Below are 57,671 nucleotides of genomic sequence, written 5' to 3' on the forward strand. Positions count from 1 at the left end.
TGCGGCCAAGGCGGCATGGTCATCCCCCGCTCCCCTGGGGAAGCCGACATGATCCGCCGGCTTCGGCTTCTCGGCGTCGGCCAGTCGCAGAGCGAGCGCGCGAACACCACCACCTACCGTGTCGACGGCTTCGGCCTGCGCTATCAGCTCTCGGGCATCAACGCCGCCATCGGCCTGGCCCAGCTCGACCACTTCAACACCACCGAGCACGCTCGCCGCTGCCTCTGGCGCGCCTACCAGCAGGCGCTCGCCCCGCTGGACGGTGTGACGCTCGTCGACGTCGACGCCGACCACTCGGTACCGCACCTGTGCCAGGTCCGCGTGCCCCACCGGGATGAGGTGTTCGCCGGCCTGCGGGCCCGGGACATCGGCGTGGGCGTCCACTACCCGCCCAACCACCTCCAGCCCGCCTTCGCGACCTGGCGCCGCCCCCTGCCGGCCACCGAGCAGGCCGGCGAGGAAATCCTGAGCCTGCCCTTCCACCAGCACCTCACCGAGACCGACATCGACCACGTGGTCTCCGCCCTCGGACAGGCCCTCAACGCCTCCGGAGGTGCGTGATGCGCAAGCTGCTGACCGTGTGCCTGGGGAACTACTGCCGCTCCCCGTTCGCCCAGGTCGCGCTCACCCGCCGGTGCGGCGCGGCCGCGACGGTCCGTTCCGCGGGGCTGATCGGCAAATGGCAGGACCAGCCCGCCAACCCCTCTATGATCCATGCCGCCCGGCGGCTGGGACTCGACCTCACCCCTCACCGGGCACAGCAGATCACCCTGGGAATGCTGGACTGGGCCGACGACGTCCTGGCGATGGACGCCGCCGTCCTCAAAACGCTCCGGGCGATCTGCGGCGAGGGCAACGTACACAAACTCGGCCTGTACCTCGGTGATCGCGACGTCCCCGACCCGATGGGCCAGGACGACGACGCATTCCACGACTGCGCCGTGCTGATCGAAGCAGGCACAGCACTCCACCTCGGCCGAAGCCTCCGGTAGCCCCGGGCCCGGGTCAGCCGGATGCGGCGGACAGGATCACGTCGACGAGCCGGTCCGCCGCATCCGGCCTCCCCTGCGCCCGGGCCCGCTCCGCCATCGCCTCCCGGCACGCGGGATCGGCCAGGAGCGGCCCCACCGCGTCCCGAAGCCGGCCGACGGTGACCTCCCCGAGCAAGGCGACGGCGGCACCGGCCTCTTCCAGGTGGCGCGCGTTGTGTGCCTGCTCGTTCCCCGCCGAGGAAGCGAGCGGGACGAACACGGCCGGCTTGCCCAGGGCGGTCAGCTCGGCCAGGGTCCCCGCCCCGCTCCTCGACACGACGACGTCCGCGAGCGCCAGGACGTCGGGAAGCTCCGGGCCGACGAACCCGGCGAGGTAGTACCGGCCCGCCACCGGCGCCGGCAAGGCCGCCGCCTGCCGCCGCAGCTCCTCGACGTTGCCGGGGCCGCACTGGTGGATCACGTTCGCCCGCTCCAGCAGCCAGGGCAAGGCGTCCCGGACGAGGTCGTTGATCTGCTGGGAACCCTGCGCGCCACCGGTGACGTACACGGTCGGCAGCCGCCGGTCGAAACCGTGCAGCCCCAGGGCCGCCACCGCCTTGTCCGGGTGCCCGGCCAGCACCTCCGGCCTGACCGGGTTCCCGGTGACAACCGCGGCGCCGCGCACCGCCTCCGGCAGGAGGGGCACGGTCGACTCCGAGGACACCGCGATCCGCGTCGCCGAACTCGCCAGCTTCCGGTTGGCCAGGCCCAAGCGCACCGTCTGCTCGTGCAGCACCAGCGGGCGACGGCACATCCGAGCGGCCAAACCCGCCGGGACGGCGACGTAGCCGCCGGTGGCAAGGACCACGTCCGGCCGGAAGTCCGCGACCAGCTTCCTCGCCTGAGCCACGCCGAGCGGAACCCGGGCCATGTCCTTCACGTTCGCCGCCGACATCATCTTGAGCGGGTTACTCGAGCGACGGATCTTCCCCGTCGCCACCGTGGCGAACGCGATCCCCTCAGCCGGCGCCACACGTGCCTCCAGGCCATCGGCAGTGCCGATCCACAGCACGTCGAGAGATCTGCCCTCGGCCGACAACCGCTTCTGCAGAGCACGGATCGCGGTGAGTGCCGGGTAGGAGTGCCCTCCGGTCCCTCCTCCCGTGACGATAAGACGGAAAGCGGTGGTGGGGCGGTGCTCGCTCTTCACCCGGCGCACCCTACTGGCTTTCGCGCTCGCCGTGTGCGAGGGAGTCGCGTCGCACAGGACGGGCTGAACCAGCCGCTGCTCTCGTGACGTTCAGCGTCGAGGGCTGTGCTCGCCGAGGTGGCCACGTGGACCGTGACCATCCGCAGGCGAGGCCAGTTAGGCACTGGGTGCCTTGATCCGGGCGCTCTTTACCCAAGGGGAGGGAGAACGGAAGGTGGAAGACCCATCAGGTGGTAAGGGAAAGATGATCGTGCCCGACTCCCAGGGGCGGCTCAGGAACGCGGCCACCGGGATCGTCGTCAAGGACCAGCATCTGCTGATGATTCGCGGGGACTGGCCGCGCCCGGACACCTTCTTCGTGCCCGGTGGCGGCCAGCAGCCCGGGGAGACGCTGAGCGAGTGCGCCGAGCGGGAGGTGCTGGAGGAGACCGGCGTCACCGTCAGGGCCCGGCGCCTGGTGGTGCTGCGCGAGTACATCCCCGCCCGCCACCAGGACGTGACACCGATGCCACCTGAGGTGGCGCACCGAGTGGAGGCGATGTTCTGGTGCGAGGTCGTGGCGGAGCCCGCCGTGCTCGGTGGGCACCATGAGGACGACACGCAGACCGGCGTCGAGTGGGTGCCCTTGTCCAAGCTGGGGGACATCCGGCTGCTGCCGCCGTTGCTTCCCAGGATCGTCCATGCCGTGCTTCACGACGAGGTCGAGGGCGCCGTCTACCTCGGGGACGACCATGCCTGACCCGGTAGGGCTGTTCGACCTGGACGACACCTTGATCCGGCGCGACGAGGCGTTCGAGCGGTGGGCGGCGGAGTTCGCGTCCGCCCACCGGGTGCCGCTGGAGTGGCTGCTGAAGACGGATCCGGCGTACTCGTCGCGTCGGATGGAGTTCTTCGAGCTGGTGAAGGCCACTTTCAGCGTCCGGTCCGGCGTGGCGGAGCTGCATGCTCAGTACCGGCGCCGGATGCCGGAGCTGGTCGAGCCCGACCCGCAGGTATGCGCGATGCTCACCGGCCTGCGAGAAGCGGGCTGGCGGCTGGGCGTGGTCACGAACGGCATGGTGGACAACCAGACCGCCAAGCTCCGTCGCGCCGGGCTCTACGACCTCGTCGACGCCGTCGTCATCTCCGACGCGGTGGAAATCCGCAAACCTGACGCGCGGATCTTCCACCACGCCCTCACCCGGCTCGGCGCCAAGTCGGGGCCGCACGTGGTCATGGTCGGGGACAGCCTTGAGAACGACATCACGGGCGCACACCGTGCTGGCCTTGCCACGGTATGGGTCTCCCACGGCCGGCCGCTCCCCGGCACCGGCCCCCGCCCCCACCACACCATCTGTGCAGGCAACGAAGCGGCCGCCGTGCTGACGGAGAGGACGGCAGGGTGACCGCACACCCGAAGCTTCCCCGAGCGGAATGGCTCGCCAGCCGCGCGCGCATTCTCGGCTGTGCCGCCTCCATCGTCCACGACTCGGAGTACCGGATCATGCTGCTGCACACCACGTGGAGCGACGTATGGCAGTGGCCCGGTGGTGGGCACGACGACGGCGAGGACCTGTGGCAGACCGCCGTGCGCGAGACCTTCGAGGAAACCGGCCTGAGCATGCCGGACCAGCCCGAGCTGCTGGCCGTGGACTGGGGCCTGCACCCCGAAGGCATCCCCGAGGTCCTCACCCTCTTCAAAGGCCCGCTCGTCGACGCCAGCACCGTCGAGGTGAAGCTGTCCGACGAGCACGATGCCTGGCGCATGCTCACCGCCGAACAGTGGGCCCCGCTGCTGCCTCCACAGCAGGCCCGGGTCCTGGCCATCGCCACCGAGGTCCTACGCGGCAGACGATGCCCCTACCTTCGTGAGGCCAGCCACCTGAGCCGGCGCCCAGTAGCAGGCCCGGGAGAACCGCAGGGAAGGGAATCGCCGAGCCGCAGCAGTGGTACGTGAAGAGGCCGCGAGCACGGCCTGGCCGACCGGCGCTCTCCACCCCCGACCGCCCGTTCGACAAACAGGAGGGAAATGTCGTGAAGGAACCGAACGGCACCGCGGCGCTCATCATCAACTCAGCCGGCGAGTACCTGCTGCACCTGAGGGACAACATCGAAGGCATCTGCGATCCGGGCACGTGGTCGCTGCTGGGCGGGGGCCGGGAAGGGGCGGAAACGGCGGAGGAGGCTATCGCCCGGGAGCTCAAGGAGGAAGCGGGCCTGGTCCTGCCGGAACTCAAGAGGTACACCGTCGTTTCGGCACAGTTCCCGGCCGTCACGAGCGACCAGATCACGGTCTTCCTTGGGTGCTGGGACGGTGAGGCGCACGCACTGCCGCTCACGGAAGGGGTCATGCTGCATTGGTTCCCGGCCGCCATGACCTCGCGCCTGGTCATGTGCCCGTGGGCGAAGGTCGTCATCGAGCAGCACCAGCGGGATGCGGCTGCCTGAGCGGCTCGTCGGAGGGGCACCGAAGACGGGATTTCAGGCGTCGGTTCGCCAGTCTTCGGTGCACCCGTCGCAGGTGGATCAGGGATTCTTACTAGTACTCCAGTTGCAGTTCGCTATCGCTGCTGGTCAGAGGTTGTTTCCTGAGCATACTCAGCTGACGCGTCGTCATGTAGTCGAAGTTCGTGACATTGGGTGCGGCGTTGGTAGTGGCAGCGCATGGCTATCGCCTGGTGGTGATGGCGCCACTGGGACCATGCCAGTGTCCGATCGATGTGGCGGTGGTGGTGGCTTGTCCTGGAGCGGCAAGTCGCCAGGAGCCTGCGGATCTCTGCCAGGCTGAGCGGGACGAGGAAAGATCCGTATCTGATCCGCCCCCTTCCGGCCTCGGCCCCCGGCCCGCGCCCCGCGCGGACAGGGGGCCGCTTCCTGTTGTTCGGCCCCGGCCGTGTCCTGCGCTGTGGTTGCCCTGCTGGTTGCGGGGCTTGCCGGTCGTGGCCGCAGGGTGCGTTCACCCACTACGGGCCGCACCGGCCCGAGTCCGACCGCCGCCGGAGACGGCGCACCGATGAAGGAGTCCCTCTCATGAACTGGGCCGATCTGCTGAACGCTTTGCTGGTCGCGGGCATGGTCATGCCCCTGCTGCTCATGTTCCTCGGCCTGCTCGCCACCACCCGGGCCATCGCGATCCAGATCGCGGCACTCACCCTGCTGGCGGTCTCAGCGTTCTGGCGCGGCGACGCCGACGGCACCGTCTTGTACGCCTCGACGAGCATGGTCCTGCTGCTGGTGCTGCGCCGCTCCTGTGCCCGGGCGAAGGCCCGCACCCAGGACAACGACAAGGACCGCGACGTCATCACCACCGTGAAGAAGCGCTGACCGCCTGCGCGCGCTCAGCTGCTGCGCATGGCCCGGCCCGTCTCGCAGATGCGGGGCGGGCCGTCGGCATAGGCCCTGGAGACGCGGGTGGGCCCGCCAGCGATGCTGGCGGGCCCACCCGCGTTCTGGACCTCTACGACTCGGAGACTCGCTGCCCGTTCATCCACTCCACCGCGGCCGTCTCCTCGCGGGGCAGCATGGCGTTGACTTCTGGACCGAGCCAGCTGAACCACTCACGCTGATCATCTGTGAGCGGCCCCTCTGGGCCACGCCAGTCCGAGACGAAGGCCAGCAGGCGGGCGGCCAACACGTCCGGCTGGAAGCCGCCCTCGGGTTCCGGATCCCACGGACCGACTCCTGACACGACGAACGGCAGACCGCCTTCGAACGGCTCCGCTACTACGACGCGGCGATCACCCGACTTGAGCCGCGTCCGCAGCAAGTACTTCCAGGCGGTCTCAGGCTGCTTCGAGCCCCCCTCAGTCAGCTGCTGGCCGAAAGGAACCGGCTCGGAGGTCAGGCGCAACAGCACCACCCCGGCAGGATCAGCCTCCTCCGGCTCGGCCGGAACGGGGATCTCATACACGTATTCGCGCAGTTCACCCTTGGCACGGTGCCCATCTCGGATCGTGCGCTTGAGCCAATCGCTCATCGGGCCCCCTACTCATCCGCACCATGGCGGTGCTCTCGCTCGTCGCGCCAGGATGGCACACGGCACCAGTGCCTACGGGGGTCACCGGCAGTGCCTGCGGGCCAGCGATGCCCTGCATTGAAGAAGTCAAGGCAACGTAAAGAATCCGGAACACGTTGAGACACCTCCCAACCTTCAGGCAGAGGGCATCGGACGGGCAACGGAACCCGCCCAACTGATAGAGGGCAGGTTTCGAGACACCCGAACTGTTCCTAACTCGCGGTTCGTGTTGCTGGACGAGTGCCCGGTGAACGCCGAAAGCTGGTTCCTGGCCGCACCTTCGACGCGCTCCAGGTGGGCGGGCGGCGCAGGGCACGAACGGCGTCGGCGAATGAGGCGTGGCGCTCACCGGTGGCCTGGACGTGCCAGAGGCCTGCAGTGTCGAGGGCGTGGAGGGTGCCGAGGTAGTTCTGGGGCCGGTAGCTGCCGGGGGTGTAGATGCTCCAGGTAGGCCGGTCTGTGTCGCTAGGCCGGATGCATTCGATGGGGACGGTGTCGACAGTCGTGATGAAGATGTCGCTCCAGGTCTGCGGGTTTGAGCGGGACATGTCGTTTCCGGCAGACAGCAGGCATGGCGGGGGGCAGCGGGGGTTCATGTGCTGGGGCCTCTCGGTGCAAGTGCGAGTGCGGGTCGAGGCGAGGGTTGGGGGATCGTCTGTGTGACGGGCGGCCCCGTGCCGAGGATTTGAGGCAGCAGTGGCGTGTCGGGGACGAAGAGAGAGCGGAGTTGGGGTAGCGGGAGGGCTTCGTGGCGCAGAACTAGGCCATCGGTGAGCAACTGTGCGACGGGAGCGGCGAGGTGTGGTGGCAGCCAGGTGGCCGCGCCGTGGGCGTCGTTGGCGGCGACGGGCGGGTGCGTGCGTGGTGGGCGGGTGAGGAGGGCTTGGTAGAGGCCAGCGGCAGGCTGCAGCGGGGGAAGGCCTACGGCGCGGGCGCGCTCACTGGTCTTCTGGGCGCAGTACATGCCCTCGAGGTCGAGGTCCGCGTAGAGCAGCAGGGTGTCCACGGGGTGGTCGCGCTCGCGGAAGGAGGCCTGGGCCGTGGGCAGGGAGGCGATGAGGTGGTCGCCTTGGCCGAAGCCGAGCCAGCCGACCTGGCTGCGATCGGGCCAGGTGCTGAAGATGTCGCGCAGGCTGGTGAACGCGGCGGTGTTCTCGACGATGAGCAGCCAGGGTGCTGGCCCGAGTTCATACATGGCCAGTGGGGCGGGCGTGGGCCGGGCGCGGAGGTGCACGGTGAGGTCCAGCAGTCCCTTGGTGACGAGGTGGTGGCGCTCGATGTTCTTGAGGCGTTTTTCGTCGCCGTACAGCTCGTAGGAGCGGTCCGCCACCGGGACGATCTCGGCTTCCGGCTGGTCGCGCAGCAGTGCGTTGATAGGGCCGAGCAGGGCGTGGTCGGCTGCCGTCAGGCGCATGGTGGTGGCGAAGCGTAGCGGTTCGACATAGGCGTGAGGGGCGTTCTGGCGGCGTGGTGGCCGTGCGGCAGGCGGGCGTTTGACCCAGCGGGGCAGGGGTGGGTCGGCGCTGTAGTCCCAGCCGTTGCTTCCCTTGGGCAGCGTGGCGAGGCCGCGGTGGGCCAAGGTTCGGGCGGCGTCGGCGAGGATGCGGCGGCGCCGGGGTGAGGCGGGCAGGCTGGAGTCGCCCGCGTCGGCGGCGCCCGCCAGCGCGTCGAAGTCGACGCGCTGGCAGGTCTGTCGGGCGAGGAACGCGGCCATGTGATCGGCGGCGGTCACACGGCATCCTGCGTGGCCTCGATGTTCGGTTTTGCTTCGGTGTGCAGGACGGCGCGGCGCAGGAGATGGGCGGTGGTAATGCCGTCGTCCTGTGCGCGGGAAACTCCGGTCGCGACAGCGTCGCCGTACCGTTCGAGAATCTGGATGTAGCGCCGTCTGGTGCGCACATCCACGCCGTTGCGCATGCGGATGATGAGGGGGAAGCGGCCCAGGGCGGGCAGATCGTTGGATCCGGTGGTGTACATGAGCTGGATGCCGTGGGCGGCGGCGACGCGACGCTGCAGGTCGACGAAGGGCCTGTAGTTGGCTTTCCCGAAAGGGTTGTCCAGTACCAGGGTGCCCACACCGCCGGGGATGCGCGGGTCGCGCTGGGCGGCTCGCATCCGGGCAAGCGTGCAGTACAGCAGCACGGACACGGTCAGCAGTTCGCCGCCGCTAAATTTCTGGATCTCCGTGACGGATTCGCGTTCGACGGTGTCCAAGCTCTGCGTCGGCTTGATGATTTTCGCGACGATGTTTCCGCGGCCGCCAAGGGCTGCCAGAACCAGCCGCTTGGCCAGGGGAATCGCCTCGGGCAGGGCGCTGGCCCGTCCGGCGGCGCTGGCCGGCAGGGCGCTGATGAGACGGTCGACCTCGGTGGACAGTCTGCGGGCCAGTTCGTCGCCCCTTGCGCGCTGGCGCAGCTCCAGTGACAGGAACCGCTGGCTGGACCAGCTCCCCAGATTTTTGGGGAGACGCGAGTGGCGGGCGGCTTCTTCCACGCTGTCCAGGACGGCTTCGACCGTGCTCGTACAGGCATCCACGACGCGCGCCTGGTCCTCGGCGGACTCGGCCAGCAGTGCGACGACCTGCCGTTCGCGCTCCTCGATGTCCTCCAGGAGTGTGGCCAGCCGGGTAGGGGTGGTGAGGTCATGCTGCAAGCGCTCGCGCAGCCGTCCGTCGACGATGTGCACGTACTCGGGCTGTTGTGCGTGCCGTTCTACCTTCTGCACGTCCTTGCGCAGAGCGGTTCTGGCTCTCTCCAGGGCCCGGTCGGCCTGAGTGACCTCGCGGACGAGGGCGTCCTTGATCTGCTCGGCGTCGTGCGGCTGCAGCGGCTGCGCGGTCACAGCTGACAGCCCGTGCTGTTCGAGCAGGAGCGCGTCCGCGGTCATTTCCGGGGCGCCGTCAGTACTCTGGCCAAATGCTGGATGGTCGCTTGCCGTACTGAGCGCGCCGGCTGATTGCCGAAGCTGCGCGGCGTGGCTGGCTGCCTGGTCAGCGCGCCGGTGAATCTTTTCGGCGTCCAGATGTCGCACCTGGGCGAGGGCGCGGTCCTGATCGAGAAGTTGCCGCTCTGACCGCAGTTGCTCCTGCGCTTCCTGGGTGCTGTCGAAGACCGGCGCCTGGGCACCGGGGAAGTCATCGAGGGCAGTGGCCGCCTCTTCGTGCTCCTTCGTGACCTGCCGCAGCAGTAGTGCCGCTTCCGCCTCCACACGCTCAGCGCCCTTGAGGGCTCTGTCGGCAAGGGCGATGCGGGCCGCAAGGTGCTCGGCATCCAAGGTATCGGCTTGGTCCAAGAGCTCAGTGGCCTGAGCGCGGGCAGCAGAGCCGACCTCGGCCAGCTTCTGGTTGAGGCGCTCGATGGCGGTTTCGGCAGCGGTGAGCCGCTGCTGCAGGGCGGTGTCGCTGATGCCGTTGAGCCAGTCCCTGCGGGTCCGTGCCCAGCGCTCGCGCAGAGCCTGCACGCTGCCCTCGGGTACGGTTGCCGGACGGGCGGTGTCGAGGACCTCGTCGGACAGGTCCTGCCGGATCTCCTGCGTCCATCCCTTCCAGCGCTCCACGCGAGTCTGGCACTGACGTAGAGCTGCTTGTGCACCCCGTTCTTGCTCCATCGCGGCCTGCCAGCGGTCTTTGCATGCCTTAGCGGCCACGCGTTTCTCCCGGACCTCGGCCTGTGCGTGCTGCCGCTGAGATACCCAGTGCTCCACGGCGCGGGCTGTCTCCACCAGCGACTTCACCTGGGGGAGCGCTGCGGCGAGTGCCCGCAGTACGGCCGTGTACTGGGCCAACCGGCCTTCCGCCCGGCGCCCGGCGTCCTCGACGTCGGCGGACTGGTGCACCAGGACGCTCGTGCGCTCGGTGAGCGTGTTGACCTCCTCGTCGAGCTGCCCAAGGAGTTCCTTCAGACCTGCCCGTGTCCGCGCGTCGAACGCGTCCAGGTGGTTGCGCAGCTGCCCGCGAAGAACGCGATCGGCCTCCCGCCGCTGGACAATGGCCGCGCAACGATCGTCCACGGTGGCCAAGCGGGCGCTGACGCGGAGTAGCTCCTCCTCGCCGGCTTCGGCATCCAGCACCGAGGGGCGCATCGGCAACACCGCGATGTCACCGAGGGGCTTCGACGACAAGACCTGGGCCTGGCCGTCGGTAGAAATAGTGATCACAGTCGGCAGGGCGACGGCGGCCCGCCGGGCCAGCGCCTCCAGATCACCGCCGGGTACCGGTCCGCAGATGACCACGCCACCGATCAGGTGGGGAATGGCCGCGATGACGGCGTCGTGCTGGTGGGCGGGTACGGTCTCGCGCAGAAACTGCACGCCTGCGACCGCCGGGGCTCCCTGCTCCCGCAGGGCGGTGACAGCCTTCTCGACCTCGCGAGGCGGCGGGCAGAAGCCGTCCTGCTCCAGACCGTCACGCAGCCGCTCGTCCTCGAACGCCTGGACGCGCTCGGCGGCCATTTGCTTGTCCGCGGCCAGCAGTTGATCCGTGAGCATCGCGACGAGGTCCTCGCCGACGCTATCCAAGTCCAGCTCCTCGGCCTCCTCCCCGATCCCGGCCAGTTCTTTCAGGCGGAGATCGGCAACAAGATCGCGGCGGTCCTGAGACAGGGCGTTCCACTGTTCCCACACCTGGTCATGCCGCTGACGGGCGGTACTGAGCCGGCTGGCGCAGGAAACTTGCTCCGCCGCGATGGAAGTGGCCTGCTCGCGGGCCGCTTCCACTTGGCGCCGCGCCTGTTCGGCCTGCTCCGTGGCCGCTTCTTCCTCTTGAACGAGCCGCGCCAGGGCCTCGGTGGGATCTTCCTGCCTGCCGAGGAGGCCGGTACGGTGGGCAGCCGTCAGCTTCGCCTGTTCCTCCTTGAGGGCCTCTTCAGCGAACTTCGCCCGGCTCTCGGCCCGGCCGGTCGAAGCCGCCGCTTCGTCGTACTCCCGCTCGCCCGCCTCGGCCTGTTCGGCGGCTGTCTTCAGCACGGCACTGATCTGCTCGGACTCGACCGCAAGCCGTGCGAGACCGTCTTCGAGCTTGGCGTACAGTTCCGCGCCGGCGTGCTCCACGGCCTCGCGCAACGGGGCCTGCTCACTTTGGGCGCAGGCCAAGAGGTCCTTGGCCTCGCGGCGTTCGGTTTCCTGGTCTGCCAGGTCCACGAGCCAGGGCACCGCCTTCCAGGCCACTGCTTCACGTTCCGCGTCGGCAACCGCCTCGACCTGAGCGGCATGGTCCCGCCGGCGATCCGCCTTCCGCAGCCGTTCGGCCACCTCCCTGACCTCGGCTACGCGTTGTTTCCGCTCCTCGACCCGGCCCTCGGCCTCGCGCGCCTCGCGTTCAGCGGTGTCCGCCTCACGGCGCAAGGTAGTTGCATGTAGGGCCTGGCGCTCGGCCTGGGCCTGGATGTGCTCGCTCGCGCGCCGGGCGATCCGGGCCTGCTGGTAGAGCATCTGTTCGGCAACGGCAACCTCGGCCGTGCTCTTCTGCACCGGCTTCAGCCGCAGAACAGCTTCTGCGAGGAAGCGTTCCTCCATCTCCCACGCGGGACGGGCGGCCAGCTTGTCGGCATGTTTGGACAATGCCGCGCGCGCCGCGATGGACGCGGCCGGATCAACGACCAGGTCGATGAGGAAGTCGACGAACTCCTCGGCGGTGCGGAACTTGAACAGCTCGGTGATGCCGCCCTCTTCCTGGTTCATGGCTTTCTGGATCTTGAAGACCTGGGGGTCCAGACCGTTGCTCTCCAGATGCTCCTCCCATTCGTACTGTTCGTCCGCGACGGCCAGGTCCAGCCGCCGCTCCGTCTTGTTCGCCGCCTCTAGCGCCTTGACGTACATGCTCATGGTGAGCTGGCCGTCCTCGGTACGGACCGGCAGGGAGTCCAGTTCCAGTCCGCCGGTCCTTGGCCGCAGCAGGTACCAGCGGCGCTCCAAGCGGTCCCAGTTGCCGCTCGGGTCCGCCGGACGCTGGCGGTCTCGCCATTGGTAGACCCCTCCTGCAAGGAGGACGGCGCCGGATGCGGGGCGGTCGGAGTCGCCCCACTCGACGATCACGTGGGAGACCTGGCCGTCCGGGACGTACTCGGCGAGCGACTTGGCCTTGGCCGCTCCGATGAAGTCCTTCTTGGCCGGCAACAGCAGGCTGAAAATCAGGGAGAGCAGGCTCGACTTGCCACCGCCGTTGCGCAGCCACAAGATCACGTCCACCGGCTGCGTGGGATGGCCGTCGACTGAGCTGGGTCCGCCGGTCAGGTCCAGGATGAGTGATTTGAAGCCGGCCGCGCGGTGGCCGATGTTCTCCAGACGAAGGCGTCGGAACTGGAGCATGAGTCAGTCCTCCTCGGCGAGATGGGCGCGACGCAGGTCGCACAGCGCGGTGTATGCCGCCGAGGCGGCTGCTTCGCGTACCTGGACGCGGAAGCGGTGGGCGAGCCGGTAGGTCCCGGGCCCGAGTTCGCCTGCGGGGTAGGCCATGCCCTGGTGCACGAGCCAGTCCAGCGCTTCCTTGATCACCCGCTGGGTGCTCGACTGCGACAGCTGCCCCTTCTTTCGCGTCAGGTGGGAGGGTGGGAGCTTCGTGTACAGCTGCCAGGCGGCCTGGAGTTCGGGGTGTGGTACGGGCAGGCCGTCCGCGTCCACGGCCGCCTCGCGGAGCTTGGCAGTGAGCCGCCGCAGAAAGTCGTCGACATCCGTGAGCGAGATCCGCTTAACGGTCTCCTCCTCCAGATCCCTGGCCGTGGGGTAGGCGCGGGCGGCGATGGCGACATGGGCGAGCCCGAGGACGAGGCGGTCGTTGACCCCCAGCTTCGGGTGGTCCTTGAGTCGATAGGACAGCCAGGAGCCCTCCCGGGGATGCAGGATCAGCCCTTCGACCGTGTGTGCCTCCTTCACGTCCAAGTCCAAGCCGTCCGCACTGGCGTCCACCGCGTCGCGGAACGCTCCGTCCATCCGGTAGCGCTGCAGCAGGTCCCGGTACTGGGGGAACTGAAGGGGCCGAAGACGCGGCTGGCATCCGAAACGCACGAGCACAGCGGCGTCGGCGAGGTCGGCGGGGGTGTAGGCATACATGCTGGTGGTCATACCAGGACCTCCGAGTCGTCCTCGGTGTGTGTGGGATCGGGGATCAGGGACTGGGCGGGGACGATCAGCAGGTCACTGCCGGCGAGGGGGCCGAGATCGAAGTCGGCTCCGTCATCAAGTACCAGCACGAGTTCACCGAGCAGGTCCGCCAGCTCATCCGTGGCGGCGTCCTCCTCGTCCTCCTCGGGATCGGGGGCATAAGCCCGCAGCACGGAAACAGCCAGCAAGTCCGCGGCCTCCACCGTGTGGAGCAGCGCCTGTTCAAGAAGCTGGGACAGCCGCACCGGAGTACGCAGGGCCTCCATGAGCACAGTGCGCGCGACAGCAAGATCCTCCTGGCTGTAGACAGACAGCTCGCCCGGATCGTCGGCGATCAGCTCGATGTCCTCGTCTGGCACTGCCTCCTGCACTTCCCGGGCCGGGGACAGCAGCGACGCCCACCAATCCTGAAGCCGCGGCAGACGGGAGACCACGGGACCGCCGACAGCGTCGGTAAACCGACTCGCGATCACTTCGGCCTCCTCGATGTCGAGGCAGAGCAACGGCTCCAGCACGTCCTCCTGCACTCCCACGAGGACCAAGCGCGGCGGGGGACGGAAACGCTGGTCTGCCTGGGACCGCAAGAACGCCGGACGGGCATCGATGACCTTCTCCAGCAGCTGCGTATGCCGCAGATGGGCCCGGCCCAGCAGCCGCAGGACCCGCTCACAGGTACGCCGAACGTCGGCGTCTTCCACGGCGTTGCGAACCCCGCGCATGTACTCCATCAGGTCGCGCTCCACCCGGTGGCGCTCACCGAGGTGTTCGCGGGACGCCGTCAGCAGTGCGGGCACGTTCCGGCTCCAGTCCACCGCCCGCACGTCGCGTTCAGTCTCTTCCAGTACCGCTCGCACTCGCTCGCAGTACATGAGCGACAGCTTCAGACTCTCGGCCGCGCTCTCTTCCGCACGTCCCCACCGGCCACTTGCCACTTGTCGGCGCAGCATCGTGTCCTTCGCGGCCTGCTCGTCTTCCAGGTCGTGCTCCAGCCCGGACAGCAGCAGATTGATGGCCGGGGTCGTGGCCCGCAGAACCGCTTGGCCACGCCTACCAATGCCCTCCTCCAGCATCCGCAGCGACAGCGTGACCCGGCTGTGCCCCGTCCGGTAGTCGCTGTAAGAGACCTCGACCTCCTCTCCGTGTTGCGCATCATTCAGCAGTTCGCGCAGGACAAACCGGGACACCGCCAGATGCTCGGAAGCCCCCCGCTCGGGCGCCGCAGACGCCGCCAGGGATGCGAGGAACTCGATCACCTCCTCCGTCGTCGCCTCCGCCTCCATCTCCTGCCTGCTCACCACAGCTTCCAGCGCGGCCAAAGCGAGGGTGCGGGGGTCGTAGAGACCGCGAGGGAACCGCTGCCAGGCCTGGCGCTGAGCGATCCGGTGCAGCGGGGCCCCGCGAGCCAGGACCGAACTGCGTCGGACGAAGCCAACCTCGGCCACCAGCGCTCGCCACTCATCAACGCCGTCAGGAACTGTCGATTCCGATGCGAGCAGCCGCCGCTCCTCGCGATCCAGAAGGGCCTGAATCATCGAATCGCAGCCGTCTTCCTCGACATGGTCAAAGCCGTCGGGAAACTTCTTGTGTTCTGTCACGACGTCAGTGGAGCAGCAGGCACTGACATAGCATGTGATTACCGAGTGAATAGATAGCCAGTTTGGCGCGCAGCCAAAATGGTGAAACTGGGGATCCCAGCCCCCAGGCTAACGGGCCAGCAGCCACGAGAACGTCCTCAACGACACCGCTCAGGTGATGAGCGCATGGTGTGGGCGGTCGCGATTTGGCTTCCGGCTGACCTCCACTACGTACGCCTGATGCTTCGACCTCGGGACGCTTCACCGTATTCTCGCAGGCTGGGCCGTGGCTTACGGCCGTCTGGGTACCAGTCACTGCGACCTCCTGCAATCACCCTTTGGAGGCCATGCGGCACGTTTATGGGGATGCCCGGCTCTTCGATATTTCCCCGGTGGCAAGCAGTCGGAAGTCATTCGAGGACCGCGAGACATGGACTTCGACGCCTGGTCACGTCTCCTGATTGAGGCCTTCGGCCTGTACGACTCCATGCTGAAGAGTGGCCCCAGGCGGGTGCCACCGCTGATGGCGGTGAGGTGGTCCTTGCGCTGCTGTTCCCGGGCGGCGATGGGGTAGGGGTCGAGGCCGGCGTCGGCGTCCGCGTCGATCCGCGCGACCTCGGTGCGCAGGGCGGTGATCTGGCTGTCGGTGCGGCTGATGGGCGCGCATGCCGGGTGGCAGCGTGAGTGGTCGGGGGTGCTGCGGCCGCCGTCGCGCGCCGGGTCGCGGTCGGGGTTGCGCAGCGCGGTGAACGCGTCGTGGTTGCAGGTCAGGAACGCCTGCAGGTCCTCTAGACCTGGAGTCGGGGGTTGGCGACCAGCGCGCGCAGTTCGCGTCGTCCCAGGTAGGTCCCGGCGTAGCGGTCGGAGAACTCGGCGGCCGCGGCGCGGTAGCGGTCGGCGGTCGGGCCGCTGACCTTCTCACCAGCTGCGAGGCGCTCGCCGGCCTCGGTGAGGGTCTCGGCCAGGGCCAGGCCCTTCTCCTGGTCCAAGACCTCAAGCATGTCGGCCTTCGAGCGGCCGGCGTAGGACTCCGACATGGCGGTTGCTGCGTGGCCGTACTGCACCGCGAGGGCGATCCGGCCGCCGGGCTGGCGGTAGATGAACCAGGCGACGGTGCGCCGGAAACGGCGCAGGGCGACGGCACCGTCAGGGTCGGGAGGGATCAGCTCGTGGGGCCGGTTGTGCGCAGCGGCGAGCTGGTTGGCCCAGGCGGTGAAGGCCCGGATCCGTTCCACGGCGGTGTCGGAGGACAGGCCGGTGCGGGCATGCAGGTGCCCTTGGCCTACCGGTAGAGGGCGCGGGTGAACAGCTGCTCGCCGTCTTCGAGCTCCTCGACGACGGCGATGGCGCGCGCGGCGGGTTCCAGCACGATCCACGGGTCCGCTCGCTGTTCGCTTTCGCCGATCGCGTTGCCGTCCTCGTCGAGCACGCCCTTGAAGTGCCGGCCGCGGATCTCGAACCGTACGGTGCCGTCGTCGCGCTCCACGCGGGTGCAGCAGCCGCGGCGCAGGGCCAGGACCTCCTCGGGCCGCATGCCGGAGAGGTAGGCGCAGCAGATCAGGGCGGCGGTGGACAAGTGCAGCATCAGCACGTCCACCTCGTCGAAGCCGATCGTCTCTCGCCACGGTGCGGCGCCGATCCGGGCGGTGAGCGGGACGTCGAGGCGCGGGGCGGGGCCGAAGTCGGCCGGGGTGAGCTCGTCGGTCAGGATGCCGGGGGTGCGGGCGACCTGGGAGGTGGTCACGCCGAGGGTGCTGGCCAGGTAGGTGTTGGCCATCGGCGGCAGCGGCCCGCCGAAGCGTGCGCGCACGGCGGTGGCGCCGGGCGCACCGCCTTGTGTTCTTCGAGCAGAGCCCCCGCTACCGCAACAGCCCGATCAGCGGCTCCGTCACCTTCGACGCCGACTCCGGCGCCGTCATCACCGCTGCCGACGGCTACAGCGGTCCTCGCTGGCTCACGGCACTGGAACGCCTCACCACCTCGACGGCCGCGTGGTCGTGGTGTCCGGCCATCGACCACAAGCCGAGCACCCTCGAGGGCAACCTCCGGCTCGGGCCGAGCATCACGGCCGAGAGCCGCCTCGGCGGCGCCCCCCCCACGGCTATTCCGCCAATGCGGCCCTCGCGATCACTCCAGCCGACCGCGAACACTGTCAGCCGGCCTGGGTCCTGGCGGTGGCTGCCTTGGGCGTCCTGGTGACCAAAGACCCCGCCTACCGCTCTCCGCCGTCGCCACCGTCGCGGAAGCCCTCGCGCTCCTGGACGAGAACGAGAACTTCGACACCGCTCGCGACCACGATCCGCTCTGGCCCACCGTGGCCGAAGGCGCCGCCGTCCGAGCCCTGCGTGACCTCCGTGACGCCCTCATCAACGCAATCCCCCTCCAGCATGATCCCACCCAGGCAACTGAGAGGCCCACATGTCAGAGCACACCCGAACCAGCTGGATCGAAGTCGACGCCGCCACTGAGCTGGTCCCCGAGAACCGGCGTACCGAACTCCTCGAAGTGATCAAGTCCGCCGACTGGGTACCGGTGCACGGCACCCACCCGTTCTCGCAGGGCTACGCGGTCCGTACGGCCCTGACCAGGGTCCCCAACGCCCTGGAGACCACGTACTCGCAGATGTGGACCGTGCCGCAGCCGGAAGGCCGCACCTACGCCGTCATCGGCCTTCGAACCTCCCTGCAGGAGCTCTTCTTCCTGGACGACGGGGACAGATCGATGCAGTGTGTGCTGATCCGCCCCGTCTCCAACGCCAGCTGATCGCGATGCCCGGCCCCCGATGCCCACCTGCCCAGGCACCGGGGGCCGACCCACGCCCGGCGCCCCGGCGCCATCGTGCGGCCGAGGTTGCGGGCGTTGCCAGCGGCCAGGCCATCGTGCGCAGCAACCGCTTCGGGGAAGTCGGCGAACCGCCCGACCCACGATGCGAGCCGCCCACCCCCCTGTTACGGAGGAGGAGCCATGGACGCTCACACCAACGAGAACCGGTATGCCACCAACGACGCAGGCGTACCGATGCTCTGCAACTACGTCCCCGACCATGCACACCGCGGCGTCTATGCGACTGGCCGCCTTCCCACCGGGCCGATGGGCACCGTAGCCGCCTGCGACGTCTGCCAGGCCAGCTACGCCCGGCACACGGCACGCCTGGCGGAGATCACTGCAGGCGCCCGCCCTGCCCCGGACACCGCCGCCGACCGCGTGCGCGCATGGACCGCGGCGATGGCCGCAGAGCAGCGCACCACGCACAGCATCAGCGGATTGAACGAGAGCATCCGGCTGGACGTCCCAACGGTGCGCGCCCTCGCCGACGGCACCACCACCCCCGCGCAGCGCGAGCAACTGCGCGTGGCCATCACCACGTTCCTGACGCACGCCGCCGGAGAGCCGCGCACCCTGGCGCAAAGCCGCACCCCCCGCCCGCCACTGTTCACCTACGACGTGCTGGTCCTACTGGACCAGCACGAGACGACTGCCGACTGCGGAGACGACGACCGTGGCGGACCGGGGTTATACGAGGTCACCGTGTTCCGCACCGAGATGATCACCTTCACCCTGACCGCCGTCTCCGCACAGGACGCAGAAGAGCGCTACCTCCTGGACGGAGATGAGACCGGCAGCGACACCGTCGAGCTGCGCGTCGACACCATCGAACGCAAGGGGGCCGCTGAAGCGACCACACCCGCGTGAACTTCGCCCCGCCTCTCGGCCCTCGGCGCCCTCACGGTGCCGAGGGCCGTCCCATGCCCCGTGGCGCGCGAAGCCGCCTGCCCCACGGACTTGCGGGCTCGTGGTCACATACCAGGGGCAGGCCAGTGGTCCGTCGTCGCGACTCGCGCGTTCGCCAACGTGCCTGGAAACAGAGGCAGTTGCGGGTCTTGGGTTGATCCGACCCATCGTTCCGGCCACCCAGAGCAGCCCCGGCGCCTCAGCGCCGGCGACCGCTGCGCACCATGACCCGGAAGGCCACCTCCATGGACGAAACCGTGTCCCCGATCCTCATCAGCTGGGGTCTGGGCGCCGACTCCACGCGCATCCTGGTCGAGTTCCTCGAAGATCCAGCCGCCCACGGCCTCAGCCCCGACCTCCGCGAATGCGTGGTGATCGTGGCCCTCACGGGCGAGGAGTGGCCGGACACGATGGACCTGGCCGAGCAGCACATCCTCCCTTTGCTGGCCCGCCACCACGTTCGCCTTGTCCAAGTGGCCCGAGGCGGATCGAGCGACAGCGACGGCATTGCCGTCCTGTCCGACACACGCACCCCCAGCCGCCTGTTCCGCCGCGGTCCATGGGCCTTGTCCGACGAACTCGGCCCCACCGGCACGGTCCCCCAGTACGCCGCCAAGAAGCGATTCTGCTCGATCAAGTTCAAGGGCTGGGTGATGGACCAGTGGGCGGCCAGAGAGTTCGGCACCATGGCGTACCGCCACGTCATCGGCTACGAAGCGAACGAGACCGACCGGGCCGAGCGTGACTACACCTACGCCTCTCACACCCGCCGACCCTGGTACCCGCTCATCGACTGGGGGATGGACAGGACCCAGATCCTTCAGGGCCTCAAAGAGCGATTTGGTGTGGTATGGCCTAAATCGTACTGCACGATGTGCCCGTACCCTACCGTCCGAGCATCCGTCGACGCACACCTCGCTCGCTGCCGCACCTTCCCCGAACTGGCCGCCGCGGTACTACGCCTGGAGTCCAACGCAATCGCCCTGAACCCCCGCTCGACCCTGTACCGCGACGCCTCCCTCAAGCAACTCCTCCACAACGACGGGAACACCGCCGCCCTGAACGCGTTCGAACGCGAACGCAGCGCCGCCCAGTGGGCGGTGTACGAAGTGCGCCGCGTCTACTTCGCGGGCCGCTCGGACCACTGCCGCGCCAACCACGGAAAGAGCTGCCCACGGCCAGGACCCTGGTGCCGTGAGCCCCTCCGGAAGGGATCGGCCTGGCGATCGGTGCGCAGCATCCACCACGGCACCCACGCCGAGGTCATGCAATACCTCCACGACGAGGGACGGGCATCGGACTCGCCTGTCGTAACCATCGACGGCATTCCGCGGATGCGCTTCGCCGAACGAGGCGAGGCATACCCAACAGCCGAGGGGTTCCTCGTCGCTGCCCCCGCGGGGATGGTTGACAAACAACGCAGCGGGTTCGAGGCAGCGTGGCAGAAGGTCACCAGCACCGACGCACTCCTCCTCACCACCTGACACCGCCCGCACCCGGCTCCTGCCTCCCGCCGCATCTACACGTGGGCTGGGTCGTCCGTATGTCCGGTCCCTCGCCCGCTCCGGCTGGGCCGGTTGTTCAGTCGGCTGGGGGCGGGGGGAGTGGGGGCTATCCCGCCTGCAGGTCAGTGTTCGGCGCAGCCGGGAACGCCGGCCACGATCCTCCTCTCGTGTGCTGTGAGCGACCGGCTTCGGCTGGGCCGTGCGGGACGTGGACACCCTCCCGCCCCCGCGTGGCCCGGACTCCACCTGTCGACGCCCAGGTCAGGAGACCGACCGTGACCGCGCCCCGGCCCGCACGCCGCCCGCACCGAGGACAAGCCCGGCGCGCCTGCCGACTTCTTCGTGCCCGGCGCTCACTACGTCGATGGCGACAGCTTCAAGACCCCCGAGCAGACCCACACCTTCCGGTGCGGGTACATCGCCCTGCACCCCCGCCCCGGCGCCGGCCCGCGCGCCGTCGGCTTCATACGCAACAACGCCCCGGATTCCCCGTGGTTCTCCACCGCCCTGAGCGAGGACGACTTCACCGAGTGGACACGCATCCCCGAGGTCCTCGGCGCCCCGGCCGGTGACGCCGCACCTGCGGCTCCCGCCACTTCCTGACCCCGCCAACAACCCCCGCGCACTGCCCGCCCCGCCCCGGCGGCATCGCGGCCGAGGCGGGGCCAGTTGCGGGGCTTACCCGGCCCCGCCTCACGGTGCGCCCAGCGCCGGGCGACTGCCCGGTGCGCGGCCAGCACGGCCGAATCCTTCTGTCTCACGAGGAGTTGTCCCTTGTACGTCCTGTTCATGCTCATCACCGTCCTGCAGGTGGCGTCCGCCGTGGTGGCCCTGTTCACGAGCTTCAAGCCCGGCGTCTCGGAGCGGACCCGGAAGGCGGCGTTCGGCGTCCTGACTGCCCTGACGCTGCTCTCCTCCGTAGTCCTCCTGATGAGCGGCCACGCCATCTACGGAACGCTGCCCATCGTCGTCGCCGCTGTGCTCCTGATCACCTGGGGCTGGACGCCGCGGGTCCTGGTTCGCTGGGTCCGGGCACGCAAGGACGAGTCCACGAAGTAGCGGGGCGAGCACCCCGTCTCACCCCTGGCCCCGGTCCGCTCTCGTGGCGGTCGGGGCCGTCCCATGCCGCCGCCCACCCCGCCGCCCGGCCGGGGAGCGGCCCGGGGCCCGCGTTGTCTTGCTCGTCTTGCCGGCCGCCGCCGCACGGTACGGCGCCGTCCGACGGGCAGGAGCTGAACCCATGACCCCCACCACCACCGCGACGACCGCGGCCGCGAGCGTGATGAGCGCCGGCGAGGCCCTGACGCTCGCCGACCCCTTCACCTCCTTCGGCTTCGCTCCCGACCGTTACGCGGAGATCTGCTTCTACCGCTGCCGCGACTGCGGGGCCCGGGGACCGGTCGGCCGGGCCCTGCTCGACGGGGATTTCCGACACCTGCCCCCGGCGGAACAGGCCGCACACCTGGCCCACCGACCACTTCGACACTGCGGGCCACGAGTACTCCGACCGCATCACGCTCTCCCGCGCCCCCGCCCCGTCGCCATCCGGGTCTACGTCTCTCCGATCACCTCACGCGCCGCCCTACTGGGTGAACGCCGAAGGAATGTCCGCGGAGCGCCGTTCCGTGAACCCCGGTTCGCGAGCATGGAGGCGCCTGCAGGCGGGACAGAACCTCAAGTGGTCAAAACCTTGACTGGTCAAAATATTGACCGTACGGTGGAGGTATGACCTCGAACACGTGGCACGCACTGGAGAATTACGTCAGCGCCCGGCAAGAGCTGCTCGACGCCATGCTGGCCGACGTCCGCAGCGGAGTATCCGCCAATGACATCGCGGACGTGGCGAGAATCGCCTGGTCCCGCCCGAGAACGCTGGAGTACATCAACGTGAGGAAGCTGGCTGCCCGGGCGCGCGAAGCCCTGACAGCTGCCGGCCTCGACGGCTACGTCGACGTGCGCACCACCGGCGACCTCATGGGGTCGCGCCAGGCACTGCTGCAGATCTCCTGTGACCCCCTCGACATGGAGCAGGACGACTGGCAGGAACTGCCGGACCGAATCGCAGGCGCTCTCGTTGCTGCAGAGATCGGCTGGACCGTCCCCGGCGACCTCGGGCCTTCACTCGATGCTCTTTTGGATGAAGTCGAGCACGTCGAACTGATCGACCTCTCACCAGCACAAGCCTGAGCGGCGTGGGAGCCGCACGTCGAGTGAGTACAGACGCGTGATCTCCTTGGTGCTCTCGCCGTCGTCCGTGACCATCAGAAGCCGCAGCCGGTCGCCCCGCTGCTCGGTAGCCACCAGGCCCTCGACATTCCCGAGCAGGGGGTTCGACTGATGCGGCACCTTCGGTGCCCTGCGCGGCCTGGTGGGTTAGGTCGCCCTCGGAGCACACCAGACCGAGGTCCCGCCCGAAGGCCACCTGCCATCTGATGGTAGTGAACTTCCAGCTTGCGGCCAGACTTCCCGGTATCTTCCCGGTGCCAACTCCGGTCGCCTGGCCCACTTCCCGACATCACCGCAGCCAGGGAGCAACTCATGGACTCCTCTACTTTGCAACAGATCATCAAAGGGTTGTCGCCGCGCATGCTCGAAGAGCTGCACCGCCTTGCTGCCAGGGGGCAGGGCACCAGCGGACTCGGCAATCTGCGCATGGGCGGAGGCACGGAGGGCGCCCTCTACCGACGCGGTCTGATCGGCAAGGGCGTCGACGGGCGCGGGTGGACCGGCTACTTCCTGTCCCCGCGCGGCTGGTCCGTGCTGCACTACCTGAACGGCACGGTTCGCCCGGCCGACCCAGGCCGCCTGGACCTCGAAACCGCCCTTGCCGAGGCCTACGCCCCGTACCGCGTCCTGATCGCTGACTCCGACGAGTGGGACCGCCACACCGGCCACCAGTCCGAAGCCGACCGCACCCTCGTCCACACCACACTCGACCGCATCCTGGCCGAACTCGAAACGGGCAGGACCATGACCGTCGTCCACAACGCCGAGGGACCCGCGAAGCGCGCCTACTACTGGGTCCAGAGGGCCCGAATCGACGGCCACCCGGTGCACCAGGAGCTCCACCTCGACCGCGACGAACTCGAGAGCGTGGTCAACACCGGGGCGGACATCTGCCTCGTCTTCACCCACGACGGCGGAGGCCGCATTGCCGAACTCGCCAAGGCCGCCGGCATCACGGTACGCCACGCCTCGCAGGTGTGACCGGCACGCAGGCGGCGATCGGCCCCCCGGCCATCGCCGCCTGACGCCCTCGATAGCCCGTACAGCACCTGAAGGTCACGTGAACCGCGACGCTGCAGCAGCCCGACGTGCAGTCGTAGCAGGACGTGTGGGTACCGTCTGCGGGCGAAGTCGACGCCTGGCGGTTCGAGCGGGAGCTCTGAAAGCTCAGGGTCGCGCAGCAACGCAGGTCGTCATGGAGCGTCTGCGTGCCGCTGGCTCCGTCATGGCACTCCGCTGACCGCTTCCTGAGGGGACGCCTCCAGGTCAGCGGCCGCCGCCTCCCGCCCCGATGGTTCGGTCACGGTCATCTCGCAGCGGGACCAGCCGCGGCACTCCGCGTCATTCCGCCACCGTCGACTCAAGACGGGGCCCCCTCCACCAAAGCCCGGCCTTCGAGCCAGACGCGCACCGCCGCCGCAGCGGCTGCGCCACTGCCGGTTCGGTGCGCGGCCGCAGCACCGCCGGCCATCCGCCCCTGTCTCCAGCCCAGCCGGGGCCTGGCTGGGCTGCTGGCTGCAGCGACGAAGCACCGTTCTGACCCCGGCTGCGCCCCGCCCGTTCGGGTCATGAGTCGCCCCTGGCCCCGCACGCACCCGTGCGTGCGGGCCGACCGCGTTGATGCAAGCAGCCTGCGGCCTCGTCCTCTGGCCGGCTGTTTGCGGTGCTAGCCCGGCGTCCGGCCAACATCCCGCCTCGTCACGGGGCGGTCAGCCCCGGTAGCAGCGTTGGAGGGACGAACGATGACTACCGCTACGGCCCAGCCCCCGCGGACCCGCATCACCAACGAGAAGCACGCGCCCGGCAACCGGGCGATGAAGAAGATCTGGAGAACCTGATCTTCCACCCCCGCACTGGCGAGGAGGAGCGCGCGGCCGCCGAGCGCATGCTGGACCGCGCTATCGCCGCCGCCCAGAAGAAGGGCCAGCTCACCACGGAGCAGGGCGGCAACGATGGCGCCTGGCACGGCTACCGCCTCCCCGACATCCGCTACGGCGCCCGGTATGGGGAGGTCACGCCCCTGTCCACTACGGAGATCGCCAAGCGCATCCGCGCGGACATCAAGCTCGCATTGCAAGGTCGAGGCGAAGTTGGGCGCCGCGACCGGTGCCGAGGTCGCCTTGACCGACTCGCTCACCGCGCTCGCCACCATGCCCAGGCAGATCAAGGTCTCCGTCCGCATGGAGTATTTCTCCGGTGGCAGCTCCATCGACGTCAGGGTCTACAACCTCCCGGAAAGGGGCTGGGGGTACGTCCAGGAGACGGACAGGTGGGGGGAGCCGCGGTGGGTGCCGGGCCGGTAGCTGAGCGCGATCCTGGCGGCCTTGGAGGAGATCCACGGCGCCTACAACTTCGACGGCTCGGACGCGATGGTCGACTACTACCACGTCAACTACTACGGCCGGGTCGAAGTCGACTGGCGCGAGTGCCCCTGACCCAGCCGCTTGTGGCCCCGGGCCTGCTGGTGCCTGGCCGCCTGACCGGTGCTGCGTCCCACCTACCAGCCTGCCTTCCGGCATACCCGGGGGGCGGGCTGTCCCCGTCACCCCTGCAGTGGTGCTGCTCCCGGCGCCGGGGGTTGCCCGGCTTGGTTGCCTGCGGGTCAGTGTGCGGGCATCGAGAACGCGGCTCCCGCCCCTGGCCCCGGCCGGGGGGTGGTCGAGCCCCGCCGGCGACAGCCCGGCGGATGCGCTCTCGCACTCTTCCCGCCACCCCTGCACAGGAGTTGCCATGCCTGAGCCCGCCCGCCCGAGGGCTGCCGCCCCGCACACTGCCCCGGCAGCGCCCGCCTGCCCGGCCCTCTACGACGGCCCCCGTATCGCGGCCGCCGACTTCTTCACCCTCGCCCGCACCGGCCGGGCGCAGACCACGCTGCCGCCCTTCCGCGACGGCGATAGCGTCAGCTGCCCGCTGGGCACCGAGTGGCTGCGCTACGACGGCCGGTGGATCGTCCCGGGCCGGCCGGGCGGCCTGAGCGTGGACGACCGGACGGTCGCCGGCTGGTGGCGCACCCGGCACTGGCCGGGCAGCCGGTTCGCGCTGGTCCACCGGCTCACGCCTACCGAGACGAGCCTGATCACCGGCGACTGCTATATCAGCCGCAGCCGCCTTCTGAGTCTGCGTGACGGCGCGTTCACGTACACCGAGCCGGTATCCGGCCTGTGGTTGCGCCAGCTGGCCCGGCAGATCACCCACACGCGCACGGTGAGCGTCCACCTGGAACTGCCCACCGGCATCGTCACCCTCCACTCGCGCTTCGGTGACGTGTTCTTCCACCCCGCCGCAGCCGCCATCCCGGCCTGCTGACCACTGCGAATCTCCGGCCCCGAACCCCGGCACCCTCGTACCGGGTCCGGGGCCGTTGCAGCCCGCTGCCCGGCCGCGTCGGATGGGGCCGCAAGGCGCTCCCGACACCATCAGCCCGCTGAACGGAGCCCGGCTCATGCGCACCTACGCCACCGCCCAGCACACCGGAACCGACCCCGGCCAGTGCGATGTCACCGCCGCCCGCACCTCCCCGGACGGAACTCGCGCGTACGTCCTCCTCGACGGCATCGGCCGACGCGAGAGCACTCACCTGTGGGCCCTCGCCGCCGCCCGGCAGATCGCCCGCACCGCCGCCCGCCGGCGTGACGCCGAGGCCGGGCTCCGGCACGTCTACAACCTCCACCGGGAGGACGCCGCTCACTACGGCAGCGAACACAAGGCCGCGGCCGTGGTTGCCGTCAAGGCCCCCGGCCAGCCCTTGACGGTGGCCTGGTGCGGTGACTCCCGCGCGTACCTGATGGAGCGCGGGATCGCGGTGCGCCTGACTGAAGATCACAACAAGCGCCGCGTCTACCCCCCGACCGCCACCCATCCGTACGGCGGCAACCGCAACCACATCACCTCGTGCCTCGGCTCGGACCGCACCGACGAGGACGTACGCCACCTATACGACCACCCCGCAATCGAGACCGCCACGCGAGAGATCACCGGCCCCTGCCGCCTGCTGCTCGCCTCGGACGGCGTGTACGAACCCCACGAGGACGCCCGGCACTGCCTGTTCACCGAATGCGACGGCGACGACCTGATCCCCATCGTCCGGAACCTGGTGAACCTGGCGGTCGACACCGCCATCAAGACCAGCCGCGCCCTGGACCCGAACCAGGTCTACGCGGACAACGCGACCGCCCTCCTGGCCGACCTGGCCCCCTAACACCCGCCGACTGCACCACCCCAGCGCCCCGGCCCCGACCCTGCGGCATTCCGCCCCTGGGTTCGGGGCCGCCGCATACCCCGTGACGAGGGGTTGCGCGGCTTGGTCCCGCCCGAGGCAGTGTCGGTGTTGCTGGAAGGCGCTCCCGCACACCCCTGCCCCTCCACTGTGCGGTCGAGCCCCCGGCCGGCCGGGCCGCCCCCACCCCCCGGGGGTGGCCCGGCCCCCACAGCTGGCCTCGCGCCGCTACCGCCCGCGACCCAGAATGGGTCCCATCGTGCTTGAGCCCATGGGGCGTTGGCGTGGGCATGGAGAAGATCGTCGGGGCTCATGGTTTGGCGTCCATGTGCACTACCGGCCATCGTGCAGGATGACGAACCCGGACCAGACCGCCGAGAAGTGAGGAGAACGACTGTGGGTAACACCAAGACGTGGAGCGAATACACCCAAGGCGAGTGCAACGACGTATACGAGGCGCGTGGTGACGTCTATGGAGGCGACCCGGACCACACGCACCGATGGTCCTGGACAGGCGATGACGGTAACGGGCACATGGGTTGGGTATGCGCATGTAGTGCTTATCGTCCCTAACTGTGGCTGTAGGCCCAACAGGGCGTTCCCGTCGGCTGACCATTCGGGCCTGCTGACCCTCGCGCATCCCCAGCCCCCACTCTCCCGGCGCTCTATGCCGTGAGACCGCGGCCGCCACAGCCATCACCCGGCATTCGCCTGGCTCGCTGATCACCACCCCCCGGCTGTTTCCTTCTCCTGGAATAGGACGTCACATGTCTTCGCCTCGCCCCGACCTCCCGCACCCCGACTTCCTGCGCCTGGTCGCCCTGCTTGCCGACCACGACGAGTCCAACGGCAACCTCCCGGCCGCGGACGGCACGATCGCCGGATACGACAGCTTCGCCCTCCAGAGGGCAGCGGCCCACCGCGCCCGGCTGATGGCCGAGGGGTTGGGAACCCTGCGCAAGACGCTCAATGCCCAGCAGCTGAGGGAGTTGCAGCAGCTCCTCGCCGCGATGTGGAAGGACGGGTTCGCCGTCGGCGTCCGCTCCCAGCGGCCAGGCGCCTGAACCGCGTCCGCCCCGTCCGCGCCCGTCCACCGGCGTCCGGCCCGCCCCGCAGCCCGGGGTGGGCCGGGCGGCGTGTCCGTCCTGGCCCGCCCCTCGGGCCGCCGCTTGCCCTGCTAGCCGGCCGTCGGGGCATCGTGCGCGCATTCCGCCCTGACAACGTGTTTCTGAACCCCGTCATGGCAGGTGACCGACGTCCGGCGGCATCAGTAGGGCACGGTCGCCGTTCGCGGAGCGGTCACGGTGATGGGAAGGCGAACGGACGGGGTGCGGCGCCTGTTGTGTCTGCGGCAGGAGTCAAGTCCTCCATGGACACCTTGGCCCCAGGGCCCCGTCTTGGCAGCCACCAAGGTGCTCCGAAGTCGCCTCCCCTGAGGGTAGCGGTGGCTCTTCCAGGGAGGTTCGGAAACACGTTGTGACCCTGAAGAGACAGGAACCCATCGTGTACGAAAGACCGGCCCCGGACACTCCGATCGCCGACCCGCGCAGCGCATTCGCCGCCGAGATCACCGCGCTCGCCAGGAAGCACAAGAATTCCGTGCGGGCCCATACCGTCACGAAGAGCGGCCACACCGTGGTGCTCACCGACATGTGGGGCGACAGCGTCGGCGCGATCGACATCACCGCCCCGGACGGCCACCGGGTCCGCCGCGCCGACGGCTGGAAAACCGCCAAGACCACGGAGGTCGCCGCGTTCCTGTGGGACGAGATGGAACAGGACAGGGCCATGGCCGCCGAGCGGAAGCGCCTGGCGGGCCTCAAGTCCGTGAGCATCACCTCCGCGGACGCCACCGGTCAGACGTCCGGCCTGCAGACCAGCAGGTACCACCTCACGCCCGAGCAACTCACCCAGGTACTCACGCTAGCCGAACGCCTGGCCGCCGTGAACGCGGCCGGTGAGCGCGGGGCAGTCACCGTGCGCAGCGCCCTGGCCCCCTAACGCCCGCTGACTGCACCACCCCACCGCCCCTTGGCCCCGAACCCCTGGTATCCCGCCCCTGGGTTCGGGGCCGTCGCATGTCGCCGCATGTCGCTGCTTGCCGCCGCCCGGCCCCCGGGCGCCTGGCCCGGCTGCCGGGTGGGCCTTGCGGGGCTTGGCTCCGTCCGGGGCAGTGTCGGCTGTGCCGGTAGGCGTTCCCGCACACCCTGCCCCTCCTCTGTGCGGTTGAGCCCCCGGCTGGCCGGGCCGCCCTCACCCCCCGGGGGCGGCCCGGCCCCCCCCGGGTGTGGCCCGGCACCCCTTTCTCACGGCGCGCCCCCGGCCACCGGCCTCGCGCGCCGTGTCCCGTTATCGCCTGCGATTCCCGGAAGAGGCCCTACCGTGCCCGAGCGCATCCTGTCCCTGCCCGGCAGCACCGACCAGTTCATACTCACCGACCGCCCCACACCCACCCTCACCGATCGCTACCGGCCGCTGCCCGACGGCATGACCCTGCGCCACGCCATCGTGGTCCGCGCCCACCAGGTCGGCCCCGGCGACGTCGTCGTCGCTTTCTTCACCGACGGCCCCGGCCCCCGCTACGCCGAGCACGCCTGCGAGGCGTTCACCGCCAAGCCCCGCCCGTTCGGTGCCTGCCCGGCCCAGTGCGAGGCGTGCGAGGACACCCACACCCACGGCGTCACCGCGGACCGCTACCTGTGCCTGGACGACGCCGACGACCGTAAGGACTGCGTCATCGTCTACCGCAACACCCCCGTCGCGATCATCCCCGCCACCGTCGCCGCATCCCTGCCGCCGCTGGAGCGCGCCCCGCAGCTCCCCGACCTGTTCACCCTCGACGAGGGTGAGTCGGGCCCCTACGAGGCCCTGCCCGTTCCCCGGACCTTCGGCCCGTGGGACGCCATCAGCGTCACCCGCGCCACGGCCGAGCAGATCACCGCCGACCTGCCCGCCACCCACGCCGGCCGTCACCTCACCTGCCAGTGGCTGCACGATGCGCTGCTCATCTCCTGCGACCCGCGCCTGCGCACCGAGCCGGGCCGCCCGGGCCGCCTCATCCGCCCCGACGCCGACGGCCGGTACCGGATCGGCGGCCTGTGGCCGTGGGAGCACTGGAGCCCCGAAGAGGACACCCCTGCCCGCTGACCTTCCGCGCACAAGGCCCACCCTGCCGACGGACCAGGTGGGCCTTCCCGCTGCCCCGCCCGCGCCCTCCGGCGGGCCGTCCGCCGCCGGACGCCGCACCCTCCAGCGCAGCAGCGCAAGAGCAAGGCAGGAGCCGCGAGGTCTTTGCGCGGCTTGCTCTATCCCGCTGCAACCTCCACGGCACCCGAACAGCACCAGCCAAGGAGACCCGCTTGGGATACGAGCTGTACGACGAAGGGGAATGGCCCGTGCCCACCTGCCCTGACTGCTCGAGCGAAACGGAGCCGGTCGACGTCGAGGGGGAGAGAATCTGGCGCTGCACAGCGCGCGACTGCACCCGACGCACCTACGGAACCGGCGACCCCGACGACGACGATGCGCTCCCGCCCTACACCGAGACCGACGAGGACGGCGACACCATCGTCTACCGCGGCACCGGCGACATCGACATCGAGGCGACCGCCGAACTGGCCGCCCAGAACGGCCCCGACGAGGACGAGTAAGGCGCCGAGGAAGGACGGCTCCCTGGCGCGTGAACGCCGTGCCCCGTGACCGCGACCCAGTCACCCGTCACCGCCTCCAGGCGCGCCTTGCCCGCCTAACCACCCGGCCCCGCACTCTCTTCCCCCACACCGCGCCAAACCGCCTGGCGCCCGCCCTCCCGGGCCACCCAACAACGTACGGAGAGCCCATGCCTGCACCCACCCGCTCCACGCCCGTACCCGTCGGCCGAATGCTGCGCAGCCTGGCAGCCGCGGCGGAACGCCCCCGCCCGGGCCAGTTCATCGTCACCGCCTGGTCCGAATCCTGCGCCTGCGGCGGCAGCCTCTTCGGCCACGAGGAAGAACCGTGCACCCCCGACTGCACCGGCTACCACCCGGTCCGCGGCCGGTACGTCTTCGGCAGCGGCGGCGGCCCCCAAGCAGCCGGCCAGCCGGGTGACAGCCACGGCCCCACCCAGGCCACCTGGTACGACTGACCCCCGCACCCGGCCCCGCGCCCCGGAACACCACCGTTCCCGGCCGCGGGGCCGCCCGCACGCCACCACCACCCCGGCTACACCCACACCCCCGGGTTGCTGCGCTAGACGGCCGTGCCCCGACGGTGACCCCACCCCCCGGCCGTGACGCGGACCGGGGCCCACCCATCCCACCTGCAGGCCACCGCACCCGCCCAACACCGGGAGCTTCCATGACCAGTGACGACCTGTGCACGACCGCACTCGCGAGCCTCACCACCGCCGCATTCACCGAGGCCACCGCCACCCGCCGAAGCGACACCATCGTCATCGCCACCGTCCCCGCCGCACACACCGCGTGGGCCGACTTCGCACTCGCCTCCCACACGACGCTGCGCCTGGCCGACAGAGAAGGCCGCGCCCGGTACGCGCTCTTCCCCGCCCGCAACCACGGCGAGCCGTACAACCGCACCGTGTACTTCCGCGCCACCGGCCCCGGCCACGCCCAAGAACTCGTCGGCAAGGTGCTCTGCCACACCGTCCGTATCGTCCCCGGCCACACCACCGAGGCGGACATCCCCAAAGCGATCGCCACCGCCCTGTTCGACGACTCCGACCGCGCAGGCGACATCACCGTCACCCGCGTCGCCTGACTCCTGCCCCGCCGCAGCCCCGCCACGATCGGCCCCGCGCCCCGAAACCCCATTCCGGAACACGGGGCCGGCCGCGTGCCCGCCCCCGGCCGCGCCTTGCCCGCGTAACCCCCGCCGCCCCACCGTCACTCCCGTCAACCAGCCGCGCCCCGATGGGAGTACCCGCCGTGACGACCGCCGTGACCCGCCCCCTGACCGTCACCACCCGCATCGACGACGCTGCCGACGCCGTCGACAGCGCACCGACCACGGCCGCCTACACCGCCACCGTCTACATGAACACCGCCCCCCACAGCTTCCACGGCCACCAGCACCACCACCCGCTCGCCGCCGCCACCCACCCCGACGGCAGCCCCTTGCGCCTGGTCTTCCACGCCAGCGACGGCATCCGCGACCACAAGGACGCCGCCGAGGCCGCCTTCGAGGTCGGCAACCGTCAGGGATCCGACGACAACGGCCAGACCTGGCCCCGCGACATCCGCTCCGTCTCCGTCGGCGACGTCATCAAGGTCACCGGCCCCGACCACTGAATCATCCACCTCAGCGTCGACCCCACTGGCTTCTCCGCCGTCCCCGAGCCCACCACCCTGGTCGACCTCACCGGCACCCGCGCCACCAGCCGCCACTGACCCGCCCCGCGCACACCCCGGCCCCGCCCTGCTGCCCGCAGGCGGGGCCGGTCCACGTACGCGCCCAGCCGCGCCCTGCCTCCTCAGCACGCTTGCCAGCAGTGACGCACAGGACGCAGCGGCACGCGGCACAGGGCCCTACGCAGCCCGTCGCCAAGAGCAGGTTCACGCGCCCGGGCCCCGGCCTGGGCACGGAGCCGCCTGCCCTTGCCCGCATAACTCCCCGGCATCTCACCGTCCGTCCCACCGCGCACGCCGCACGGCGGCCCCGCGCACCCATCCATTCCCACACATCCCAGGGACCGACATGCCCGAGCACGCCCCCGCCGACCCCAACAGCGCCGAAGCCGCCATGGACCACCCCGACCGGGCCCGGCGACTGCTCGCCCTGCCCCCCGAGCAGCGCCCCGCCTGGCTGAACGAGGTCCTCGGCACCATGACCGTCCCGCCGATCGCCGACACCAGCACCAGCCCCCTGCTGGACGTCGTCACGGCCAACACCGCCCACGGACAGAAGAACTGCACGCTCGTCTTCCCCCTCGCCAAGGTCCTCGCCGCCGCCGAGCACGCAGCCGCCGCCGACCAGCACAAGCTCGGCTACGGAGAAACCGAGGCCGCGCCCCGCCTGTGGTGGGTCAAGGACGACGGCACCTATCTCATGAGCAACGGCCAGGACCCCACCGATACCCCCGACGACGAGTACCTGCCCACCGTCGTCCACGCCGACGGCTGGGGGCCGGGCACCGACGCCCGCTCCGTCCTCGGCGGCGACGACTTCCGCGAGTCCATCGACCTGACCACCCCTGTCTTCGAGGACGGCACCACCCTGCTCGGCATGCTCCGCGAAGCCCACGCCGAAGGCGCCACCCGCTTCCTGCTGCAGGTCACCTTCGACGACGCCTACATGGAGCTGACCTACATCACCGAGTAGCTGAACAACCCCACGGCCCCGCGCCCGGACACCTCGTCCCGGCACGGGGCCGCTCCCGTTTCCCGTTCCGCGCTCCCGCCACCCCAACCCGTATCCCGCCCCCCGGTACCCGCACGCCCCGCACGCCCCACCCGCTGCCTGGTCCGCCTAGCGTCCCCAGCGAACCCGCAGGCCCAGGCCACAACCAGAAGGGGGGAGCGCCGTGAAGCACGAGACCACCATCAACGAACTCGCCGCGTACGCAGGTCTCTTCAGCACCGTCGACCACATCACGGTCCTCGAGACCAACCCGGACACCGATATCACCGAGGAGGTCACCCTCCCCCCGCCGCTCATCCGCCGCACCCAGCGCCGCGACGACACCGTCGTGTGGATCCTCACCCCGCCCGGCATCCACGAACGCATCTTCGTCTCCGACCAGGCCACCGTCACCGTCTACCTCAAGGACGTCGACCCCGGCCGCTTCACCGGCCACGTCCCCCAGCAGACTGCCGCGCCCCAGCAGACTGCCGCGCCTCAGCAGGCCGCCGCACCGGCCGCCTGGCCCCAGCAGCCGACCGCCGCGCCCGCCGCCTACCCGGCCCAGCCGGCGCCCGCCCCGCAGGCCGCCGCCCCGCAGCGATCCGCCGCACCCTGGTCGAACCAGCAGGGCTAACCCCCCCCCCCCCCCCCCCCCCCGCCCCGCCCCCCGCCCCGCGCGGCAGCCGGGGCCGCTCCATGCCCCGGCACGCCACCGTCACCGCGGCGACTGCGGCCATCCCGGCCGCGCCCCGCCCTCACCGCCCGGCGCCCCCGAAGGCCCTGCCGGCGTACCGGTCGAGGGAACACCCGGAGCAGCGGCCGGAGGAACGGACCGGACCGGCGCGGCCCCAGGCGCCGGGGGAACAGCCGCAGCCGTCACCGGGGGAGCGGCGACCGGGGGAGCGGTGACTGGCGGAGCGGTGACCGGCGCCGCGCCCGAGCCGCGCGGCCGGTCGCCCGCCTGCCCCGGCCCGCGCCCACCACCGAGCTGCTGCTCCCCGCCCAGCCCGCCCACCGACTCCTGCCGCGCCGCCGCCGTCTTCCCCGGGACCGCAGCCTCCCCCGGGCCGTCCGCCTTCCCCGGCACCGCCTCCTCGACGGCCAGGACCTCGCGCCCCAGCCGCCGCAGCTCCTTGACCCGCTCCACCCCCACGCCCAACCGCTGCCCGCACCCGGCCACCGTCTCCCCGGCCTCACCCATCGCCAGCACGACCCGCGCCGCCGCCGCCCTCGCCGCGTCGATCCGCACCTGGCCGCGCTCCCGCACCCGCGCGATCTCCTCCTCCACCTCAGCGACCGCCGCCACCTCGTCCTGAACCGCCAGCTCGAAGTCGGCCACCAGCTCGTCGAACGCCGCCTCCTGGCGCAGCCGCTGCGCCTCCGCCTCCTCCGCCTCCCGCCGCCGCTCGGCCATCCGCTCCGCGGCCCGCGCCAGCGCCGCCTTCCGGCGCGCCAGCGTCGCGGCGTTCTTCCCCTTGCCCTTGGTCCGGCTCGACGCCACCACAGCCACCTCCCGGCCCTTGTGCGCCCACCCCTGTGGCGGGCCGCGCCCGGTCAGTCTCAGCCGCCCGCACCCCCGCCAGGGCGGCCAAGGCGCCCGCGTCCCAGGCCGTAGCACGCCCGTCGCTGCGCCCGGTCCCGCTCACGGGACGACGCCCGAGCAGGCAGGGGAGAGGACCCCGGGCAACGGGTGGCCCGTGGTGAGGGGTGGTGGCGGAAGCCCGGGGTGTCGGTGGGTGCCGGTGGTGTGTGGAGGCCGGGGTGCCGGATGAGTGGTCGGGGTCGGTGGGGGCGTGGGTGTGTGGCCGCCGGCCGGTGACGGGTCGGTCCCCGTACACCTCTGGCACTTTTGACGCCTGCCCGTGCTCGAGGGGTGTTTTCCCTTCCGGCGGGACGCGTTCGAAGGTCGTTTTTCGGGCCCTGGGAGGTTCGGGTCCCCGTGGCCGGTCTTCGCCGGCACCGGCCTTGTGCGCGGTGATCTTCTGGCGCTGTGGGGATGACAGCGAATGCGTTCACCGCGGGGCGGGAGCGCTATTACCGGCGCAACATCGCCCGCGGTGACGGTGCCCCGGGCGCCGAGCTGACGGTGTCCTCCAGCGTGCCCGGGGTACCGCCCGGGGTGTGGCACGGGCAGGCCGCGCGCGCTCTGGGGCTGTCCGGGATCGTGAGCGACGCGCAGATGCGGGCCCTGTTCGGGCTCGGTATGCACCCCGACGCCGAGGAGATCACCGCCCGCGAACTGGGCGCCGGGGCCTCGCTCAAGCGGGCTATGAAGGCCGCCAAACTCGGGCCGGCCGTGCCGCGCCTGGCCGAACTCTCCCCGCTCGACCAGGAGATCGAGCAGGTCCTGGAGCACGTCAGCCAGCGGCTGTGCCGCCCACTGACGAAGGCCGAGACCAAAGACGTGCGGATGCGGTGTGCGGCGCGCGCCTTCGAGACCGAGTACCACCGCACCCCCGCGGACGGCGCCGAGCTCGGCCGGTACCTGGCCGCCCGCAGCGGCCCGCAGCGCCGCGCCGTGACCGGATACGACCTGTGCTTCTCCAACGAGGAACTCTCGCTGCTGTTCGCGCTCGGCGGCCCCGAGGTGCGCCGCATCGTCCTCGAGACCCTGGCCCAGGCCCGCACCGAGGCCCTGGCCTGGATCGAGCACAATGCCCTCGCGGTGCGCACCGGGCCGGGCGGCGTGGCCCAGCAGCGGGCCGAACCCGGGCTGCTGGCCACCGTCTACTTGCACTACGAATCCCGTGCGGGCGATCCGATGCTGCACGAGCACGTGGTCATATCCCCGCGGGTGAAAGGTCCCGACGGGCGCTGGCGCAACCTGGACTCCCGCCTGCTGCTGCGCGACGTCGTCGTCGCCAGCGAGCTGTTCAACCAGCGCGCCCTCGAAATCGCCTGCTTGCGCTTGGGCCTGGTCACCGAAGAGGTCGGGGTCACCCCCGGCCAGCGGCCGGTGATGAGAATCGTCGGTATCGACGCTCGGCTGCGCGCGGTGTTCGCGCAGCGCTCGGCCGCGGTGCGCACCGTGGCCGACTCCCTCTTCGACGCCTACCGGCGCCGCCACGGCCGCCAGCCCGCTCGGCCGGCCCGCACCCGGCTGCAGTGGCAGGCCACCGTGAAGACCCGCCCGCCCAAGCGGCAGGCCCGCTCCCTGGACGACCTGCTCGCCGACTGGCGGCGCCGGGCGATCGCCGCCACCGACCGCACGGTCGTCGACAACCTGCTGGCCACCGCCCGCGCCGCCGCGGGGGCAAGGCCCGCCCCGGCCGCGTTCGATGTCGCCGCGGCGGCCGAGGAAGTCCTGGCCGCAGTGTGCGAGCGGCGTACGACGTTCCGCCGCCGCCATGTGCTGGCCGAGGCGCGCCGCTACCTGATGCGGACCCTGGCCGGGGCCACCGCGCCGGACCAGGCGGCCGAGCAGATCACCGACAAGGTCCTCGCCCACAGGGACTGCCTGGAGATCACCCCGCCCGAGATCAACCCCCTACACCCCGACCTGCAGCGGGCCGACGGCACCAGCATCTACCGGCCCATCGGCTCGCGCACCTACACCACCCACTCCCTGCTCGCCGCCGAGAACCGGCTGCTGGCCGCCGCCCGCACCAGCGTGATCCCGCCGGTCGGACGGAGCACGTTCAACCGTGTCGCCGCCCTGGGCCGCGGCCCGATGGACGCCGGGCAGCGCGCGCTCGCCTCCTCCTTCGTCCTGTCCGAGCAGCTACTGCTGGCCGGACTCGGGCCTGCGGGCGCCGGAAAGACGACGGCGATGAAGCTGGTGGCCCGGGCCGTGGACGCGGCCGGCGGACGGCTCATCCCGCTCGCACCGTCCTCCCGGGCGGCGAAGGTCCTCGGCGGCGACCTGGAGCGGCGCGCCCACACCCTGCACTCCTGGCTGTACCAGCGCGGCCGGGCCGCCGACGGCAAGACGGTCGGCAAGGACTTCCATCTGCGTCCCGGCGACGTCGTCCTGGTCGACGAGGCGGGCATGGCCGGCACCCTCCCGCTCGACCGGATCCTCGCGGATGCGGCCGCCGCCGGGGCGGTGGTGCGCCTGCTCGGCGACCCGCACCAGCTCGCCGCCGTCGAGGCCGGGGGAGCCCTGCGGCTCATCTCCCGGGCCGGCGGCGTGGTCGAACTCGATCAGCTCCACCGCTTCCGTGTACCCGGCGAGGCCGATGCCTCCCTGATCCTGCGCGACGGCGAGGATCCCCGGGCGGTCTTCGACTGGTACCGGGACAAGGGCCGGATCGTCGCCGGCACCTACGACGCGATGTGCGACATGGTCTTCGACGCATGGGCCAAGGACCTGGACAAGGGGCTCACCTCTCTGATGACGGCCGCCGACACCGCGACGGTGACCGCGCTCAACGTGCGCGCCCAGGCCCATCACATCGCCGCCGGAACCGTCGACACCAGCCAGAGGGCACCCTTGCGCGCCGGGCAGCGCGCGCACGTCGGCGACATCATCGTCACCCGCCTCAACCGCCGCCGCATGACCGTGCGCGGCGGCCGGGACTTCGTGAAGAACGGCGACACCTGGACCATCCAGAGCATCCTCCCCGGCGGGGACGTGGTGGTCCGCCACACCCAGCACCGTGGCCGTATCCGCCTGCCCGCCGACTACCTGGCCGCCCAGTGCGAGCTCGGCTACGCCTCCACCATCCACCGCGCCCAGGGCATGACCGTGGACACCTCGCACGCGATCGCCTCCGCCCGCTCCCACCGCGAAGGCGTCTACGTCCAGATGACCCGCGGCGCGCGCACCAACCGCCTCTACGTCGCGATCGAGGACGGCGACCGCCTCGACGACGTCCTCGCCTCCATCGCCGCCCGGCGCCGCGCCCAGCTGTCGGCGACCGAGTCGATCGCCGTCCTGCAACGCGAGATCGCCGCGCCCGGCCAGCTGTCGGCACAGTTCGCCGACGCCGCCGAGCGCGCCACCACCGCACGGCTGACCGGCCTGCTCGAGCACGCCCTCGGCGCAGGCCGGGCCGCGATATTCATGGCCGCCGACGCCTACCCGGCCCTCATCCGCGCCCTGCACGACGCCGAGCGCGCCGGATTCGACCTGCCCCGCCTGCTCGCACACACCGTGCCCCGGCGCGGCTTCGGCGACGCCGACGACCCCTCGGCGGTGCTGACCTGGCGGCTGCGCGAGCGCCTCAAGGACGCCGCCGAAGCCCAGCAGGACAGCCGGCCTCGCCCGCTGGCCGCGCTCACCCTGACCCAACTGCACACCCTCACCAAGCTCGCCGCCGCCCACCGGGCGAGCGCCCGCGAGGCGCTCAAGGCCGCCGACGCCGCCTTCACCCACCTGCCCATGCCGGTCACCACCCGCGCCGGCCACACCCATCCCGCCTGGGACCAGCGCCCCATGGGCGAGCTGACCCGCCGCGCACTCGCCACCCAACTGGCCAACGTACGCACCCAGATCCGCCGCGCCCAGACCAGCCGGACCACGCTCTCCGCCACAGCCCGGCACGTGATCGCCGACCTCACCCGCGAGTCCCAGCTGCGCCGCGCCCTGAACTGGCGCGACGCCGCACGCGAGGACTACCAGCGCGAGCAGGCCGCCACCCACACCACCTCAACCTCCGCGATCCGCCGTACCCTGGCGACCCGGCGTACCGCAACGGCCGACCGCCGGCACCTGGCGCGCGCCGCACTGGCCCGCGCCGACGCCGTCTCCGACAAGATCTACGCCGAGCTCCGCTTCCGCGACCGCCTGCCCGACCACGCCCCGCACCGCCCCAACCACCGCGGGGCAATCCCCGACTGGGTCGCCGACTCCCACGCCCTGATCCACCCCGACACCCCCGAGCACTGGGCTACTCACCTCGCCGAGCGCCACCGCATCCTGGCCCGTTCACTCGCCGACCGCGGCCACACCCTGGCCGCCACCCCGCCCGCCTGGGCCCGCCCGCTCGGCACTCCGCCGCCCACCAGTGCTCCCCGGCGCCGCCACGCCTGGGCCACCACCGCAGCCCTGGTGGAACTGTGGCGCACCCGCCACGCCATCACCGGCGTGCCCGGCCTGGGCCCGCGCCCCGCCGACCCGAACGACGCGGCGGCCTGGGACGCGCTGGACGCCCGGGTCCGCGCCCTGACCGGACGCCGCCGCCCGGTGCACCTTCCGCCGCCCGACGCTCCCGCCTCCGTCATGATCGAGGCGGCCCTCAGCCACCTCGATGCGCCGCCGCCCGGCGGCCCGCTGCCCGACCACCCGGCCCTGCGCGACCCCCTCGGCATCGCCCCGCTGTCCTACGGCGCGCTGGACGCGCGCCTGGCGCGGCGCGCCCTGGCCGCCGTACTCGCCGGCGAGCCCCTGCCCGAAGCGTGGATGGAGGAGATCACCGCCCCTGGCGAGGACGACGAGGACGAGCAGCGCACCTACACCCGGCTGCTGACCGCCATCGGCGACTATCGGCGCCGCCACCACCGCGCGGGCCCCGACGTGCTGGGTCCGCGCCCGGCGGGCCTGGACGGCGAGGAATGGGACCACCTCACCGACGCGATCGACCTCTACACCCACGCCCGCGTCGAGCGCCGCCTCGAACAGATGCGGGAGCGCACCGCCGCCCAGCGCGCCGCCCTGCTGCCGTCGACCTCACCACTGCGACAGCCTCCGCCCGACACCAACCTGCCCGGCCACCGGCCCCCGACCCGCTGAACAAGGTGAGCATGCACCCCACATCCGGCTCCGGCCGCATCCAACTGGCGGGCCGCACCGTGCAACTGGCCTGGCTGCGCGAGCACACCGCACAGGCCGCCCCGTTGTTCGCCCGCGCCCGCGCCGAGGTCGGCCACGCCTGGTGCCTATGCCGCCGCCCAGCCCTGCGCCTGGTGATCCGCTGCACCCGCGCGGGCCGCTACCACCTCGCGGGCTGGCCCCAGGAAGGCGACCAGCACGAGACCACCTGCCCCTTCCACAAGCTCGGCCCCGGCCACTCCGGCCGCGACCGCTACAGCACGCAGGCCATCAAGGAGACCGACGACGGCGTCTTCATCCGCCTCGCCACCCCTCTCGCCCGCACCCTTAACCGCCCCGAAACCCACCAGAACGCGACGGACGAACTCCTCGACGACCGGCATGCACGGCGCGCCGTCGGCCTGCTCGGACTGCTCCACTGGCTGTGGGAAGAGGCCCAACTCAACACCTGGCCACCGGGAATGAGGCACCGGACATGGCACCACTGCCACGCCCTGCTGCGCCGGCACCTGCGCGAAACCACCGTCAACGGCCAAGAACTCGACTCCGTCCTCTACCTCGTGCCGCCCTTCACCCCCCAGGCCGCCGCCGCGAACACGGCCGCCCTGCAGGCCTTCCGCGCCCGGCTGGGACGCCACAACGCCACCGAACGACGCGGCCTGCTCCTGGGCCAGATCAAAGAGGTCGCTCCCACCCCGTACGGGGTCGCCTACCGCCTCGCCCACCAGCGCACCCCGATATATGCCCGCGCCACCCTGCACGCCCGGGCCGCCCGTTCCTTTCGGCACGCGTTCTCCCAGACGGCCGCCGAGCACGGCGCGCGCGTCGCCCTGTTCGTCGTCGAGCACAGTCCGGGCGGGCATCTCATCGCCGCCGACCTGGCCGCGATGCTCACCACCCGCACCTACATCCCTGCTGACTCCTCCTACGAGGTGGTCATGGCCGACGCCCTCACGGCCTGCCGCCGCGCCTTCATCAAGCCCCTGCGCTACGACAGCGCCGATGTGGTCCTGCCCGACTTCGTCCTCACCGACCAGAGCCCGCCAGCGTACGTCGAGGTCTACGGGATCCACGGCCGCGAGAGCTACGAGCGCCGCAAGGCCGCCAAACGCGCGTTCTACCAGCGCCGCCAGGCCCGGCTCATCGAGTGGGACACCACCCGGCCGCTCCCTGACCTCACCCATCCCGGGCGGCGACGCCCGGATCCGGACACCTGATTCCGACCACGGTGCCGCAGGTACAAGGGACGCCTTCCCGGCCCCGCAGCACGGCCCGCAACCAGAGGAGAACCCTTCTCCTGCGAACCGCCGGCCAGCCGGAAAAGATGAGGGCGGTCCATCACCCCACTGCCGGCCGGGGGCGGACGGCGCCGTGGCCGGAGGGCGGGACACCGGCGACGGTGGCCGACTCATCTCCTGAAACCCGTGCCGTTCGGCCCCGAAACCTGCTGCCCAACGACCCATCGCAGGAGACATAGTGGAGCAACATCACCGATCAACCCCGAACCAGAACGGACGGCTGTGACGACCGCCTACAGCGAATCCTCCACCCAGCGCACCCCCGGAAGGGCCTGGACGGTCCGCATCCTCGGCCACGGCAGCCGCACCGCCTCGGTCACCTGCAGCACCAAGGAGTGCCGGATGCCGCCCCGCTCTGAGGACGTCACCGCGCTGCGCGCCTTCGCCGCCGCGCACGCCAAGGCGCACGCGAAGGCTGCCACCGTCAACCCTCACGCCTACTGCCACTGCGGCTCCCGGCGGTGCGACGCCCACGTGGCCACCAAGGCGTCCTGCGCAGGACGGGTGGTGCTGATCCTGCGGCACGACCCGATCGTGGGCCGGGTCTGGATCCTGGAAGAGGTCTGCGAGATGTGCGCCCCGCTCATCCCGAACGCCACCGTCGTGGCCCGCGCCGCACGCCCGCAGCGCCCCGCCACCCCCACAGCGCAGGTGCCGGCCCCCGCCCGGCCGGGCATCGCGGGCGGCTTCTCCTCGGCCCCCGGCGAGGGCGACGCGGCCCCCGTGCTTCGCCCGCGCCGCGCATCGCAGCGGCCCCGCCGCCGGCGTCCGGGACAGGGACGCTGACGAGCAGATGCCGCACCCGGTGAGCCCGACACCGCCCCGCCCCGACTACGCCGACACCTCCCTGGGCTTTGTCCACACCTGGATCCGGTACGCCGACGGCCGCGACGTGGCGTACGGCGCGAGCCTGCTGGAGCAGATGGCCGGGGCCCTTGAGGAGTACGCCCGCGCCCGCGGCGCGCGGCTGATCGGGCGCCCGCAGTTCGACTTCCCCGCCCCCACCAGCCTGCCGCGCCCGGTCCAGCGCGAGGCACGCCGCGCGCTGCTCGCCCTGGAGCGCCGCCCGTGGCGCTGGCCCGGCCTCACCCTGGTGAGGATCTGGCAGGACACCGAACCCGCCGGCCGCGACGAGCTCCAGGCCGCCGGGCGGCCCTGGCGGAACTGGACCACCGCCCGGTCCCACACCTCTTCACCCGCCACCACGGCGGCGCGCGGTGCGGCGGATCGGCGCCCGGTGCGGTCGACCCCTCCCCGTCCGGTGCAGCAAGAGCCTGCGCCACCATCTCCCGCTCGGCCCGAGTCCAGAGGCACCCGCCGCGGCCGGCCACACACCCGAAACAGCAAAGGACATGCGCACATGACCGACGTTTCTGCCCACACCGGCCACCACACCACCCACGATCCCCTTGGCAGCGTGTACCTGCGGCTGGTCGCCGAGGAATCGATACCCGCTGAGGCGCGCGGGCAGTTCACCTACCTGCGCCCGGTGGCCACCGATCTGCTGGAGGGCATCGTCCTCGACACCCCGGACGCCGTCCGTGTTCTCGACGACGACGACGTGGCCCTCGTCGCGTGGGACACCCTCTACTCGGCCGCGCGCAGTAACCTGCTCAGATCGCCGGTCAACTACAGAACCATCGACCTGCCCGGTGGCGCGGTCCTGCACATGCTCGGCCACCCGGCGTCGGTGATCGCCGCCAGCAAGGTCCTCGTCCTCGACGAGGAAGTGCGCGCCGCCGGCGGCCCGGACCTGCCCGAGGACGGCGTGCTGCTCGTCGTCCCGAACCGGCACAACCTCGTCTTCTACCCGCTCACCGACCGCCACGTGGGCGAGGCCGTCAACGCCCTCGCGCAGTTCGGGCAGGGCGCCTACGAGGACGGCCCCGGCAGCATCTCTCGCCGGGTGTGCTGGTGGCGCGCCGGCACCTTGACGTCGATCACGGTCTTGGACCGGGAGACCAAGGTCTCGAGCATCGTCCCGCCCGACGAACTCATGACGATCATGCGGCGCCTGGCCGGCACCGACAGCTGAACCTTCGCGCCGGGTGTCCTCCATGCCCGGACGCGCTCGTCAGGAGGAGATGTCAGTGGGGGTGCGTAGCGTCGCCGGCGTCGAGGCGCCCCGCTGGCTCCGGCGGGACCACCACTGTCGTCCCGGGGAGAAACGAGGCGCAGTCGCTTCCACCGCCCGGGCGGCCCTGGGCCCGTTCCCGCAGCATCGTGGGCAGGGGGAGACAACAGGGCCGTCACCTCTGCGTCCCACGACCACACGCCGCCCAGGCAATGCCCCCACCCCCGGCCGGGCATCCTCGCGCACCCTCGCTCGCCCCTCTCCCGGGCCCCGTCCCGCGCCACGGGACGCGCTTGCCCTTGGTCGCCTTCCGGGTCCCGCCGGGCGGACCCGCTGCAGCGGCCAGGCCGGTGGAGATCACCGGCACGGGCAAGCTGCCGCCAGCCGCCGTCCATGGGCCGCGCGGCACCCACCGCCGAGCAGAAGGTTCCCTCGAATGAGTGAACAGCCCACCCCCCTCCCCGACGACTTCCGTACCTGGCTGGCCGAGCGGGGCCCAGACGCGTACGCCCTGGTGTGGGTGGCCGAGGGCAGTGAGCCGACCGGCTTCGAGGGGACTGACGCACCCCGAGTGGGGGAGAGCGGGATCGCCCGCGCCGACGCCGACCTCAGCCGCATCACGGCGCAGGACGTCACCCACGGACGGGAGAAGACCCTGCGCCGCTGGCTTCGACTGGACGACGGCGTACGGCACCTGGCCATCCTCACGACCGAGTCCGGCACCCTGCGCGAGCACACCCCCGGCGAACTCGCCGCCGAGCTGCTGCACGATCCGGCCAACGACGAGGCCCGGCTCACCGAGCAACTGGCCAGCTGGTTCTACCGCAAAAACGCCGAGGCGCAGCAGGGACTCGAACTGGGGTGGATCGCCGCGGCCGCCGCCTGGGCCTGTCACATGCGCGCCCTGGCCAGCTATCCGCCGCCCTCTGTCCTCACGTTGAGCCTGGAGCGTGCCGGAGAACTGGACGAGCCCACTGCCGACTTGGTGGTCACCACCGGGCTGAGGATCGTCGATCTGATCGACCGGCTGGAGCGCCCCTACCGCATCCGCACCGAACTGATCGAGGACTGGCATGCGGTCGAGTCCCTGGCCGCCGACGTCCCGGCGCTCGCGCCCATGGCCGACTGGCTGCTCGACCAGATCGCCCTGCGCGACGCGCCCGCCCAGCAATTGCGGGCCGTCCTCGAGCCTGACGTCACCGACTATCTGCGCGACCGGCGAGCCGACGGTGCACTCCTGGGCGCTACTGCGGTCCTCGACGAGGCGCGCGCCGCGCACCTGGCCCAGGCCCGCGAGACCGTCCGCGCCTACACCGCCGCGGCGCACGCGGGGCGCGAGAGCGAAGCGCGGCAACTCCTCGACGCCTTCCCGATCCCCGCCCGCGACCTGTCCACCAGCGGCCCGGCGGCCACCTGGCGGGAGAACTCGGCCACCGCCGCCGACGCCGTCGAGGACCTCGACGCGCAGCGCGCCGCCACCGGGGCCGAGGGAAGCACCGGCTACTTCGCCGACCCGGAACTGCTGCACGCCGCGACCTCCTACCTGGCCGCCCGCGAGGGCCAACTCCACCTCAGGCACGACGCGCTCGGCCGCCTGGCCTTCCCCGCCTCAATCCCGCGTGACCTGCCCGAGGAACTCGTTCCGGTCGCGGCCGCGCAGACCCAGCGCCGCGTCATCGAGGCCTTCGGCACGCTGGAGCGCGCGGCCGAGGCACTACAGGGCCAGCTCCATTACCAGCTCCAGCGGCCCGTCCCCGCCCACCGCCGCGCCACCACCGACGCCGAGAGCGACCTGTTCAACCGCGCCCTCGGCGCCCTGGAGCACACCGCGGCCGCCACCGTCGCCTTCGACGAGGCGGACATCCGCGTCCGCCTGCAGGAGGCCATGAGCCGCCCCGCCGCCCCCGCTGCCAGCCCGGCGACGCCCACCGGCCACAACGAGGCCCATGTCCAAGCCCTGGCCGCCGTCCCCGCCGTCCCCGGGGTGGACCGGTGACGTGGATCCTGAGCACCGTCATCCGTCTGCTGCTGCGCGCCGCCGGGCCGCTCATCCGGCATGGTCTGCCGCATCTCGCCCTGGCCGCCATGGCCACGCTTGTGTGCGGCGCCGCCCTCGCCGCCGGGTATGCAATCCTCGCCCTCGCCCTGTGGCTGACGGCCGCAGCGGGGCCGCTGGTCACCGTGCTGCTCACACTGCTGGGAGCGGTACTCCACCTCGCCGGGCTCGTGGGCCTGGTCGCGGTCGTCCTGCTCATGCCGCTGGTCATCACGGCCGACGTCCCGGCCCGGTCGCCCGCCGCCCGCGACGAGCACTCCACCAGCGCGCCGTAGCGGCCCGAAGCGGCGGGGGCTGGCCGGATCCGGCATGTCAGCGCGACCCAGTACCGTAGGGTCCACCTGATGTGCCACGGGCTGGAGGCTCGAAGTGCCGATCGACAACAAGGGCCGCGAGCCCAAGGAGAACAGCAGCACCGCCGAGCCGGCAGCCCGCGTCCTCGCCAACCTCTCCGGCGACCCGTGCCTCACTCCCCGCTCCCGGGTGCGCGGCAAGACCACCACCTCGATCGAGCCGGCTCAGCTCTTGGCACAACGTGGTGGCAACCGCGTCCTTCTCATGGACCTCGACCCGGCACCCTCCGCCACCATGGAGGACAACGAGCAGGTTCGAGATGAGCTCAGGCAGAGCTACGACCCGGCCATCCTCGACTGCCCCGGCGGGCCCAGCGTCCCGGTGAGCCCGCAGGTGTGGGAAGAGGCCCGGCGCACCCTGGGTCTCGACGCCGGCGACCGCCCCACCGCGTAGACGTCCCACGCCTGCGCTCAGGAAGCGTCCCTCCGGGAGGCTTCCTCCGTAGCCGGGGCGTTGCCTTCGAGCGTCCCGGCGAGCTTCGCCGCCGTCTCCTCCAACCGCTCGAACACCAACTGCCGGCGCACCTGCCGCACGACCTCACCGGCCATGCTCGCAACATCCACTCCGTAGGTGCCGCCGGGCAGGTGCTGCTCGATGGCGCGCTCGACGACGGCGATCAGCCGATCGCCTCCCGGTGCCCCCGTCATACGGCCGGGCCCGCTGCGCCCAGAGGTGCCTGACGGGCCCGGAACAACGAGGTGACCGTCACCGCGTCGGTGACCTGACCGCTCAGGGCCATTCGCTCCGCCTCGGCGAACGCGATGACGCGCACCCGGCGGATCCCGGCGCCACGGCCGAGCCCGCCCACGGCCTCGATGCACGCGGCGTACAGCAGCACCGCCTCGGCCAGGAACAGCAACGGCCGTTCGCCCGGGGCAAGGGCGTGCTGCAGCTGGTGCAGCGCGCGGGTGTCCGCCGCGGGCGGGGGCGGCTGGAAGCCGATGGCCAGGCCCTCGTCGGGCGGAGTCAAGGCGGTGCGGGGACTCACGTCATCGGCTCCATACAGGTCGCTCGGGCTATGGGTGCCACTCCATCTACGCCCGCCCGCAGCCGCTGCGGGCCGCCCGGACGCCGAGCACGCCGCGGGGCGGGAGAAATCGCCGCACAACCCGGTTGCGCCTCCCACCCCACGGACTCGACGGCCCCGAGCGCTGCCGCCGCGCCGGGCACCGGCTACCGCGCGGCGCGCTCGTACACCCCCGTCGGGAGAGCAGGCCAAGTCGCGGAGCCAGCAGGTGGGACCGCAGCCGAGGGACGACGCCGTCACCACCGTCGGCCGCCCAGAAGCGGTCACGTCCGGACATGAGGCCTGAGGGTGCGCACCCCTCATGTCCCCGACCTCTGTTGTGGTGGTCGCAGAGCCCGTGAGCACCACGAGATGCGGCCCGGCGGCATCGCGTGATGGAACGGTCTACCCGATCGCCGAGCCAGGGGGTGGGAGGAGTGGCAGCGGCTGTCCGCGTCGCCGGAAGCGGCGTTGAAGGGGCCGCCGCGGCCTGCTGGGCTTCTCGCCACGGCGGCTGGTCCCCCCTTCGCCGCTGGCGCCGTCCGTACGCCGCCGCCTGCCCACTGGGCCCCGGCGCACGGACGGCGGCCTTCTTCCGCACCCACGATTCCCCTTTTTGCAGAGGCAGGCAGGCGATGGTCCACGCGCAGGTCCGCGACGTCCCCCGCACCACGAAGGAGCCGGCCCGCGCACCACAGCCGTCACCCCTGCCCGCTCCGGCCGGCGATCCGGAGCCACCACGCACCCCGCCAACCTTCCGCGCCGTGCTGCGCCACCGATATTGCAGCCGCCTGCTGATCGCCTCCGTGATCGGACGCCTGTCGCTGGGCATGGTGCCCGTCGCCCTGATCCTGGCGGCGCAGGCGGACGGCCACTCCCTGGCGAGCGCCAGTGTGCTGGCCGCGCTCTACGGCATCGCCCCGGCACTCGGACTGCCGCTGGTCGGACGGCTGGCGGACCTGCGCGGCCTGCTCCTGCCCTGCTACCTCGGCGCCGCCCTGGTCGCCGTCGCGCTCGGCACCCTGGCCATGACGGGCACCACCCACCTGCCGCTGACCGCCGCGTGCGTCGCCCTGGCCGGAGCCGGATGCCCACCGCTGGAGGGCGGACTGCGATCCCTGTGGCACGCAGTACTGCCCGACGACGCCCACGTGCGCACCGCCTACACCCTGGACTCCTCCACCCAGGAGATCGTCTACGTCACCGGCCCCGCCCTGGCCATCGCGATAGCCACCTGGCTCTCCCCGGCCGCGGCCCTCGCCCTGGCGGCCGCCGTCACCGTGGCCGGCTCCCTCGCCTTCGCCACCGCCCCACCGGCCCGCGCCTGGCGGGCCGCGCCGCGCCGCCGCGAGCGGCTCGGCGTGCTGCGCCCGCTCGCCATGCGGCCCCTGCTGCTCTCCCTGGTCTTCCTCGGCGCCACGGCCGGCGCCCTCGACGTCGCCGGGATCGCGGTGGCCGAACGGCAGGACGCCTCCTGGCTGGCGGGCGCGCTGCCCGCGGCGTTCTCTGCCGCCGGACTGCTCGGCGGCGTCCTGTTCGCCCGCCTGCAGCCCACCACCACCCCGCGACCGCGTCACCTGATGCTGCTCGGTGTCGCGTACGCGGCCTGCTGGCTCCCGCTCCTCGCCCCGTTGCCCGCCCCGGCGGTCCTCGCCCTGGCGATGCTGCCGGGCGCCCTGTTCGTGCCCCTGCTCACCGTGGCGTCCCTGTCCGTCACCGCGCTCGCCCCGCCGGGCACCTCGACCGAGGCCGTCGGCTGGATGACCAGCGCCATCCGGCTCGGCCAGGCCGGCGGCACCGCTCTGGCCGGACCGCTCAGCGGCCACTTCACCGTCCCGCTGATGGCCGCAGCTGGCTGCGCGCTGCTGCTCACGGCCCGCACCGCCCCCGCACCCGCGGCCACCCCGGTGTGAAGACCGGGACGATCAAGTACAAGGCGGGCTTGGGTAAGCACCTGGCCGACGGGTTCATCCAGCAGGACTGGAACAACGACGGCCGGAGATACCGCAACACCTACTTCAACGCGTCCCCCACGGCGTAGCGGCCGTCCAGCGCGCCGGACGGGCCAGGGCCGCGCGCCGGGCCCCTTTCCCACCGGCCGGAACACCTGGCGTGATCGCCGTGCCAGGCCCTGGCACGTCCCGGCAGCCCGCCGGTCACGGGCCCCGGCCGGCCTGAAGGCTCCCTGGCACAACCGCCGATCAAGGGGAGACCACTGTGCCGATTCCCTCCGTACTCCGCCGCACCGTTCCCGCCGTCGCGCTCGCCGCGACCGCCGCGCTCGCCGTGGGTGCGGCCCCGTCCGCGTTCGCCCAGACGCCGGCGGCATCCGGTGGTTCTGGCCGTGAGGCATGCGATGCCGGATCGTTCGACCGCATCGAGTCGGTCAGCACCAGAAGCGGAGTGAACCTCCGCACCGGGCCGGGCACCGGCTACTCCTCCCGCGGCCTGGTGTACAACGGCACCACCATTTACGTCGGGTGCTTCTCCAGCGAAGGTTTCGCCTACGTTCAGGTGCGCTCCGGTGCACACGACGGCGAGTACGGCTGGATCGCGACCGACTACATCACCGGGCTGTTCGACTGAGGCGGCCGCTGCTCCGCATGAGGGCCGTGGCCCCGGACAAGGGGCCCGGGGCCACGGCCCTCGGTTTGCCTGCAGGCCAGCAGAGGCGCCGTCAGCTCCCGGGCCTGCCGGCCGTGCTGCAGACCCTCCAGCCGCTTCCACACGGCGGACCGGAGGGCCGGGTCGGCCTTGGGCCGCAGGCTGTCGCGGGTGCGTTTCCAGCGGACGCCGTCCTCACGGCCGTCATCACCACGTACTTCGAGGACCGGATCGCCGCGGCGGAGAAGGAGGTCGAGGAGGCCCGGGCCGCACTCGCCGCCGAGGCCAAGGTCGAGCAGCGACAGACGGAGCGGGGCGCGTTCGCTTGAGACGGCTCCCTGCACCCGGCCTCGTACAACAGCGACCCCGGTCAGCCGGGGTGTGTCAGTGGGCGCAGTCCCGCATCCGTGGCAGAGGAAGAGGCGGTCCACTGGTAGCTGCGCAAACACGGCCGCATCGTTCCCGCACCGTTCGGAGAGAAGACATGACCGACCAGCACACCACCGAGATCCGCCGCCCCGCCGACGTTCCGGCCGGCGAGAACCCCGACGGCTCCGCCGAGGCCGTGGCCCGCGTGCTGTGCACCGAGGATGAGTGCGCCGCCATCGCCGAGCGCTACCGGCGCGACGCCGAGGCCGAGGCCGCCCGGAAGTGGGCCGCCAACAAACTCCAGCACCAGGACGTGCAACTTCTCAAGTTACGCTGTGAGTTGGAGAAGTCCACCCCCGGCAGGACGGCCACGGACATGCTCGCCGCCCTGCTGGCCGTCCAGCAGGAGCGCAACGGGGGCGAGACTGACCGCGTTGTGCTGTGGCTGGACGAGGCCGCCCCCCTGTTCCGGGAGGCCGGGCTGTTCCGCGACCGGTCCCCGGGGGGCGTCCGCAGGGAACTAGACCGGCTGATCCGGCAGAACCGGGCTCCGTATCCGGCCGCGTCCGACGATGACGTGGCTCCGCTGGTCGAGGAGACGGGCAACTCCCCCCGCCTGGACCTGGAGCAGGCACTCAGCATGCCGAACTGGGCGGACCCGGCCCGCGGCTCGATGACCCCGACGCTCAGCGCCGAAGGGCGGGCCCACCTGGGCCCGCCGAACACCTGATCGGCGGCGAGGAGTACACCACCCGGACGACCACATCGCGCGCACGCCGCAGTCACCGGCCAGCGCCGCCCGGGACGCGCCAGTGGTCACCCGCCGCTGCCGGGCGTCGTCAGTTCCTGCTCGGCATCCCGTACCCGGGCGCGGCCGGCCCTCTTGACGCCGTCGCCAGGCCAACGCGTGCATGGCACCGCACACCGCCGACACCACGAGGGCGGTGCTCCGCCCCGCCGGCGCACGGCCAGGGCCATCCCGCCGGACAGGCGCCCAACAGCGGTCCGGCCCGCCTGGAGCGCACACACGGGAAGCCCTTGCTATCTAGGGTCGCGGCGGCCCGCTCGCAGGTCGAACCCGCGATCGTCAACAAGGCACGTGAGACACGGTGTGCGGCGCAGGGCAGGCTGGTGAGTCGAAAGAGGCCTGGCGGCGGTAGGCCGCAACGGCATAATGCGGAGGTGACTGCGACACCGGAGCTCTTAGACCTGCCCGCCCGTCGACGCCGCCACGCGCGGCTGATCGCCGCCCTGACCACGCTGATCGGCGCCTGTGCCGACGCGGCGGGCGCGGTGTACCAGCCGATCGCCGACGCCCCGCCTGGCCGGGAGGCCGTGGAGGTGGCGGCCCTCTTGCCCTGCATCCAGGTCAGCGGCTCTGCCGCCACCCTGCTGGACCAGGCCCGCGCCGAGGACGATGCCCGGTGGCCGACCGTGGGGGCGTGGGAGCAGGAAGAGGCCCGACGGACGTACGCCGCGCGGTGCGCCGTGGCGGAGGCCCAGGAGCCCATGGAGTCGGCCGGCCCGCCTGGTGAGCACGGCGTGCCGCTGCCGACGGTGCAGCAGTCCGCCGCGATGGACCTGGTGAGCGCCGGCGACGAAGTCGCCGCGCGGTGGCGACGCGATCCGCAGGAGGCGGCCGCCTTGGTGCGCGCGCTGGTGGCCGGCGGCGAGTTCGCTGCGGACGAGGTCCTCGACGAGGCGGTCGACTCCGCAGTGCTGACCGGTCTGCTGGCGCTGCAGGAGGTGCGCACCGCGTCCGATCCGAGCACGGCGGCGGAACTCTGCCTCAGCGCCGTCCCCCACATCGCGCTCGCGATCACCCTGGCCAGCGCCGACCTGGACTGATCAAGATCAACACCGCCAGTGCCCGTATGCGTCTCACGAACCCCTAGATATCCGTGAGGGACGGGGGCTTACCGACCCTGTCCCTCACATGCCTAACGCCCGGGGCGCGGCCCCAGATAAGGGACGCGGCCCGCGCGACGGGACGGGGAGAACGGGGAGCTCATTGCCCGCCCGGGCCGGGGCGTGGTTGGCTCGGATGCCCGTGCCCCGGAGAGACCGTGATGCGACCCGCCCCCGCCCTGCGCCCGTGGACCGCGCTGACCATCGGAGCGGTGCTCTGCGTGCTCGCCGCCGCTGCCCTGGGCGCACGCGCCGAGCTGAGTGTCGTGGCTGCCGGTCTGGGGCTGGCGTCCATCGCCGCCTACGGGACGGCCAGGACGCGGAGCGGTCTGCCGGGCGCGGCCGTCGCCTGGCTGGGAGCCGGGTGCGTCGCGGGCATCCTGAGCTGGGGCCTGGGCGAGGACTACCGGTTCGGCTACGCGCTGGCGGCCTTCCAGCTTCTCGTCGGCGCGGTGCTGCTGCCCGGGCACCTGCGGCGCTCGGCCCGTCGGGCCGCCGCGGATGCCCGGGCGGGCCGCAGCGGGGGTTAGACCTCCGCCGGGACCTTCTCGTCAGCGGCTTCGGGAGCCTGCTCGGCCTCGCCGTCCGCGGTGCCGTCGGCAGCGGGCGCCGCATCCGCGTCGGTGTCCGCGTACGCGGTGTACATCACGCTTCCCTGCTGGCGCGACTTCTCCGCGAGGTTCTTCTTGACCAGGGTCTCCAGGCTGTTGCGCACCGTCTGGACGGACGTCGCCCGGTCAGGATGGTCCTGCGCGAGCTGGTCGCGGACCTCCTTGACGACGCACGGCTGCCCGGGGGCCTTGAGGAGGATGCCCAGGGCGAGCCGCCACAGCGGCGCCCCCGGCTTCTCCTCGCCCGCAGCCTTGCCCGCCGGCGCTTCCGCAGCGGCGTCCGGCTGCGCCGGGGCCTCCTCGGGCGACGGCTTCTTCACGGCGGCCTTCTTCGCCGCCTTCCTGACGGTCGCCTTCTTGGCGGTGGTCTTCTTCACCGCGGCCTTCTTCGCGGGCTGCTTGCGCTGCTCCTCCCTCACCGACTGGTCCTGCCGCTGCTGCGGAACCGTTTGGGCCGCATCGGCGACCGGCCCGGCCGGCGCGGAGGTTCCGGCCTGCTCGGCCGTGTCCGACGGCGGGACGCCGGCCACCTCGGAGGCCGGCTGTGCCCCGGGCGCGCTCAGCACTGGGGCCCCAGGCAGGCTGCCCTGCGCCTGGGCCAACCAGTTCTCTTCCGCCTTGAGTTGCTCCAGGCGCTCCTTGAGACCGGCGATCTGCGCGGTGATGTCGCCCTGTTCCTGGCGGTTGGCCGCGAGGTCGTCGGCGTACTGCTGCGCGTACTTGTGTTGGATGGGGGTCTTTGCGGGCTCGTCGGCCACTGCAGCACTCCTTGTACCTGGTTGTTGCTGCCGGATGCTACTCACTGTGAGAGGGCGGCAGTTGCTCTCCCGTACGACCGCCACCCTTGCTGTGCGACCTGCTCGTGGCCCGGTCTCCACGCTCACCGGAGGGACCAGGTGGTGTGCGGTGATGCCACTGGGGCAGTTGCGCGTGGGCCTCGTCGGCCAGTTGCCGTGCGGCGTCTTCCCCGCGGGCCCGGGATGCGGGCCCGACGGCGTTGCCGAGCTCGGGCAGGACGGTGGAGGACAGGCGAAGGCCCTGGGCCGCGCAGGCCGTACGCAGGGTGTTCAGCACGTCGGCGGGTATCCGCGTGGTCGGGACCGGCCAGGGGCGGCGTCTGCCGTGGAAATCGGCGGGCCCCACAGCACCCCGTCGGCGGTCTCGGCGACCTTGACCGCAACGCGGTCTCCCACTCCTGGTCGGGCAGGGTGCCCGTGACACGCGCACCCGCCGCCTCGCCGAACCCCGGTCCCGTACTACGCGCCCCGCAGCGCATTCGCAGCCCCTTTCGTCCCGCCCGGCGGAACGTTCCCGCTGAGCCCCGCTGCCCGATGCGGTGCCGCCGCACAGTGAGGTTGATCAACGGAACGGCAGAGGGGACACACCCATGGGCACGTCGCGGTGGCGTGGGCTCGTGAACTCCGGCCCGCGACGGCCGCGGGCCTTCACGCAGGACACGGCGCAGGTCCTCGCGCTCGACAAGAAGACCAGGCAGCTGCGCTACCTGCCGGCCGGCGAGGGCAACGGCGAGATGGAGCCGGGGGTGACCTGGCGCGACCACGTCGCCCGCGGGATGCTGCTGTGCCCGGCGCCCGACTGCGGCCTCCCGTTCGGCCGGGTCGTCGCCGGGGGAGCGCGGCGCCACCACTTCGCCCACCGCCCCGGAGAGGGCGAGCACGACGACGGGACGGGCCCGGAGACGCTGTGGCACCTCAGCGCGAAGGACGTCCTCGCCCGATGGGCAGAAACCCACCCGGACCTGGCGGACTGGACGCTGCACCTCGACGACACCCCCATCACCCTGCCGGACGGATGGCGGCGCCCCGACGTGCTCGCCGTCTCCCCCGACGGAATCAAGGTGGCCTTCGAGGTCCAGTACTCCGCGCTCACCGGCACCGACTGGAAAGCCCGCCACGACTTCTACGCCAAGGCCGGCGTGGTCGACATCTGGCTGTTCGCCCACCACGGCCCGCAGTGGCGGCCCGCCACCACCCAACAGCGCCGCCGCGCAGAGCTTGTCTGGCACGATCCCGACTGGGCCGCAACCGTCCAGCTCAGCGGCCTGCACCAGACGATGCTGCAGCACGGTGTGATCCCGCTGTGGCTCGACCCGACCACACAGATGGTCGGCACTGCCACGACCCGCGTCCACCCCGCGAACACCTCGCCGGGCGAGCGCCTGTGGGAGGACGCCGCCTACACCCTGCCGCCCCGCCGCGTCTTCCCCGCCTGCCACGTCGCTGCCGATCCGCTGGAGCAGTGCGACGTGGACCTCGCTGCCCGTGAACTGCTCACTCCAGCCCGGCGCGTGCACCACGAGGAACGAGACCGGCTCCAGGAGGACGAGCAGGTCGCACAGGAGCGCGCGGCCCGGGTCCGCGCCTGCCAGGAGGAGCGGACCCGGCGCCGGCGCGCGGCCGAGCAGGACAAGCGCCGTGCGATCGCGGCACGGGCTGCTGAGGAACAGGCAGAGCGGGAAAAGCGCGAGCAAGAGGAACTTCGGCAAAAGGAGGAAGAACGCGCCGCTGCCGAAGCCCGGCAGAAGATGCCGCTGGCCCAGCAGTTTCCGCCGGTGTTCGAGCAGGAACCGCCATCGCCCCCGAAGCCGCCGTGGTGGAAGCCTTGGCAGCGCAGAGCATGACCGCGCCCGCCGGTCCCCGTGGCCGCGAGCCACGCACCGGGCGTGACCTGCGCAATAAGCTCGGCCTTGTCGCCGAGCCGCGACGGGGGAGGACAGACATGACCAGCGCGAGGGCCTACTGGCAAGAGGACGCGGCCTGCCGCACCGCGGACCCGGAGGAGTTGTTCGCGGACAGCACCCGGCAGGACCGGGCCAAGGCCGTCTGCACGGGCTGCCCGGTGCGCACCGAGTGTCTGGTGGAGGCCCTCGACAACCGGGTCGAATGGGGCGTGTGGGGCGGGATGACCGAACGGGAGCGCAGAGCGCTGCTGCGCCGCAAGCCCCACGTCGCCTCGTGGAAGAGGGTCCTGCTCGACGGCCCCGCCCCTCAGCCGGCGCCACGCGCGAGGGGCTGAGGACCCTGCCCGTGGGGCGGACTCGGCCCCTGCCTCTGTCGGACGGCGGCCGAACGCGCAGGTCAGAGGCTCTTTGGCGGGCGGGCGGGCAGGGGCTGAAGGGGCCGGAACCTCGGCAAGCCCTCCAGCAGGCGGACGGAGGGCGGGTGGGGGCTCCAGAGGCCGTGTTCGCCCAAAGTGAGGTCACAAACAGCATGCCGTCGGGCGGCGGCTCCGACTGCGGGCCAGGAGCAGGGGCCGTTTCCTTTGGCGGGGCGGGACGGCGTCCCCGGGCGCGGTCGGTGAGACGGCCGTGCACCCCCCGCGCGGACGGTTCACGGCCTGATGCGGCGTGGCGTCCTGGTACTGCCCTCCGGGCTCGCTGCGGTCGTTGTCCGTGACGCAGAAGACGCGCCGCCGGTAGCGGCGTGAGGGCTCGGTGGGTTCCGCGCTCTCCTCGAGCTCGGCGTAGCCGATGATGGGCTTGTTGGGCGGGTTGGAGAAGCTGCACACCAGACACCTCAGGCGCTGAGAGCAAGCTCACCCAGCTCGATGAGGAAGCAGCCCGGCAGGCCAGCGTGGTTGATCTCGGGATGCCCGCCTTCAGTCAGATCGCCGTCCGAACGGTCACCGACCAGGCCTAGCCAGCTGGCAGCAGAGTGTCCCGGCGGATCTCCTTGGTGACGTCCACGAACCCGTCCGGCAACCGGCGATGACGGGCCTGGAAGGCGGCGAAGGTCGTCGGCACCTGCCGCTGCTCACCTTCAGGTCCGGGCGTGCCCGGTGGGAGACAACCGGCACGAGCTCCGGCACTTTGCAGGCCCGCCCACGCCGGGCAGACGAGCCGAGCCGGGACCCGCCGCTTGTTCGGCCCGGATGAAGATCCCGTCGGGCGGGACCGGAGGGCCGGACATCGCCGCAGCCCCTGGGAAGCGGTCCGGCATCAGCAGCTCAGTGCCACGGGGAGCTGATTGCCTCTCAACGGTCCGGCACCACGGCCGGGCCACGCCTTGAGGAGGCGTCCCTGCAGCCGGCCGGCAGCAGGGACGACCCGAGCAGGACTGGCGTTCTTCGACGAGATGGCCGAGCTGATGCAGAAGGTGGACACCGACGGGGTCAGGCAGCGCATCGAGACGCTGCGGGGCCAGCGCGAGGAACACATCGAGCTGATCCGTCAGCAGCGGGCCGCGCACGGACCCGCGCCCGCGCCGCGGGGCGCCCACGACTATGGACAGGAGCGGTCCGCCGCACACCAGCCTTCCCCGCGACGCTTCCCGCGCATGTGTCTCCGTGCGGCCGCTGGCACGGTACTGGCCGCTGTCCTCGGAGCATCGCTCACGGCTTGCGGCTCACTCTCCAGTGGTGTCCGCGCCGCGCCCGCCGAGACCGCCAGCGTCTCGGCGACGCCCGAGGTACCGGCCCTCGCGGTGCCGGGCACCGGCACCATCCCCGTGCCCAACGGCCCGGCCGCGTCCCCAGGCAGTGAGCTGCCCGAGGACATCGCCAAGGCCGCCGCGGACTTCACCGCTGCCTGGGCCTCCCACGACGCCCGGCCGGGCCAGGACAAGGACTTCACCGACGCGGGCCGACGCGCCTCGCAGTACACCTCCGAGGACCTGGGCGCCTCCCTGAGCGCGGCCAGGCCCTCCACCACGGCCCAGTGGCGGCAGTGGACCGAGGCCAAGGCCAGCGTCGTCGCCTCCGTCACCGCGGTCTCGGTGCCCGACGGGGCCCCGGCACCCACGTCCACCAGCGCGCTCGCGCGGGTGTTCTACCGGGTCACCACCAGCCCGGCCAGCGGCAAGTCGACCACCACCGACAGCCAGGTCGCTCTGTTACTCGAGCGCGGACACGACGGACGGTGGCGCGTGATCGCGCTGCCGTACGCCTGAGCGGCGGCCGCTCATGAAGAAGTTGGTCACGTGCGGGGCGGTCGCGTTCGCCGTCGCCGTGATGCTGGTCTTCTCGCTGCTGATGATGCTCGCCGGGGCCGGTGGGGCCAACGCGGGCGGGAGCCGCAGGGGACCGGGAGGTGGACTGTCGGACAAGGCCCCGATCCCGCCGGAGATCCGCAAGCTGATCGAGGAGGCCGTCAAGGGCAAGTACGGCTGCCCCGAGGTCACCGCGTCCTTGCTGGCGGCGCAGCTATACACGGAAAGCAACTGGGAGGACAAGCCAAGCCCGGTGGGTGCTGAGGGCATCGCCCAGTTCATGCCGGAAACGTGGGCCGAGTGGGGCGTCGACGGTGACGGTGACGGAGTCAAGAACGTCCACAACCCGGCGGATGCCGTCCCCTCTGCCGTGCGCTACGACTGCGTAGTCGCCGATGAGGTCAAGAACGTCCCCGGCAACAAAGCCGAGAACATGCTCGCCGCCTACAACGCGGGCTCGCGCCCTGTGATCAAGGCCGGGGGCGTCCCGCCGATCGAGGAGACCCGCGGCTACGTCAAGGACATCCGCGAGCTGGCCCAAAAGTGGGGCACCAAGAACGGCGACCTGATCCCGGCGGGCGGGGCCGGCTCGGCAGGAGCGGAGCGGGCAATCGCCGCGGCGATGACCGCGCTCGACACCCCGTACGTGTGGGGCGGCAGCTGCGAGTCGCCGTACTCCGCAGGCCAGGGCTGCGACTGCTCGTCCCTGACGCAGATGGCCTGGGGCGCCGCAGGCGTGAACCTCCCGAGGACCACGTATGAGCAGGTCAACGCCGGCACGCCGGTCCAGTCCATCGCCCAGCTGGTCCCCGGCGACCTGCTGTTCAGCGTCGGCTCCGCGTCGGCCCCCGAACACGTCGGGATGTACATC

Annotated in this window: 58 protein-coding genes (2 of these 58 running past the window's edge); 44 read left to right on the top strand and 14 right to left on the bottom strand. The window is 71.5% G+C overall.

From position 1 onward, the window contains the following. Both ABD361_RS20405 and ABD361_RS20410 read left to right on the top strand, forming a co-directional pair. Positions 1–561 carry the 3' end of a DegT/DnrJ/EryC1/StrS family aminotransferase gene (locus ABD361_RS20405; RefSeq protein WP_344436830.1) on the top strand. It extends 573 nt beyond the left edge of the window, so the window shows 561 of its 1,134 coding nt (coding positions 574–1,134); the start codon falls outside the window, past its left edge; its stop codon occupies positions 559–561. Then, positions 561–992 carry an arsenate reductase/protein-tyrosine-phosphatase family protein gene (locus tag ABD361_RS20410; protein WP_344436831.1) on the top strand — a complete coding sequence of 144 codons (432 nt, stop codon included), beginning with the start codon at positions 561–563 and terminating at the stop codon, positions 990–992. The genes ABD361_RS20405 and ABD361_RS20410 overlap by 1 nt, the downstream gene beginning before the upstream one ends. A gap of 13 nt (positions 993–1,005) precedes the next feature. Here ABD361_RS20410 and ABD361_RS20415 read toward each other — a convergent pair whose 3' ends face one another. After that, positions 1,006–2,181 carry a UDP-N-acetylglucosamine--N-acetylmuramyl-(pentapeptide) pyrophosphoryl-undecaprenol N-acetylglucosamine transferase gene (locus ABD361_RS20415; RefSeq protein ID WP_344436832.1) on the bottom strand — a complete coding sequence of 392 codons (1,176 nt, stop codon included), beginning with the start codon at positions 2,179–2,181 and terminating at the stop codon, positions 1,006–1,008. 250 nt (positions 2,182–2,431) lie between these two features. Between ABD361_RS20415 and ABD361_RS20420 the strand changes: the two genes are divergently transcribed. The 5 genes from ABD361_RS20420 (at position 2,432) to ABD361_RS20440 (ending at position 5,484) form a co-directional block, all read left to right on the top strand. Beyond that, a complete protein-coding gene (locus tag ABD361_RS20420) occupies positions 2,432–2,920 on the top strand; it encodes an NUDIX domain-containing protein (protein ID WP_344436833.1) in 489 nt (162 codons plus the stop codon). Next, entirely contained in the window at positions 2,913–3,566 is a 654-nt protein-coding gene (locus ABD361_RS20425; protein WP_344436834.1) for an HAD family hydrolase, read from the top strand. Before ABD361_RS20420 ends, ABD361_RS20425 begins: the two co-directional genes overlap by 8 nt. Next, positions 3,563–4,117, top strand: coding sequence for an NUDIX domain-containing protein (locus ABD361_RS20430; protein WP_344436836.1), 555 nt, complete (start codon positions 3,563–3,565; stop codon positions 4,115–4,117). The genes ABD361_RS20425 and ABD361_RS20430 overlap by 4 nt, the downstream gene beginning before the upstream one ends. Positions 4,118–4,194: 77 nt before the next feature. After that, positions 4,195–4,608, top strand: coding sequence for an NUDIX domain-containing protein (locus ABD361_RS20435; protein ID WP_344436837.1), 414 nt, complete (start codon positions 4,195–4,197; stop codon positions 4,606–4,608). Positions 4,609–5,190: 582 nt separating this feature from the next. Beyond that, on the top strand, positions 5,191–5,484 hold the full coding sequence (locus ABD361_RS20440) for a hypothetical protein (RefSeq protein WP_344436838.1): 294 nt from the start codon (positions 5,191–5,193) through the stop codon (positions 5,482–5,484). Between the two features lie 133 nt (positions 5,485–5,617). Here ABD361_RS20440 and ABD361_RS20445 read toward each other — a convergent pair whose 3' ends face one another. The 7 genes from ABD361_RS20445 to ABD361_RS20475 all read right to left on the bottom strand — a co-directional run bounded on the left by ABD361_RS20445 (position 5,618) and on the right by ABD361_RS20475 (position 16,654). Further along, a complete protein-coding gene (locus ABD361_RS20445) occupies positions 5,618–6,136 on the bottom strand; it encodes a hypothetical protein (protein ID WP_344436839.1) in 519 nt (172 codons plus the stop codon). Positions 6,137–6,767: 631 nt separating this feature from the next. Further along, positions 6,768–7,907 carry a hypothetical protein gene (locus ABD361_RS20450; protein WP_344436840.1) on the bottom strand — a complete coding sequence of 380 codons (1,140 nt, stop codon included), beginning with the start codon at positions 7,905–7,907 and terminating at the stop codon, positions 6,768–6,770. Continuing rightward, positions 7,904–12,478: a coiled-coil domain-containing protein gene (locus ABD361_RS20455; protein ID WP_344436841.1), complete on the bottom strand. Its 4,575-nt coding sequence runs from the start codon at positions 12,476–12,478 to the stop codon at positions 7,904–7,906. Before ABD361_RS20455 ends, ABD361_RS20450 begins: the two co-directional genes overlap by 4 nt. Positions 12,479–12,481: 3 nt before the next feature. Further along, the gene (locus ABD361_RS20460; protein WP_344436842.1) at positions 12,482–13,231 is read right to left on the bottom strand and encodes a hypothetical protein; all 750 of its coding nucleotides are present in this window, start codon (positions 13,229–13,231) and stop codon (positions 12,482–12,484) included. After that, on the bottom strand, positions 13,228–14,865 hold the full coding sequence (locus ABD361_RS20465; RefSeq protein ID WP_344436843.1) for a hypothetical protein: 1,638 nt from the start codon (positions 14,863–14,865) through the stop codon (positions 13,228–13,230). The genes ABD361_RS20460 and ABD361_RS20465 overlap by 4 nt, the downstream gene beginning before the upstream one ends. A gap of 767 nt (positions 14,866–15,632) precedes the next feature. Then, positions 15,633–16,079: a hypothetical protein gene (locus ABD361_RS20470; RefSeq protein WP_344436844.1), complete on the bottom strand. Its 447-nt coding sequence runs from the start codon at positions 16,077–16,079 to the stop codon at positions 15,633–15,635. A 47-nt stretch (positions 16,080–16,126) separates the two neighbouring features. After that, the gene (locus ABD361_RS20475; RefSeq protein ID WP_344436845.1) at positions 16,127–16,654 is read right to left on the bottom strand and encodes a hypothetical protein; all 528 of its coding nucleotides are present in this window, start codon (positions 16,652–16,654) and stop codon (positions 16,127–16,129) included. A gap of 26 nt (positions 16,655–16,680) precedes the next feature. Here ABD361_RS20475 and ABD361_RS20480 point away from each other — a divergent pair, with 26 nt between their 5' ends. Next, positions 16,681–17,043: a hypothetical protein gene (locus ABD361_RS20480; RefSeq protein WP_344436846.1), complete on the top strand. Its 363-nt coding sequence runs from the start codon at positions 16,681–16,683 to the stop codon at positions 17,041–17,043. Positions 17,044–17,056: 13 nt separating this feature from the next. Here the strand turns inward: ABD361_RS20480 and ABD361_RS20485 are convergent, their stop codons facing one another. Next, on the bottom strand, positions 17,057–17,233 hold the full coding sequence (locus ABD361_RS20485) for a hypothetical protein (protein WP_344436847.1): 177 nt from the start codon (positions 17,231–17,233) through the stop codon (positions 17,057–17,059). A gap of 29 nt (positions 17,234–17,262) precedes the next feature. Between ABD361_RS20485 and ABD361_RS20490 the strand changes: the two genes are divergently transcribed. From ABD361_RS20490 to ABD361_RS20580, 19 genes are all read left to right on the top strand, one after another. Continuing rightward, positions 17,263–17,607 carry a hypothetical protein gene (locus ABD361_RS20490; RefSeq protein WP_344436848.1) on the top strand — a complete coding sequence of 115 codons (345 nt, stop codon included), beginning with the start codon at positions 17,263–17,265 and terminating at the stop codon, positions 17,605–17,607. A gap of 201 nt (positions 17,608–17,808) precedes the next feature. Next, positions 17,809–18,537 carry a hypothetical protein gene (locus ABD361_RS20495; protein WP_344436849.1) on the top strand — a complete coding sequence of 243 codons (729 nt, stop codon included), beginning with the start codon at positions 17,809–17,811 and terminating at the stop codon, positions 18,535–18,537. A 284-nt stretch (positions 18,538–18,821) separates the two neighbouring features. Further along, positions 18,822–20,060 carry a hypothetical protein gene (locus tag ABD361_RS20500; protein WP_344436850.1) on the top strand — a complete coding sequence of 413 codons (1,239 nt, stop codon included), beginning with the start codon at positions 18,822–18,824 and terminating at the stop codon, positions 20,058–20,060. Between the two features lie 363 nt (positions 20,061–20,423). Continuing rightward, a complete protein-coding gene (locus tag ABD361_RS20505; protein WP_344436852.1) occupies positions 20,424–20,684 on the top strand; it encodes a hypothetical protein in 261 nt (86 codons plus the stop codon). Between the two features lie 171 nt (positions 20,685–20,855). Next, the gene (locus ABD361_RS20510) at positions 20,856–21,140 is read left to right on the top strand and encodes a hypothetical protein (protein ID WP_344436853.1); all 285 of its coding nucleotides are present in this window, start codon (positions 20,856–20,858) and stop codon (positions 21,138–21,140) included. A 666-nt stretch (positions 21,141–21,806) separates the two neighbouring features. Further along, a complete protein-coding gene (locus ABD361_RS20515; protein WP_344436854.1) occupies positions 21,807–22,268 on the top strand; it encodes a hypothetical protein in 462 nt (153 codons plus the stop codon). Positions 22,269–22,619: 351 nt separating this feature from the next. After that, positions 22,620–23,288 (top strand): hypothetical protein, encoded by a 669-nt coding sequence (locus tag ABD361_RS20520; RefSeq protein WP_344436855.1) that lies wholly within the window; start codon positions 22,620–22,622, stop codon positions 23,286–23,288. A 1,109-nt stretch (positions 23,289–24,397) separates the two neighbouring features. Further along, on the top strand, positions 24,398–24,610 hold the full coding sequence (locus tag ABD361_RS20525) for a hypothetical protein (protein WP_344436856.1): 213 nt from the start codon (positions 24,398–24,400) through the stop codon (positions 24,608–24,610). A gap of 427 nt (positions 24,611–25,037) precedes the next feature. After that, positions 25,038–25,613 (top strand): hypothetical protein, encoded by a 576-nt coding sequence (locus ABD361_RS20530; protein ID WP_344436858.1) that lies wholly within the window; start codon positions 25,038–25,040, stop codon positions 25,611–25,613. 136 nt (positions 25,614–25,749) lie between these two features. After that, positions 25,750–26,505: a PP2C family serine/threonine-protein phosphatase gene (locus tag ABD361_RS20535; RefSeq protein ID WP_344436859.1), complete on the top strand. Its 756-nt coding sequence runs from the start codon at positions 25,750–25,752 to the stop codon at positions 26,503–26,505. 785 nt (positions 26,506–27,290) lie between these two features. Beyond that, complete coding sequence (locus ABD361_RS20540) at positions 27,291–27,587, top strand: hypothetical protein (protein WP_344436860.1); 297 nt, start codon at positions 27,291–27,293, stop codon at positions 27,585–27,587. 439 nt (positions 27,588–28,026) lie between these two features. Next, positions 28,027–28,524, top strand: a complete 498-nt coding sequence (locus tag ABD361_RS20545) for a hypothetical protein (RefSeq protein WP_344436861.1) — start codon at positions 28,027–28,029, stop codon at positions 28,522–28,524. A 381-nt stretch (positions 28,525–28,905) separates the two neighbouring features. Continuing rightward, positions 28,906–29,670 (top strand): hypothetical protein, encoded by a 765-nt coding sequence (locus ABD361_RS20550; protein WP_344436862.1) that lies wholly within the window; start codon positions 28,906–28,908, stop codon positions 29,668–29,670. 212 nt (positions 29,671–29,882) lie between these two features. Continuing rightward, positions 29,883–30,173 carry a hypothetical protein gene (locus ABD361_RS20555; RefSeq protein WP_344436863.1) on the top strand — a complete coding sequence of 97 codons (291 nt, stop codon included), beginning with the start codon at positions 29,883–29,885 and terminating at the stop codon, positions 30,171–30,173. A gap of 188 nt (positions 30,174–30,361) precedes the next feature. Then, complete coding sequence (locus tag ABD361_RS20560; protein WP_344436864.1) at positions 30,362–30,649, top strand: hypothetical protein; 288 nt, start codon at positions 30,362–30,364, stop codon at positions 30,647–30,649. Positions 30,650–30,861: 212 nt separating this feature from the next. After that, the gene (locus ABD361_RS20565) at positions 30,862–31,281 is read left to right on the top strand and encodes a hypothetical protein (RefSeq protein WP_344436865.1); all 420 of its coding nucleotides are present in this window, start codon (positions 30,862–30,864) and stop codon (positions 31,279–31,281) included. A 167-nt stretch (positions 31,282–31,448) separates the two neighbouring features. Next, entirely contained in the window at positions 31,449–31,811 is a 363-nt protein-coding gene (locus tag ABD361_RS20570; RefSeq protein WP_344436866.1) for a hypothetical protein, read from the top strand. 406 nt (positions 31,812–32,217) lie between these two features. Next, complete coding sequence (locus ABD361_RS20575) at positions 32,218–32,841, top strand: DUF3085 domain-containing protein (protein WP_344436867.1); 624 nt, start codon at positions 32,218–32,220, stop codon at positions 32,839–32,841. Positions 32,842–33,043: 202 nt separating this feature from the next. Continuing rightward, positions 33,044–33,496 carry a hypothetical protein gene (locus ABD361_RS20580; protein ID WP_344436869.1) on the top strand — a complete coding sequence of 151 codons (453 nt, stop codon included), beginning with the start codon at positions 33,044–33,046 and terminating at the stop codon, positions 33,494–33,496. An 81-nt stretch (positions 33,497–33,577) separates the two neighbouring features. Here ABD361_RS20580 and ABD361_RS20585 read toward each other — a convergent pair whose 3' ends face one another. Continuing rightward, positions 33,578–34,363 (bottom strand): hypothetical protein, encoded by a 786-nt coding sequence (locus ABD361_RS20585; RefSeq protein WP_344436870.1) that lies wholly within the window; start codon positions 34,361–34,363, stop codon positions 33,578–33,580. Positions 34,364–34,858: 495 nt separating this feature from the next. On the opposite strand from ABD361_RS20585, the gene mobF reads away from it, so the two are divergent. From mobF to ABD361_RS20620, 7 genes are all read left to right on the top strand, one after another. Then, a complete protein-coding gene (gene mobF, locus ABD361_RS20590; RefSeq protein WP_344436871.1) occupies positions 34,859–39,535 on the top strand; it encodes a MobF family relaxase in 4,677 nt (1,558 codons plus the stop codon). Between the two features lie 11 nt (positions 39,536–39,546). Then, the gene (locus tag ABD361_RS20595) at positions 39,547–40,791 is read left to right on the top strand and encodes a DUF1173 family protein (RefSeq protein ID WP_344436872.1); all 1,245 of its coding nucleotides are present in this window, start codon (positions 39,547–39,549) and stop codon (positions 40,789–40,791) included. A gap of 303 nt (positions 40,792–41,094) precedes the next feature. After that, a complete protein-coding gene (locus ABD361_RS20600) occupies positions 41,095–41,658 on the top strand; it encodes a hypothetical protein (RefSeq protein WP_344436873.1) in 564 nt (187 codons plus the stop codon). Between the two features lie 19 nt (positions 41,659–41,677). After that, entirely contained in the window at positions 41,678–42,907 is a 1,230-nt protein-coding gene (locus ABD361_RS20605) for a hypothetical protein (RefSeq protein WP_344436874.1), read from the top strand. 475 nt (positions 42,908–43,382) lie between these two features. Next, positions 43,383–44,942, top strand: a complete 1,560-nt coding sequence (locus ABD361_RS20610) for a hypothetical protein (protein ID WP_344436875.1) — start codon at positions 43,383–43,385, stop codon at positions 44,940–44,942. Further along, positions 44,939–45,277, top strand: a complete 339-nt coding sequence (locus ABD361_RS20615; protein WP_344436876.1) for a hypothetical protein — start codon at positions 44,939–44,941, stop codon at positions 45,275–45,277. Before ABD361_RS20610 ends, ABD361_RS20615 begins: the two co-directional genes overlap by 4 nt. Before the next feature lie 94 nt (positions 45,278–45,371). Further along, positions 45,372–45,749 (top strand): nucleotide-binding protein, encoded by a 378-nt coding sequence (locus tag ABD361_RS20620; protein WP_344436877.1) that lies wholly within the window; start codon positions 45,372–45,374, stop codon positions 45,747–45,749. Between the two features lie 17 nt (positions 45,750–45,766). Here the strand turns inward: ABD361_RS20620 and ABD361_RS20625 are convergent, their stop codons facing one another. Beyond that, entirely contained in the window at positions 45,767–46,003 is a 237-nt protein-coding gene (locus tag ABD361_RS20625) for a hypothetical protein (RefSeq protein ID WP_344436878.1), read from the bottom strand. Beyond that, positions 46,000–46,344 carry an NUDIX hydrolase gene (locus ABD361_RS20630; protein WP_344436879.1) on the bottom strand — a complete coding sequence of 115 codons (345 nt, stop codon included), beginning with the start codon at positions 46,342–46,344 and terminating at the stop codon, positions 46,000–46,002. Before ABD361_RS20630 ends, ABD361_RS20625 begins: the two co-directional genes overlap by 4 nt. Before the next feature lie 653 nt (positions 46,345–46,997). Between ABD361_RS20630 and ABD361_RS20635 the strand changes: the two genes are divergently transcribed. The 6 genes from ABD361_RS20635 (at position 46,998) to ABD361_RS20660 (ending at position 51,773) form a co-directional block, all read left to right on the top strand. After that, entirely contained in the window at positions 46,998–48,275 is a 1,278-nt protein-coding gene (locus ABD361_RS20635; protein ID WP_344436880.1) for an MFS transporter, read from the top strand. Positions 48,276–48,579: 304 nt separating this feature from the next. Beyond that, complete coding sequence (locus tag ABD361_RS20640) at positions 48,580–48,948, top strand: SH3 domain-containing protein (RefSeq protein ID WP_344436881.1); 369 nt, start codon at positions 48,580–48,582, stop codon at positions 48,946–48,948. Positions 48,949–49,061: 113 nt separating this feature from the next. Then, complete coding sequence (locus ABD361_RS20645; RefSeq protein ID WP_344436882.1) at positions 49,062–49,295, top strand: hypothetical protein; 234 nt, start codon at positions 49,062–49,064, stop codon at positions 49,293–49,295. A 155-nt stretch (positions 49,296–49,450) separates the two neighbouring features. Further along, a complete protein-coding gene (locus ABD361_RS20650) occupies positions 49,451–50,065 on the top strand; it encodes a hypothetical protein (RefSeq protein ID WP_344436883.1) in 615 nt (204 codons plus the stop codon). Between the two features lie 452 nt (positions 50,066–50,517). Further along, on the top strand, positions 50,518–51,183 hold the full coding sequence (locus ABD361_RS20655; protein ID WP_344436884.1) for a hypothetical protein: 666 nt from the start codon (positions 50,518–50,520) through the stop codon (positions 51,181–51,183). 221 nt (positions 51,184–51,404) lie between these two features. Continuing rightward, positions 51,405–51,773 carry a hypothetical protein gene (locus tag ABD361_RS20660; RefSeq protein ID WP_344436885.1) on the top strand — a complete coding sequence of 123 codons (369 nt, stop codon included), beginning with the start codon at positions 51,405–51,407 and terminating at the stop codon, positions 51,771–51,773. Here the strand turns inward: ABD361_RS20660 and ABD361_RS20665 are convergent. Beyond that, a complete protein-coding gene (locus ABD361_RS20665) occupies positions 51,770–52,612 on the bottom strand; it encodes a BlaI/MecI/CopY family transcriptional regulator (RefSeq protein WP_344436886.1) in 843 nt (280 codons plus the stop codon). The two genes, ABD361_RS20660 and ABD361_RS20665, sit on opposite strands and share 4 nt — an antisense overlap. A gap of 656 nt (positions 52,613–53,268) precedes the next feature. Here ABD361_RS20665 and ABD361_RS20670 point away from each other — a divergent pair. Both ABD361_RS20670 and ABD361_RS20675 read left to right on the top strand, forming a co-directional pair. Next, on the top strand, positions 53,269–54,495 hold the full coding sequence (locus tag ABD361_RS20670) for a competence protein CoiA family protein (protein ID WP_344436887.1): 1,227 nt from the start codon (positions 53,269–53,271) through the stop codon (positions 54,493–54,495). Positions 54,496–54,593: 98 nt separating this feature from the next. Further along, entirely contained in the window at positions 54,594–54,890 is a 297-nt protein-coding gene (locus ABD361_RS20675; protein WP_344436888.1) for a WhiB family transcriptional regulator, read from the top strand. Between the two features lie 183 nt (positions 54,891–55,073). On the opposite strand, the gene ABD361_RS30720 is transcribed toward ABD361_RS20675, so the two are convergent. Continuing rightward, positions 55,074–55,382 carry a DUF6009 family protein gene (locus ABD361_RS30720; RefSeq protein WP_361746723.1) on the bottom strand — a complete coding sequence of 103 codons (309 nt, stop codon included), beginning with the start codon at positions 55,380–55,382 and terminating at the stop codon, positions 55,074–55,076. A 566-nt stretch (positions 55,383–55,948) separates the two neighbouring features. On the opposite strand from ABD361_RS30720, the gene ABD361_RS20680 reads away from it, so the two are divergent. Continuing rightward, positions 55,949–56,761: a hypothetical protein gene (locus ABD361_RS20680; RefSeq protein ID WP_344436889.1), complete on the top strand. Its 813-nt coding sequence runs from the start codon at positions 55,949–55,951 to the stop codon at positions 56,759–56,761. 13 nt (positions 56,762–56,774) lie between these two features. Beyond that, positions 56,775–57,671, top strand: partial view of a C40 family peptidase gene (locus ABD361_RS20685; RefSeq protein WP_344436890.1) — the 5' portion only. Its footprint extends 105 nt past the window's final position; only the first 897 of its 1,002 coding nucleotides appear in the window; its start codon is at positions 56,775–56,777; the stop codon falls past the right edge of the window.

The sequence above is a fragment of the Streptomyces luteosporeus genome (assembly GCF_039532865.1).
In the GTDB taxonomy this organism is placed as follows: Bacteria; Actinomycetota; Actinomycetes; order Streptomycetales; family Streptomycetaceae; genus Streptomyces; species Streptomyces luteosporeus.

Excerpts from the sequence above, each read along its gene's own strand:
- ABD361_RS20410 (WP_344436831.1), top strand. The coding sequence starts at position 561 with ATGCGCAAGCTGCTGACCGTGTGCCTGGGGAACTACTGCCGCTCCCCG.
- ABD361_RS20425 (WP_344436834.1), top strand. The coding sequence starts at position 2,913 with ATGCCTGACCCGGTAGGGCTGTTCGACCTGGACGACACCTTGATCCGG.
- ABD361_RS20440 (WP_344436838.1), top strand. The coding sequence starts at position 5,191 with ATGAACTGGGCCGATCTGCTGAACGCTTTGCTGGTCGCGGGCATGGTC.
- ABD361_RS20445 (WP_344436839.1), bottom strand. The coding sequence starts at position 6,136 with ATGAGCGATTGGCTCAAGCGCACGATCCGAGATGGGCACCGTGCCAAG.
- ABD361_RS20455 (WP_344436841.1), bottom strand. The coding sequence starts at position 12,478 with ATGCTCCAGTTCCGACGCCTTCGTCTGGAGAACATCGGCCACCGCGCG.
- ABD361_RS20460 (WP_344436842.1), bottom strand. The coding sequence starts at position 13,231 with ATGACCACCAGCATGTATGCCTACACCCCCGCCGACCTCGCCGACGCC.
- ABD361_RS20485 (WP_344436847.1), bottom strand. The coding sequence starts at position 17,233 with ATGCTGGAGGGGGATTGCGTTGATGAGGGCGTCACGGAGGTCACGCAG.
- ABD361_RS20490 (WP_344436848.1), top strand. The coding sequence starts at position 17,263 with ATGTCAGAGCACACCCGAACCAGCTGGATCGAAGTCGACGCCGCCACT.
- ABD361_RS20495 (WP_344436849.1), top strand. The coding sequence starts at position 17,809 with ATGGACGCTCACACCAACGAGAACCGGTATGCCACCAACGACGCAGGC.
- ABD361_RS20500 (WP_344436850.1), top strand. The coding sequence starts at position 18,822 with ATGGACGAAACCGTGTCCCCGATCCTCATCAGCTGGGGTCTGGGCGCC.
- ABD361_RS20515 (WP_344436854.1), top strand. The coding sequence starts at position 21,807 with ATGACCTCGAACACGTGGCACGCACTGGAGAATTACGTCAGCGCCCGG.
- ABD361_RS20520 (WP_344436855.1), top strand. The coding sequence starts at position 22,620 with ATGGACTCCTCTACTTTGCAACAGATCATCAAAGGGTTGTCGCCGCGC.
- ABD361_RS20530 (WP_344436858.1), top strand. The coding sequence starts at position 25,038 with ATGCCTGAGCCCGCCCGCCCGAGGGCTGCCGCCCCGCACACTGCCCCG.
- ABD361_RS20535 (WP_344436859.1), top strand. The coding sequence starts at position 25,750 with ATGCGCACCTACGCCACCGCCCAGCACACCGGAACCGACCCCGGCCAG.
- ABD361_RS20540 (WP_344436860.1), top strand. The coding sequence starts at position 27,291 with ATGTCTTCGCCTCGCCCCGACCTCCCGCACCCCGACTTCCTGCGCCTG.
- ABD361_RS20560 (WP_344436864.1), top strand. The coding sequence starts at position 30,362 with ATGCCTGCACCCACCCGCTCCACGCCCGTACCCGTCGGCCGAATGCTG.
- ABD361_RS20565 (WP_344436865.1), top strand. The coding sequence starts at position 30,862 with ATGACCAGTGACGACCTGTGCACGACCGCACTCGCGAGCCTCACCACC.
- ABD361_RS20575 (WP_344436867.1), top strand. The coding sequence starts at position 32,218 with ATGCCCGAGCACGCCCCCGCCGACCCCAACAGCGCCGAAGCCGCCATG.
- mobF (WP_344436871.1), top strand. The coding sequence starts at position 34,859 with ATGACAGCGAATGCGTTCACCGCGGGGCGGGAGCGCTATTACCGGCGC.
- ABD361_RS20595 (WP_344436872.1), top strand. The coding sequence starts at position 39,547 with ATGCACCCCACATCCGGCTCCGGCCGCATCCAACTGGCGGGCCGCACC.
- ABD361_RS20610 (WP_344436875.1), top strand. The coding sequence starts at position 43,383 with ATGAGTGAACAGCCCACCCCCCTCCCCGACGACTTCCGTACCTGGCTG.
- ABD361_RS20625 (WP_344436878.1), bottom strand. The coding sequence starts at position 46,003 with ATGACGGGGGCACCGGGAGGCGATCGGCTGATCGCCGTCGTCGAGCGC.
- ABD361_RS20635 (WP_344436880.1), top strand. The coding sequence starts at position 46,998 with ATGGTCCACGCGCAGGTCCGCGACGTCCCCCGCACCACGAAGGAGCCG.
- ABD361_RS20650 (WP_344436883.1), top strand. The coding sequence starts at position 49,451 with ATGACCGACCAGCACACCACCGAGATCCGCCGCCCCGCCGACGTTCCG.
- ABD361_RS20660 (WP_344436885.1), top strand. The coding sequence starts at position 51,405 with ATGCGACCCGCCCCCGCCCTGCGCCCGTGGACCGCGCTGACCATCGGA.
- ABD361_RS20675 (WP_344436888.1), top strand. The coding sequence starts at position 54,594 with ATGACCAGCGCGAGGGCCTACTGGCAAGAGGACGCGGCCTGCCGCACC.
- ABD361_RS20680 (WP_344436889.1), top strand. The coding sequence starts at position 55,949 with ATGGCCGAGCTGATGCAGAAGGTGGACACCGACGGGGTCAGGCAGCGC.